Source organism: Brevundimonas sp. (assembly GCF_032055285.1).
In the GTDB taxonomy this organism is placed as follows: Bacteria; Pseudomonadota; Alphaproteobacteria; order Caulobacterales; family Caulobacteraceae; genus Brevundimonas.
On the sequence record NZ_DAMBRE010000005.1, the window covers coordinates 167517 to 223805 of the forward strand.

The window sequence follows — 56289 nt, forward strand, 5'->3', positions numbered from 1 at the left end:
CGTTCATATCGGCCATGACGCCCGGCAGTTCGGCCGCGTGCAGATTGACCTTGGAGAATTCCTCCCAGGTCAGGTCGGCCTTGACCGGCACCGGCGAAAAGCGCGGCGCGGCGTTGATCTCGCGGATCAGGGTGCGGCGACGCTCCAGCGTGTCCGGCAGAAGCTGGCCCAGCAGGTCCAGGGTCTGGTCCAGGTCCTTGGTTTCGTCGCGGACGACCAGGACACGGAAGCTGGGTCGGTTGCCCGCCACGACGACGCCGTTGCGATCCTTGATCAGGCCGCGCGGCGGCGGGACCAGGCGGAAGTTGAACTGGTTGTTGGTGGCGAGGGTGGCGTATTCCTCGGCCTTGACGATCTGAAGCTGGGCCAGACGCCCGACCAGGGCCACCGTCCCCAACGCCATCCCCCCGCCCAGCAGGAAGGTGCGCCGCAGGAAGGACCCCTGCCGCTCGTTCACGTCCGAGAAGAAGATATGAGGTTCGCTGCTCATCGGAACCGCACGTCGGCATCGTCAAACCGCTGGATCAGCCAGTCCGCCAGAGGGAAGAGCAGCAGCGTCGGCACGACCTGACCCAGAACGGCGAGGATGCTCGGGGCATTCCCCAGGCTCATGGTAGTTATCATGTAGGCCAGGAAGAAGGCGAAGCCCGTCGAGGCGACATAGAGGGCGAACAGGACGATGGTCGCCTGCCCCGCCAGAAAGTTCGAAGCCAGCAGGATCGCGCCATACACCGCCAGCAGGCTCAGCGGCCACAGGCCCAGCGCCCCGCCCCAGAACAGGTCCAGGAAAAGCCCAAGGCCGAACAGCACGACCGGCGCCAGCATGGACGGCCGGATCAACGGCCAGGCAAAGGCCAGGACAATAGGCAGGACCGGCTCCGGCAGGTTCAATCCGAACAGGCGGAAGGGAATGGCCAACAGCACCGTCACCGCGATAGCGGTCAGCGCGGGATAGACGATCCATTGCAGCGGGCCGACGACGCGGACCGTGATCGCCCGTCTCACTCTGCCGCTCCCGCAGGGGTCGGCGCGGCGTCAGGCGTGGCGGCGGGCTGAACCGGCGCGGGCGCCGTCGGCCGAGGCGCGGCCGGACGCGGCTGGGGCGTCGCCGGGCGGGTGGCTGCGGGACGGGTCGTCGTCGCGGGAACCGCCGTGGTCGGAACCGGAGCGGCAACGGGCGCCGGCAGCGGCACATTGGCGGCGCGGACGCGCTCGGCGGTCGCAGCCGCTGCGGCGGCTCGACGCGTGGCCACGTCCTGGATGGCGGCGGCCTGAGCCGGGGTCGGAGGCGGCGCCGCGGCCAGGCTGGCCAGCGGCGGCGCGTTCAAGGCGTTCTGGTCCGCCAACTGGCTGAAGTCCTGGAACAGCAGGACCCGCACATAGTCGATGGCGCTGCGGTCGCTGAACAGCTTGACGCGCCACGTTCCGTCCACGCCCTTGGCGGCTACGCCGATAGGCAGGCCGCGCGGGAAACCCCCGCCGTCGCCCGAGGTCATGATGCGGTCGCCTTCCTGCACCGACCCTGCGCCACGCACATAGTCCAGGCGCGGGCTGCCGCTGCCGTCGCCGGTCAGCATGGCGCGGGCGTCCGTGCGTTCGACCAGGACCGGCGTGCGCGAGGCCACGTCGGTCAGCAGCAACATGCGGCTATTGCCCCCCGAAACGCCCATGATCCGGCCGACCAGGCCGTGTTCGCTGAGCACCGGATTGCCCACGCGAATACCCTTGGCGGCGCCGATGTTCAGCAGCCGCGAGCGCGCAAACGGCCCACGCGCGTCCGTGATGGCCAGTCCCGTCACCATGGGAATGGGCGGCTCGGTCTTCACGCCCAGCATCTGCTCATAGCGCGTATTGACGTTCTTCAGCGCCAGGGCCTCGTCGCGCCAGGCGCTCAGTTCCACGACCTCCTGCCGCAGGCGCCGGTTCTCGGACACCGCGAAGAAGTAGCCCCTGACGTAGTCGAAGGCGTTGCCGGTCCAGCGCACGGGTGCGGACAAGACTCCGCCCACCGGCGCGGCGCCGGCCTCGAACCCCGCTCTTGCGGGGCCATAGCTGTCGGCGTTCTGAGTCTGGCGACCGTCGCCCAGCAACAGCATGACCGCGCCGATCAGGCCAACGACGACCACGACCGCGGCCGTCCAAGCCAGCGGCACCTTGATGTTCTCGAACGGTCCGTCGCGAAACGCCACGGCCAGCCTTCCTACCTAGAGATCCGGGACCGGCGGAGTTTCCCGCCGGCGGTGAGAGCCTATCGCAAAAACCGATTCCCGAAGAAGGCGGCCGTCACGACAGGCTGATCAGCCTCAGAGCGAGGACTCGAGGACGCCCTTCATCCAGGACGGGTGCTCCAGCACCTTGCCGCAGCCGATGGCGACGCAGGACAGAGGATCGTCGGCCACTTGCACCGGCAGGCCGGTGTGGTCGCGGATTTCCACGTCCAGACCGCGCAGCAGGGCGCCGCCGCCCGTCAGCATGATGCCCTTGTCGGCGATGTCGGCGGCCAGTTCCGGCGGGGTGGCTTCCAGCGCGACCTTGACGGCCTCGACGATCTGCGAGACCGGCTCGGCCAGGGCCTCGGCGGCCTGACGCTCGCTCATCTTCACTTCGCGCGGCACGCCCTGCATCAGGTCGCGGCCCTTGACCTCGATCGACAGGCCTTCGCCGTCGGCCGGGATGCGGGCGGTGCCGATGTCCTTCTTGATGCGCTCGGCGGTCGTTTCGCCGATCAGCAGGTTATGGTTGCGGCGCATGTAGCTGATGATGGCGTCGTCCATCATGTCGCCGCCGACGCGGACCGAACGCGAATAGACGATGCCCGACAGCGACAGGACGGCCACTTCGGTCGTGCCGCCGCCGATGTCGACGACCATCGAACCGGTCGGCTCGTGGATCGGCAGGCCGGCGCCGATCGCGGCGGCCATGGGCTCGTCGATCAGGCCGACGCGACGGGCCGAGGCGTTCAGGCAGGAATCATTGATGGCGCGGCGTTCGACGGCCGTGGCGCCCGAGGGGACGCAGACGATCATCTTGGGGTTCACGAAGCCCTTGCGGTTATGAACCTTGCGGATGAAGTGCTTGATCATCTCCTCGGCGACTTCGAAGTCGGCGATGACCCCGTCGCGCATCGGACGGATGGCTTCCATGTGGCCGGGCGTGCGGCCCAGCATCTGCTTGGCTTCCAGGCCGACGGCGTGGACGATCTTGCGGCCGCCGACGTTGCGCAGGGCGACAACCGACGGCTCATTCAGGACGATGCCCTTGCCACGCATGTAGATCAGGGTGTTGGCCGTCCCCAGATCCATTGCGATGTCGTTGGAGATCATGCCGAAGAGGGGTGAAAGCATGGGCGTAGGTTACCGCTTGTTCGGGCCTGCTAGGGCGTGAGTCTTGTTCGTCCGCTCTGGCGACGCCCCTGCCCCGCGCACCCATGTGCTCCGGGCCATCCTGATCGTCCTCGCCTGGCCGACTACAGGCCCGTTTGCCCTCATGCCGCGTCGATTGCAAGCGCCTATGACTCGTCGATCACAGCCTTGTCACGGCAAGGCTTGAAAGCCTGTCCGCTCAAGCTTTTGCGGCCCCGCTTGCCGGTCGCGCCCTCGGGTTCCGGACACGACCCGCTCGTAGAACGCCGAACGGCCGATTCAACGGCTGAGAAGCGGCTGGCCGAGCGTCGATTTCAGTCCGTACGCGCCGCCTCCCGACGCTTCACGATCTCGCGCACCGCCAGCATAAGCCCCAGCCAGACGACGGCGACTGCCGCCAGGATCAGGGAGGTCCACACCCCGTCGCCGGAAACCGCCGCCATGAAGGATCCGCCGAAGAAGGCGACGAGAGCGGTCTTGGGCAGAACGCCCAGGGCGCACCCCGCCAGATAGCCGGGAAACGAGGCCCGCACCGCGCCGAACGCCATGTTGACGACGATGAAGGGCGCCGAGGGCACGTTCCTGATGATGAAGCTGGCGGAAAATGCGTTGCGTCCGACGAAACGCTGCAGCCGCTCGGCCGCGCCGCCGCCGAACCGTTCCAGCGCCCGCGCCGTGGGGCCGCGCCCCAGCCAGTAGGTGACGGCCGCCGAGGCTACGGTCGCGATCCAGCTGTAGAGAAAGCCAAACCAGGGCCCGAAGGCCACCACACAGGCGGCGATCAGGATGAACTGCGGCACCCCCAGAAAGGCCGACAGGGTGAAGACGACAATGGCCGCGACCAGTCCCCAGGGCCCGACCCGATAGCCCTCGAGCCAGGCCTCAAGCTTCTCTTCGGCGCCCAGGGTGAAATGGCTTTTGCCAAAGGCGAACAGGGCGATGATTCCCCCGAGCAGCAGCAGGCTGACCAGCAGGGTTCGCCACCGCTGGGCCTCCATATTCAGCAGAAATTCGACGATCCGCCGCATTAATTTCGCCCAAATCGCCTTTTGATCGTCCGCAAGGCGCACAAACGTTGTGCGCCCGCGCCGGGTTGCGTATCAAGCCTCGCCTCCCCGGCTCTCACCACATCCACCAGACGGGATAGACATGTCCAGCCTTCAGTCCGCCTCCCTCGCTCGCGTCAAGCCTTCGGCCACCCTGGCCGTGACTGCTCAGGCGCGCGAGCTGAAACGCCAGGGACGCGACGTCATCGGCCTGGGCGCCGGCGAGCCGGACTTCGACACCCCGGACAACATCAAGGCGGCGGCCATCGAGGCCATCCACCGCGGCGAGACCAAGTACACGGACGCCGACGGCATGCCGGAACTGAAGGCGGCCATCGTCGCCAAGTTCGCGCGCGAGAACGGCCTGACCTACGCCGCCAACCAGATTCATGTCGCCTCGGGCGGCAAGCCGGTGATCTACAACGCCTTCGTGGCCACCCTGAACCCCGGCGACGAGGTCATCGTGCCGGCCCCCTACTGGGTTTCGTACCCGGACATGGTGCTGCTGGCCGGCGGCGAGCCCGTCACCGTGATCGGCGAGGAAGCCGACGGCTTCAAGCTGCGCCCCGAGGTTCTGGACGCCGCCATCACGCCGCGCACCAAGTGGCTGATCCTCAACTCGCCGTCGAACCCGACCGGCGCCGCCTATACTCGCGCCGAGCTGGAAGCCCTGGCCGTGGTCCTGCGCAAGCACCCGCAGGTCTGGATCCTGACCGACGACATGTACGAGCACCTCGTCTATGGCGGTTTCGAATACGTCACCATCGCCCAGGTGGCGCCCGACCTCTACGACCGCACCCTGACCTGCAACGGCGTGTCCAAGGCCTATGCCATGACCGGCTGGCGCATCGGCTATGCGGGCGGCCCCAAGCCGCTGATCGACCTGATGCGCAAGGTCGCCAGCCAGACGACGTCCAACCCGTCGTCGATCAGCCAGTGGGCCGCCGTCGAGGCCCTGAACGGACCGCAGGACTTCCTGGCCGAACGGGCTGGAGCCTTCGAGCGCCGTCGCGATCTGGTGGTGTCCATGCTGAACCAGGCGACGGGCATCCGCTGCCCCACACCCGAGGGCGCCTTCTACGTCTATCCCTCGATCGAGGGCCTGATCGGCAAGACGACGGAATCGGGCGTGGTCATCACCGACGACGAGGTCTTCACCGCCGAACTGCTGAACCAGGAAGGCGTGGCCGTGGTCCAGGGCGCCGCCTTCGGCCTCAGCCCCTATTTCCGCATCAGCTACGCCACCTCGGAAGCCGTGCTGGAAGAAGGCTGCCGCCGCATCCAGACGTTCTGCGCCAGCCTGAAATAGGCATTCCTCATGTAGCGGCGGTCGCGTCTCTGGCGCGATCGCCCGCAGAGGCGTAGTTTTCGAAGATCGTCGATACTCGATCCTTCGGAGGCTAGTCTCATGAAGCGTTTGACGACAGCCAGCGCCCTGGCGCTGACCGCCGCCCTATCTGTGTCCGGCCCCGCGGCCGCTCAGTCCCAGCCCACCACCGGCCCCGTCGCCACCTATTGGATGACAGCCCAAACCAGCAGCGGCCTGCCCGGCATGGGCGGCGCTGGCAGTCGCGGGTTCAACCCCATGGCGATGATGTCCGGCGGCGGCGTCCACAAGTCGCTGACATTGCAGCTGCAATCCAGCCGCACCACGGCCTCGCCCCACGCCGAGCACCTGCCGCCCGCCGCGCTGGGCGTCGGCCCCAGCCTGCCGCTGATCACGCCCGACACGCCCCAGGGTCAGCGCGATTACGACCCCGGCGCGCCTCATGACTACGGCGGTTCGGTGCGGATGCTGATCTATCACGGCTGCGGCGAGGCGACCGGCGCGGGCCAACCCGTCGTGATCGAACTGTCTCGCAACAGCGCCAGCCAGTTCGGCGCCCTGGCGAACACTATTCGCCTGTCCTCGCCCACCCCGCCCTCGCCCGGCCCCGGCCGCACCTACGGCGACTGGCCCAACAGCCGCGACAGCCAGACCGTGCCGCCCGACGCCTCCCTGGTCGGCGATCACAAGGTTCAGGGCGACTACACCCCCGACATCGCCTTCAGCCTGAACGGGGATCAGGACTTCCTCGCCCCGCTGCAACTGACCGGCGTAGGGCCGAACGACGCCTCGGGCCTGGGTTGGCAAAGCGTGCCGAACGCGCGCGGCTATTTCGCCCTGACCATGGGCGCCAACGAGGCCGGCGATGTCGTCATCTGGAGCTCCAGCGACGTCGCCATATCGCCCGGCATGATTCCCGACTTCCTGTCGCCCGGCGATCTGGACCGGCTGATCGCGCAGAAAGTCATCCTGCCCGCCACGACCACACGCTGTCCGATCCCCAGCGCCGTCCTGGCCGCGTCGCCGCAGGCCATGGTGAAGGTCACCGCCTTTGGCGGCGAGACCGACTTCACCCATCCGCCGCGCCCCGCCAACCGGCGCGAGCCTTGGAACATCGAACACGTGGTCAAGGTGCGCTTCGGCTCGACCGCCACGACCATGCTGGGCATGGACATGTCGGAGTTCGGCGCTGATGACGAGAACGGCGGCGCACGCGCTCAGGAACGCGGTGTACCCGCCCCGCCGACCGTTCAGGACGCCGCGCGCTCTATTCTGAGGGGTCTAGGCGGCCTACGTCGTCGAAACTAGGCCGCGCGGCTGACCGCGAAATCCGCCAAGTCTTCCAGCGCCGAGCGCCAATCGCTGGCCGGCAGGATCGATAGCGCCGCCTTGGCCCGGTCGGCGTAGTCGCCGGCGGCGTCCAGCGTCGCCTCGACGGCGCCCGTGCCCAGGATCAGTTCGCGCGCCCGGTTGAAGTCCTCGGGCGTGCGCTCGCCCTTGGTGATGACGCGGTCCCAGAACAGGTCTTCCTTGCCCTTGGTGCGCTGGACGGCCAGCAGCAGCGGCAGGGTGGCCTTGCCCTCGTTGAAGTCATCGCCGGCGTTCTTGCCGAGCGTCGCCGTGTCGCTCCCATAGTCCAGGGCGTCGTCGGCCAGCTGGAAGGCGATGCCCAGGGCCATGCCGTAGTCGCGCAGCGCCTTGACCTGTTCCTCGGTCGCGCCCGCGCCCACCGCACCCGACTCGGCGGCGGCGGCGAACAGCTCGGCGGTCTTGGCGCGGATGATCTGCAGATAGGTGTCCTGATCCAGGTTCAGGTCGTGGGCGCGCGTCAGTTGCAGCACCTCGCCCTCGGCGATGACGCTGGAGGCCGTGGCCAGGATGCCCAGGGCGCGCAGCGAATCCGTCTCGACCATCAGTTCAAAGGCGCGTGCGAACAGGAAGTCGCCGACCAGCACCGACGAGGCCGCGCCCCAGATCAGGTGCGCCGCCACCTTGCCGCGCCGCATCTCCGAGCCGTCGACGATGTCGTCGTGCAGCAGGGTGGCGGTGTGGATGAACTCAACCGAGGCGGCCAGCTTCGTGGCGGCGGCGATGTCGCCCTCAGCCCCGATGGCGCGGGCGGCGGCGACGGTCAGCAGCGGGCGCAGGCGTTTGCCGCCCGCCGAAATCAGATGCTCGGCCAGCATGGGGATCACGGGCACGTCGGACTGCATCCGGGCGATGATCAGGGCGTCGACCGCCGCCATGTCGTCCTTGGCCAGACGAACAAGAGCGTCCACATCGCCCTTGGGGCGGGGAGCGGCGACGAGAGCTGCGTCCACGAATTTCTCTTTCAGCACAGGGGCGAAGGAGGAGATTCGCCCGGAAATCACACGCATCCGCTTGCCCGAACGCGATGCGGCGCACAATGGTGGCGGCGTCATGATGGGTCAAGCCGGGTCAACCCCTACTGTCGCCGCCGATGTGGCGGAAGCCGCCCTGCTGGGCGGACGCGTCCGGCTGCGCCAGCCGGTGAAGGGCTATCGCGCCGGCATGGACGCCGCCCTGCTGGCCGCCGCCGTGGACGCCAAGCCGGGCGAGCGGCTGATCGAGGCGGGCTGTGGCGCGGGCGCGGTGCTCATGCAGGTGGGCGCGCGACACCCCGGCGTGGCCCTGACCGGGCTGGAACGCGACCTACCCGCCGCCGGACTGGCGCGCGAAAACGCCGCGCTGAACAGCGTCGACGACCGGACGACCATTGTCAGCGGCGATGTGGCGCGGGGATTTCGCGCCCTGGACCTGCCGACCTTCGACTGGGCCGTCAGCAATCCGCCCTTCTTCGACGATCCCGGCGCGCTGCGAGCGCCCGCTCCCGGCAAGATGGCGGCCTGGATGGCCGACGACGGGCTTAAGGCCTGGACCGGCTTCCTGCTGAAGGCCGTCCGCGAGGGCGGCAGGATCGTGGTCATCCACCGCGCCGACCGTCTGGGCGACCTCTTGGCCCTGCTGGGAGAAAAGGCCGGGTCCTTCGCCATCCGCCCCATCCATCCCTATGCCGACCAGCCGGCGAAACGCGTGATGGTTCAGGCCATCAAGACCGGCAAGGCCCCCTTACGCCTGCTGCCTCCGCTGGTCCTGCACGATCGCACCGGCGCCAAGCACAGCCCCGAGGCCGAGGCCATCCTACGCGGCGAGGCGGCGTTGAACTGGTAAGACGCCTCTCCCTCCCCTCCATGGGGAGGGTGGCTGACGCGCAGCGTCAGGCGGATGGGGAGGGCCTGGCGAGCCAGGTCGCCGCTCTGATTTGCCCATGCGCCCCACCCGGCTCCGCCTTTCAGGCTCAGCCACCCTCCCCAAAATGGGGAGGGAGGGGTATGACCTCGCCATGTCCCTGCGCCCCCTCTTCCCGACCCAGGTCTATGAAGCCTCGCTGGCCGACCTGCCTGCCTGGCCCGATCTGCATGAGGAAATCCTCGACCTCTGCCTGGTCATGGCCGAGGAGGACGAGGCCGGGATCGAATGGTGCAAGGCCAACCATTATCCGGGCTACACCTCCTACGGCTCGATCAACGACCTGCCGCACCGCTTCCCCGAGTTCGCAGAACTAAAGAAGCTGCTGGACAAGCACGCCGCCGCCTACGCCAAGGCCCTGCATTTTGATCTGGCGAGGAAGCCCAAGCTGGACAATCTGTGGGTCAATGTCCTGATGCCCGGCGGCGGCCACACCGGCCACATCCATCCCCACGCCATCATTTCCGGCACCATCTACATCCACGTGCCCGACGGCGCCTCGTCGCTGAAGATCGAGGACCCGCGCCTGGTCATGATGATGGCCCGCCCCGGCCTGACCGCCGAGGCGAGCGAGGCCGAGAAGCCCTTCGTCTATCTGAAGCCGGCGTCAGGCACGATCCTGATGTGGGAAAGCTGGCTGCGCCACGAGGTGCCGGCCAACCGCGCCGAGGAACAGCGTATCTCGATCAGCTTCAACTACGCCTGACCGCTCTTTCAGCGCCGCATTTGCCCTGAACCCTGCCCTTTTGGTGAAGCTTGAGGGGGCGTCCATGCGGGTGGCGGCAAGCCTCGCTGCGGGCTGCGGCGAACGGGCCGACGCACAGACAACGAGCGCATCCGCCGCCGAAGGCGCGCCCTATGTGCTGAAGGGCACCCAGGTCTGGAGCGTGCCGGACCCGGTCTCCGGCCGCGACTACGAGGTCTTCGTAAGCCTGCCCGCCAGCTATGAGGCCGAGCCGAACCGACGCTATCCGGTCCTCTATGTCACCGACGCCGACTACGCCTTCCCCATCATCCGCCAGATCGCCCGCCGGGTGAATCTGGACGGGCCGGTGATCGAGGAGTTCATCCTGGTCGGCCTGTCCTATGCTGTAGGCGAAGGCGGCATGCGCAGCCGCACCCGCGACTACACCCCCGTCCGCATCAATGACCGCACGGGCGGCGGCGCGGCCTATCAAACCTATCTGAAGACTCAGGCCCTGCCCTTCATCGAAGACCGCTTCCGGGCGGACCCAGCACGTCGCATCCTGTTGGGCCATTCCTACGGCGGCCTTCTGGGCGCGCAGATCCTGTTCAGCGAACCGGAGCTGTTCGATGGCTATATCCTGGGCAGTCCGTCCTTCTGGTTCGGCGACCACGCAATGATGCAGACCGAAGCGGAATATGCCCGCGGCCACACCGACCTTCCTGCGCGTGTCCATATGTATATCGGCGAGTATGAGCATCCGGGGTCCGGTCGCCTCAACACCCGCTACGACATGGTCGGCGACAACGCCCGTTTCGAGGAGCGCCTGAGGTCGCGCAACTATCGGAGCCTGACCCTGACCAGCGAGTATTGGACGACGAAGATCACCTGACGGTCGCGCCAAGCGGCTTCACCAGGGGGCTTATGGCCGTTCTCCCCGCCAAGCCCTAGCGCCGCTCGAAGACCGCATCCTGATAGGTCAAAGCATTCGGGCGACCGGCCGCGTCCAGCCTGAACACCACGCCCTCGCCCCGGAACGGGGTCAGCTCGACGCGCAGGCCCTCCGGTTCGGTCAGGTAGTCGGCCAGGGCCTGCTGCACGCCGATGGCGACCGACAGCCGCTCGCCCGCCTCGCGGATTGTCAGGGTTCCATAGGCTGCGTTGGCGTAATTCCCGACATAGGCGGCGTTCGGCAGCGACAGTGTGCGCGGCCGCTTCGCCCGCGCCGCCTCCGCGCCCGCGATGCCGGTCCGACGGCGGTCGCGCTCGGTGATCAGGGCGTCGAGTTTGGCGTCATAGACGGCGTCAATGTCGGGCAGGCCCGCGAACCAGTCATAGGCGTAGTTGGCGACCACATCGGCCAGGTCGCCGGCGAAGGCGTCTTCGTTGACCATGACCGCCACACCCAGACGCCGTTCCGGCATGAAAGAGACATGGGCGCGGGAGCCCGAGAAGTTGCCGAAGTGATGGATCAGCACGTCGTCGCCATAGCGCCCGACCTGCCAGCCCAGACCATAGCCGGTGCGAACATAGGGACCGAAGGTCGCGTCCTGCGCCACGCGCGGCGCATGGGTCGAGGCGACCAGTCCTGCGGGAAACACCTGCCGTCCGCCGACCCGGCCGTCGTTGATCTGGGCCTCAAGCCATAGGGCCATGTCGCGGGTGGTGGAGATCAGCCCGCCCGCCGACTGCATCGTCGCGTCGGTCTTCTGCAGCGTTGACCGCTCAGGCTGGCGGGGGATGCGTCCGAAATGTCCGGCGGCGACCACCGCGCCGGACGTCCGCGCCGCGTCGATGCGTGCGGTCGTGGCCGTCATGCCCAGCGGCGTCAGCACCTCATCCTCGACCATCTCGCGCCAGTCGCGGCCCCAGCGGCGCTCGCTCAGGACGGTGGCCAGGTTGTAGCCGGAGTTGGCATAGACGAACTGCCCATAGGGCGTGTCGCGCGGCTGCGTCTCCGCCGTCAGCCGCCACAGGACATCGGGCGTCCAGGCGCCGGAATAGGCGACACGGAAGGCGATCGGCCCATTGTCGACGCCCGAGCGGTGGCTGAGCAGGTCGGTCAGGGTGATCCGATCGGCGATGTCGGCCGGCACGCCGGACGGCGGTGCCCACGTCGCCAGAGGCGCGTCCAGATCCACCTCGCCCCGCTGCGCCATCACGGCGAAGGACAGGGCGGTGAAGGCCTTGGTGGCTGAGGCGATGTAGAAGCGCGTGTCCGCCGTGACGGCTGCGCCCGTCGCAACGTCCGCCACGCCGAAACCCGCCGCGTGAACCAGCCCGCGCTCGTCGACGACAGCGATCGCCAGACCGGGCGCCGCCTCGACCCTCTGCTTCGCCCTTTGCGTGAAGGCGTCCATCGCTGCGCCGAACGTCTCGCGATCCTGCGCGCGCGCCCCGTCCGCCGTGCAGGCCAGAACCCCGGCGGCGATCATCGCGCCGAACGAACGTGACGTCATGGAAGTCGCTCCCTGCCCCCAGCGGGCAACGGGTAGAGGCCGCGAGCCGCCCGAACGGATGCAGCGCCTTCAAACCGCCCCGCGTTACGGCTAGAGATTTGCCCAAAGGGTCCGCGACAGCTACATCCCGCACCAACCTCCCCATCAGATCAGACGACAGGGCGTAAACGCACCTCATGGCGCAGCAATATATTTTCCAGATGCAGGGTCTGACCAAGACCTTCCCCGGCGGCAAGAAGATCTTCGAGAACATCTGGCTGAGCTTCTACAACGACGCCAAGATCGGCGTCGTCGGGGTCAACGGCTCGGGTAAGTCCACCCTGCTGAAGATCATGGCCGGCCTGGACAGCGAGTTCCAGGGCGAGGCCCGCGCCGCCGACGGCGTCAAGCGCGGCTACCTGGAGCAGGAGCCCCACCTCGATCCGGCCCTGAACGTTCGCCAGAACGTCGAGGCCTGGTGCGAAGAGAAGCAGTGGGTCAACCGCTTCAACGAAGTCGCCAACGAACTGGGCGAAAACTACACCGACGAGCTGATGGAGGAGATGACCGCCCTCCAGGAGAAGATCGACGCCGGCGACGTCTGGGACATCGACAGCCGCATCGACCAGGCCATGGGCGCCCTGCGCTGCCCGCCGGACGACTGGGAAGTCACCAACCTGTCGGGCGGTGAAAAGCGTCGCGTGGCCCTGGCCCGCCTGCTGCTCAGCAAGCCCGACATGCTGCTGATGGACGAACCGACCAACCACCTGGACGCCGAATCCGTCGCCTGGCTGCAGCATCACCTGGAGAACTTCCCGGGCTGCGTCATCCTGGTCACCCACGACCGCTACTTCCTGGATCAGGTCACCAAGTGGACGCTGGAGCTGGACCGCGGCAAGGGCCACCCGCACGAGGGCAACTACTCCTCGTGGCTGGAAGCCAAGCAGAAGCGCGTCGTTCAGGAGCAGTCGGAATCCGAAGCTCGCCAGCGCGCCCTCACCCGCGAACTGGAATGGGTCCGCTCCGGCGCCAAGGCCCGTCAGGCCAAGTCCAAGGCCCGTCTGGCCGCCTACGAGAAGATGGTCTCGGAGCAGGAAAACAGCCGCGCCGCCCAGTCCTTCGCCGTCATCCAGATTCCGCCCGGCCCGCGCCTCGGCAACGTCGTGCTGGAAGTCGAAGGCCTGAAGAAGTCCTACGGCGACAAGGTCCTGTTCGACAACCTGACCTTCAAGCTGCCGCCCAACGGCATCGTCGGCGTCATCGGCCCGAACGGCGCCGGCAAGTCGACCATGTTCAAGCTGATCACCGGCCAGGAAGCGCCGGACGGCGGTTCGATCAAGGTCGGCGAGACGGTCAAGCTGGCCTACGTCGATCAGTCGCGCGACGACCTGAAGCCGGACGAAACCATCTGGCAGGCCATCTCGGGCGGCACCGACGTGATGATGGTGGGCAAGCGCGAGATCAACACCCGCGCCTATGTCGGCTCGTTCAACTTCAAGGGCGGCGACCAGCAGAAGAAGGTCGGTCAACTGTCGGGCGGTGAGCGCAACCGCGTCCACCTGGCCAAGACCCTGGCCACCGGCGGCAACCTGATCCTGCTCGATGAACCGACCAACGACCTGGACATCGAAACCCTGCAGAACCTCGAAGAGGCTCTGGAAGAGTTCGCCGGCTGCGCCGTGGTCATCTCCCACGACCGCTGGTTCCTAGACCGTCTGGCCACCCACATCCTCGCCTTCGAAGGCGACGGCCACGTGGAGTGGTTCGAGGGCAACTTCGAAGCCTACGAACAGGACAAGATGCGCCGCCTGGGTGCGGACAGCATCATTCCCAAGCGCATCCAGCACCAGAAGTTCGGTCGCTGATCCGGCGCTAAGCTGAATGAAACGGCCCCCCGATCCGCTCGGGGGGCCGTTTTCTTTGGCTGCTGGCGAAGTGGCGGAACCGGGTTAGTCTGCGGTCCATGACCCAGCGCCCCGCCATCCTGATCATGCAGCGGCACCTCGCGCCGCTCAGCGCCTTTCTCGAAGGCGCCTATGACGTCTATCGCTTCTGGGAGGGGCCGCCGATCGAGGCCGCCGCCGACGTGCGCGTCCTGGTCGTGGCCGGCGAGTTCGAGCTGGACAAGGACCTCATCGCGCGTCTGCCCAACCTGTCGCTGATCGCCTGCTTCACCTCCGGCTATGACGGCATCGACGTCGACTGGTGCCGCGCGCGGGGCCTGCCCGTCACCCACGCCCCCGCCGTCAACCACGAAGACGTCGCCGATCACGCCCTCGGCCTGATCCTGGCCGCGCGTCGTCAGATCGCCGAGGGCGACCGGCAGGTGCGCGCCGGCGGCTGGACCCCGGCGTCCAAGACCATCACCCCGTCACTGGGCGGGCAGACCATCGGCATCGTCGGCCTGGGCGCCATCGGCGAGGCCGTGGCGCACCGCGCCGAGGTCATGCGCATGACCGTCCAGTGGTGGGCGCCGCGCGCAAAAGACGCCCCCTGGCCCCGCGCCGACAGCCTGCTCGACCTGGCTCAAGCCTCGGATGTCCTGGTCGTGGCCTGCCGCGCGGATGAAACCAATCGCGGCCTGATCTCGGCCGAGGTGATCGAGGCGCTCGGGCCGTCGGGCCTTCTGGTCAACGTCGCGCGCGGCCAGTTGGTGGACGAGACCGCCGTCATCGCCGCCCTGCGCGACGGACGCCTTGGCGGCGCCGCTCTCGACGTGTTCGAAACCGAGCCGACCGATGCCGCGCGCTGGGCCGCTGTGCCCAACACCGTCCTGACGCCCCATACCGCCGGGGCCACGACCGAGGCGGTTCAAGGGATGCTGATGCTGCTGCTCCAGAACCTGTCGGCCCATTTCGCGGGCGAGCCGCTGAAGACGCCCGTCGAGAGCTGAGCGGCCACGATTTCATCGGTCTTCGAATGATCCGTGCGGCCCTACCGCCGCACAACGCCTGCGCGCGGTCAGTTTTTGCTTGCATAATCGTATAAGGATATCTTTATACGACCTCATGACACTGACTGCTGACCAGACCGTCGAGGCCCTGCGCGCCGCGGGCGAGCCGACCCGTTTGCGGGTGCTGTCCCTGCTCGCCGCCGAGGAGCTTTCGGTCATGGAGCTGTCGCGGGTTCTGGACCAGAGCCAGCCGCGCGTGTCGCGTCACCTGAAGCTGATGGCTGACGCGGGGCTGATCGAACGATTCCCCGATGGCGCGCGAGTCTTCTACCGCCTGTCGCATGACGCCCTGTCGCGGCGGCTGATCGACACCGTTCTGGACCTGCTTGACGACGCCGAGGGCGAGGCCGACCATCGCCGCCTGGACGAGGTGCGCAAGGAGCGCGCCATCGACGCCGCCCGCTATTTCGAACAGGTCGCGCCCCAGTGGGACCAGATGCGCAGCCTCTATGTCTGCGAAAGCGCGGTGGAAACCGCCGTCGAACAGGCGGCCGGCCCCGGTCCGTTCGAGCGCGTCGTCGATCTGGGCACCGGCTCGGGCCGGATGCTGACCCTGTTCGGCAAGAAGGCGAAGATGTCGGTCGGCCTCGACCTGAGCCAGAACATGCTGAACATCGCCCGCGCCAATGTCGCCAAGGCCGGACTGGACAAGGTCGAGCTGCGCCACGGCGACATCTTCTCGACCCGCCTGCCGCAGGCCAGCGCCGATCTGGTGATCGTGCATCAGGTCCTGCACTACCTGGCTGATCCCGCCGCCGCCGTGGCTGAGGCCGCGCGTCTGGTCATGCCGGGCGGCAAGCTGCTGATCGTCGACTTCGCCCCGCACAAGCTGGAGCAGTTGCGCGAGGCCCATCAACACCGCCGACTGGGCTTCGCCGATGCGGAAATCCAGGGCTGGCTGGCCGACGCAGGCCTGACCGCCGACGCCCCGGTCGCCCTGCCGCCCGACACCGAGGGCCTGACCGTCCACATCTGGACCGGCGAACGCGCCGCCGTCCCCGCTCGAAAGACCGCCTGATGGCCTCTCCCGCCTCTCTTGCCGAAGCCCGCGCCCTGCTGCTGTCGCCGCTGGGGCCCGTGGCCCGCGCCGGCTCAAACCGCAACGCCGTCAACGTCTCCTTCGAGTTCTTCCCGCCCAAGTCGGACGAGGCCGAGGCCAATCTGTGGTCCGCCATCCGCCGGCTGGAGCCGCTGAACCCCGCCTTCGTCTCGGTCACCTATGGCGCGGGCGGCTCGACGCGCGAACGCACCCACCGCACCGTCCAGCGGATCATCAGCGAGACCACCCTGCGTCCCGCCGCCCACCTGACCTGCGTCGAGGCCTGCCGTGATGAGGTCGATGAGGTCATCGAGGGCTACAAGGCCATCGGCGTCGATCACATCGTCGCCCTGCGCGGCGATCCGCCGGGCGGAGACGGCATTGGCGGCGCCTATGCGCCCCGCGCAGACGGCTACGCCAACGCCACTGAACTGTCCCGGGCCATCAGCCGCGTCGGCGGCTTCGACATCACCGTCGGCGCCTATCCTGAGAAGCACCCCGAAAGTCCGTCGATCGACCACGACATCGACGTGCTGAAAGCCAAGGTGGACGCCGGCGCCACGCGCGCCGTGACCCAGTTCTTCTTCGATATCGAGGCCTTCCTGCGCTTCCGCGACCGGGTGCGGGCGGCGGGCGTGACCATCCCCCTGATCCCGGGGATCATGCCGGTGTCCAACTTCAAGGGCCTGAGTCGGATGAGCGCGGCCTGCGGCGCCTCGATCCCCGACTGGCTGGCCGCCCACTTCGACGGGCTGGACGACGACCCCGAGACCCGCAAGCTGCTGGCCGCCTCCATCGCCGCCGAGACCTGCGCGCGGCTGCAGGAAGAGGGCTTCTCCGACTTCCACTTCTACACCCTGAACCGCGCCGAGCTGGTCTATGCCATCTGCCGGGTGTTGGGCGTGCGTGAAACCAAGGCTGTTGCGTAAATGACTTCTCCCCTCACTCGCCCCGAACGGATCGCCGCCCTGCACACGGCGGCCAGGGAGCGCATCCTGGTCCTCGACGGCTCCTGGGGCGTCATGATCCAGCGGCGCGGGCTGGAAGAAGCCGACTTCCGCGGCGACCGCTTCGTCGCCGCCAACGGCTATGACGAAAAGGAGCAGATGAAGGGGAACAACGACATCCTCTGCATCACCCGTCCCGACATCATCGCCGACCTGCACGACCAGTATTACGGCGCAGGCGCAGACATCAGCGAGACCAACACCTTCTCGGCCACCGTCATCGCGCAGGACGACTACAAGCTGGACGCCCAGGCGGTCTGGGACATCAATCTGGAAGGCGCAAAGCTGGCCCGCGCCGCCGCCGACCGCTGGACGGCCAGGGAGCCGCACAAGCCGCGCTTCGCCGCCGGCTCCATCGGCCCCCTGAACAAGATGCTGTCCATGTCGTCGGACGTGAACGACCCCGGCGCGCGCCTGGTCACCTTCGACGAGGTCTATGAGGCCTATCGCCATCAGGTGAAGGCCCTGAACGAGGGCGGCGTCGACCTCTATCTGATCGAAACCATCACCGACACGCTGAACTGCAAGGCCTGCATCAAGGCGATCAAGGACCTCGAGGACGAGGGGCTGCCCGCCCTGCCCATCTGGATTTCGGGCACCATCACCGACCGTTCGGGCCGGACGCTGAGCGGCCAGACCGCCGAGGCCTTCTGGAACTCCGTGCGCCACGCCAAGCCCTTCGCGGTGGGCTTCAACTGCGCCCTCGGCGCCGACCTGATGCGACCCTTCATCGCCGAGCTGAGCCGCGTGGCCGACACCCTGGTCGCCGCCTACCCCAACGCCGGCCTGCCCAACGCCATGGGCCAGTACGACGAGCAGCCGCACGAAACCGCCCACTTCATCGAGGAATGGGCCGCCTCGGGCCTGGTCAACATCGTCGGCGGCTGCTGCGGCACCACCCCCGACCACATCAGGCACGTCGCCGAAGAGGTCGCGCCGCTGAAGCCGCGTGAAATCCCTGAGCGCCCCGTGGCCATGCGCCTGTCGGGACTGGAACCGTTCGAGCTGGTGGCCTGATGCGTCCTGTCTTCATCAACGTCGGCGAGCGGACCAATGTCACCGGCTCGGCGAAATTCCGCAAGCTGGTGGTGGACGGCGACTACACCGCCGCCCTCGACGTCGCGCGTCAGCAGGTCGAGGCCGGCGCCGCCATCATCGACATCAACATGGACGAAGGCCTGCTGGACGGCGCCGTCGCCATGCGCACCTTCCTGAACCTGATCGCGGCCGAGCCCGACATCGCCCGCGTGCCGGTGATGATCGACAGCTCCAAATGGGAAGTCATCGAGGCGGGTCTGAAGTGCGTTCAGGGCAAGCCGATCGTCAACTCGATCAGCATGAAGGAGGGCGAGGCCGCCTTCCGCGAGCACGCGATCAAATGCCTGCGCTACGGCGCCGCCGTCGTGGTCATGGCCTTTGACGAGGTGGGTCAGGCCGACACCGCCGCGCGCAAGATCGAGATCTGCACCCGCGCCTACAACATCCTGGTCAACGAGGTCGGCTTCCCGCCCGAGGACATCATCTTCGACCCCAATATCTTCGCCGTGGCGACAGGGATCGAGGAGCACGACAACTACGCCGTCGACTTCATCGAGGCGACGAAGGTCATCAAGGCCACCCTGCCCTACGCCCGCGTCTCGGGCGGGGTATCGAACGTCTCGTTCAGCTTCCGCGGCAACGAGCCGGTGCGCCGGGCCATCCACAGCGTCTTCCTGTACCACGCCATCAACGCCGGCATGGACATGGGCATCGTCAACGCCGGCGACCTGCCCGTCTATGACGACATCGACGCGACGCTCCGCGAAGCCGTCGAGGACGTGATCCTGAACCGGCCGCAGCGGACCAATGTGTCCAACACCGAGCGGCTGGTGGACATGGCGCCCAACTACAAGGGCGAAAAGGGTGCGGCGCGCGTCGTCGACCTGAGCTGGCGCGAACAGCCCGTCGCGGCCCGCATCGCCCACGCCCTGGTCCACGGCATCACCGAATATATCGAAGCCGACACCGAAGAGGCCCGCCTGGCCTCCGAGCGTCCGCTGCACGTCATCGAAGGTCCGCTGATGGACGGGATGAACGTGGTCGGCGACCTGTTCGGCTCGGGCAAGATGTTCCTGCCCCAGGTGGTGAAATCGGCCCGCGTGATGAAGCAGGCCGTGGCCTGGCTGGAACCCTTCATGGAGGCCGAAAAGGCCGGCAAGCCGCGCGAGCAGGCCGGTCGCATCCTGATGGCCACGGTCAAGGGCGACGTCCACGACATCGGCAAGAACATCGTCGGCGTCGTGCTTCAGTGTAACAACTACGAGGTCATCGACCTGGGCGTCATGGTCCCGGCCGACCGCATCCTGGACGCCGCCGTCGAGCACAAGGTCGACATCATCGGCCTGTCGGGCCTGATCACCCCGTCTCTGGACGAGATGGTCTTCGTCGCCCGCGAGATGGAGCGGCGCGGCTTCGACATCCCCCTGCTGATCGGCGGGGCCACGACCAGCCGCACCCACACGGCGGTCAAGATCGAGCCGGGCTATCGCAAGGGTTCGACCACCTATGTCATCGACGCCAGCCGCGCCGTCGGCGTGGTGTCAGGTCTGCTGTCGCCGACTGACAAGATCAAGAATGAGCAGGCGACCCGCGACGAATACGTGCGCATCCGCGAACAGTACGCCCGCGGGCAAGAGGTGAAGGCTCGCGCCACCCTGCAGCAGGCGCGCGACAACCGCTTCCAGCCCGATCCGGCCGCGACCATGCCCGGCAAGCCGTCCTTCCTAGGCGTGCGTTCATTCGACGCCTGGGACCTGCAGGATCTGGCCGATCACATCGACTGGACGCCCTTCTTCGCCAGCTGGGAGCTGATCGGCCGTTATCCGCTGATCCTGGAAGACGAGATCGTCGGCGAGGCGGCTCAGGACCTGTTCCGCGACGCGCAAGCCATGCTGAAGCGGATCATCGACGAGAAGTGGTTCACGGCGCGCGGCGTCGTCGGCTTCTGGCCCGCCCAGGCCGTGGGCGACGACATCGCCGTCTATGCCGACGAGAGCCGGGCCGAAGAGATCGCCCGCTTCCACACCCTGCGCCAGCAGATCAAGAAGTCGAACGGCAAGCCCAACCTGGCCCTGTCGGACTTCATTGCCGAGGAAGGCCAGGACTACATCGGCGCCTTCGCCGTCACGGCGGGCCACGGCGAACTGGAAATCGCCAAGCGCTTCAAGGACGCCGGCGACGACTATTCCTCAATCATGGCCACGGCCCTGGCCGACCGCCTGGCCGAAGCCTTCGCCGAGGCCCTGCACAAGAAGGTGCGGATCGAACTGTGGGGCTACGCCCCCGACGAAGCGACTTCGGTACAGGACCTGATCGAGGAGAAGTATCAGGGCATCCGCCCCGCCCCCGGCTATCCGGCCCAGCCCGACCACACGGAAAAGGCGACGCTGTTCCGTCTGCTGGACGCCGGGACCAACGCCGGCATGGCCCTCACCGAAAGCTACGCCATGACGCCGCCGGCCTCGGTCAGCGGCCTCTACTTCGGCCACCCCGGCAGCCACTATTTCGGCGTCGGCAAGATCGACCGCGATCAGATCGAGGACTACGCCGTGCGCAAGGGCTGGGACGTGGAGACCGCCGAACGCTGGCTGGCCCCCATCCTCAACTACGACCCCGGCGCCGTGGCGCGCGACACCGCCGCCTGATCCTTCACGCGGCGGCGCTACGGCGACCGCGACAAACAACCTCAGCCTGGTGAGCGACGTGGGAGCCTTCTCGCGGACGCCTCGCTGCGCTGGGTCTCCTCCGCTTGGCGGCATGCAGCCGACACCTGGGTTTCTAGCATCCCCAAAATGAAAGGGCGGCGGACCCGAAGATCCGCCGCCCCCAAATTCCAGACCTCTAGAGAGGTTTAGAAGTTAGCCGTGACGCCGAAGAAGACGTAGCGGCCCATGGCGTTGTACAGCTGCGGGTAGGTGTTGTTGTTACCCGTCGTGCCGACCGAGTAGGACAGCGGCGGATCGGTGTCGAAGACGTTGTTCACGCCCATGCGCACCGAGACGTTGTCGCGGGCCTGCCAGGTGGCCGCCAGGTCGAAGTAGTTGATGGCGTCGAACTCGCGGTCGATACGGGCCGCCGGCGAGTTGCCCAGGCTGCCGTCGTCGCCCAGAACGGCGATTTCAGAACCGCCGTAGTAGCGCCACGTGCCGGCCAGGTTCAGGCCCTCAATCGGAGTGCCCCAGTCCACGCGCAGACGGTGACGCCATTCCGGGTTCGGAACGCCGCACTGGTTGGCGTAGTAACCGGCGCAGTCGTACTTCGAGTTGTCGAAGCCCAGACCCGTGTCGGTCTCCAGCGACTGCAGCCAGGTGCCCACCATGGTGAAGGCCAGCGTACCAGCGCCGTCCACACCGAAGTCAGCCATATCCAGGCGGTAGTTGGCCGCCACGTCCAGACCCGACGTCGACAGACCACCGATGTTGGTGTTCAGGTCGACGACGTTGCCGGTGCCGATCCACAGCTGACCGTTCGAGTTGCGCTGGATGTTGGCGCAAGCCGCAGCCAGACCGGCCGTGTAGCAAGCGTCCAGCGAGTTCTGGGCGCCGATCGACGAGATCAGATTGTCGATCTGGATGTCGAAGTAGTCCAGCGTCAGGTTGAAGCCCGGCAGGAACTCCGGCGTGAAGACGACGCCAAGGGTCAGGGTGTCGGACTCTTCCGGCGTCAGAGCGGTGTTGCCGCCTTGCAGGAAGTTATACTGACCGGCCGGGCTGGAAATGCCCGTGCTGGTGGCTTGAGCCAGCGTCACTTGCCACGGGTTGGAGCCGATGCAAGCCGCATCGCCAGCATAGCTGGCGGCCACGTTCTTGTCGCAAGGATCGGCGTCCAGGTCGAACAGGTTGAAGCCCTGCGCGGTGAACAGTTCGATCACGTTCGGAGCGCGAACAGCGCGCTGGGCGCTGGCGCGGAAGCGAACCGACGGGACCGGAGCCCAGTCGCCGCCGATCTTCCACGAGTCCGTGCCGCCGCCCAGCTCATATTCCGAGTGACGATAGGCCAGGTCGATCGACAGCTGATCGGCGAAGGCCATGCCTTCGGCGATCGGGATTTGGGCTTCGGCGAAGACGTCATAGACTTGGTTGGCGCCGTTCAGACCCAGGGTCGGGCCGCCTTGACCAGCGCCGTCGCCGCTGGTGAACGACACATCCGGGGTCAGATCAAGCGAGTCACGACGATACTCGGCGCCGAACGCGGTCTGAACGCCACGGGTAGCCCAGGGCGACTTGACGCCGTAGACGCCGAGGTCGGCGGTCAGCGAGCCCGAGACGACCTGCTGGGTGGTCCAACCGGTGGCCAGCAGCGGCACCTGCAGGTAGTCCAGCGCTTCCTGCGTCACGCCGCCCGAGCGGAAGATGTTGTAGGGTACGCAGTCGGCGTCGATGCCGGCGACGACCGACGAGCAGACGGGCTGGCCCGACACCGGATCCGTCACGACGTCCAGAGCACGCGCCAGGCGGGTGTTCGAGAACTCGTTGCGGTAGATGTTGGTGTACTGCGCGCGCGAGTACTGAGCCGTCAGGTCATAGCTCCAGGCGTCGTTCAGATCGCCACGAGCGCCGACCACGCCGCGGTACGACTGGAAGCGGATGTCCGACTGACGACCGCCGCCTTCGACGTTCCGGCGACCAATGTACATGTCCTTGGCCGCGCCAGCCGTGATGTCAGCGGCGGTACAGCCGATGGCGCCACGCTGTTGCGCCGACAGCAGCGGGTTGTTGCATCGGATGGTCGAGCTGCCGTCCGTGGTGCGGAAGCCGTCGGCGAACTCTCCGAAGAAGTTACCCGACGGCGCGATCTGCGCGATGGTCGAGTAGTCGCTGAACATCAACTGAGTGTAGAGTTCGACCTTGTCGTTGACGTCATAGTGGCCGAAGGCGCCCAGAGTGTAACGCTCATCGGGGCGTTGATAGTAGTTCAGCGGACCGAAGTTGTAGGCGTCGCGCGCACCGACATACGGAATGAAATTGCCGTTGGCGTCGACGGTGTAGGCGTAGTTGCTGAAGTCCGTGAACTGGCCAGGGAACGAGGTGCCCGAACCGGCGCACTGGAAATCGTTCGGCGTAGCGGCGGCAGGCGCGCCCAGCGAGCAGGCCGAGTAGTCGTAGTCGCGGCCCAGGACCTTGTTGTTCTTACGGTAGCCGGCGTAGGCGGTGATGTTGCCCTTGCCGTCCGGCGTGCTGACGCCCATCAAGAGGTTGACTTCGCGGCTGAAGCCGGTCGTCACGTTGTCGTCGGGCAGTTGGAACTGTGACGGGTTGGTCGCAGCGCGGCCGGCGATGACGTTGCGGAGGTTGCCGACGCCGTCATAGTCGTTGTTGTGCTGGTTGAAGCCGTACTGGGCGTCGATTTCGATACCTTCGAAATCGCGACGCATGATGAAGTTCACGACGCCGGCGATAGCGTCCGAACCGTAGACGGCCGAGGCGCCGCCCGTCAGCACTTCAACCCGCTCGACCAGCTGGCCGGGGATCTGGTTCAGGTCGGCGGCGTCGTCTTGCGGCGAGCCGTAGCCCATGCGCTTGCCGTCGATCAGCACCAGGGTGCGCGACGAGCCGAGGTTGCGCAGCGACACGGTCGCGGTGCCCGAAGCGCCGTTCGACACGGTCGAGTTCTGCGCGGCGAAGGCCTGCGGCAGTTGGGTGACCAGGTCCTCGACGCGGGTCACGCCCTGAACGTCGATGTCCTCGCCCGTGACCTGGGTCACCGGGCTGGTGGTGGTGAGGTTCGGCTGGCGAATGCGCGAACCGGTGACGACGACGTCGCCCAGTTGGCTGGTTTGCTCCTGCTCAGCGGGCGCCGGGGTGGTTTGGGCCATGGCGGGGGCCGCCAGGCCGGCGAGCGCAAAGCCCGCGATCATCGTCGACGCCAGCAGTCGCTCGCGTTTGATCTGGAATTTCAAGGTCCGTCCTCCTGAGTTGTGGACGACAACAGCAGAGCTTTCCCCTCACCTGCCGCCCACGGCTTCACTCGATTGACACTTTACGAAGCGGTCAAACGGTAGCTGGACGGGAGGTTAGACACGTCAAATCTGTATCGGACAGGAAAATTACACCCAAGTAACAAAGTGGCCGCTCTCCTGTCGCAAAATCGCCACGCCCTGACTCGTATAGCCATCGGACAGCCACCGTGGCATTAAGGTAGACCTTGAACGGTATAAGTTCTCCTGGAAGGCAACATGCGCATCATCACCACACTCGGGGCGGCTGTTGCGGCCATCCTGTTGCTGCCTACCGGCGCTCATGCGCAAAATTCCGCCACAAACCGATCCCCCCTTCTGGAGCAGGTCGCCGCCTGCCGTCAGGTCGCATCGGACGCCGAGCGTCTCGCCTGTTTTGATCGCGCGGCAGGTGCATTGGAGGCTGCAGAGCGCCAGGGCGAGGTCGTCGTGGTCGAACGCGGGCAGATTCGCGAGGCGCGTCGCCAACTGTTCGGCTTCGAAGTGCCGGCCCTGCCGCCCATGTTCGGACGCGAGGATGCCGCCGAAAGAATCGACTCGGTCGAAACGACCCTGCTGAGCGCCGCTCAGGGCGCGGACGGCAAATGGTTCTTCCGCCTGGCCGACGGCTCAGAATGGCGTCAGATCGATTCTGACCCCGTGCGCTTCCAGAATCGGGCCGGCACGGAAATTCGCGTGCGTCGCGCCTCTCTGGGCAGCTATCAACTGACCGCCGGGCGCAGCCGCGCCGTCCGCGTGAAGAGACAATAGCAATGACCGACCCCGTCGCCTTGAACGACCGAATCTGGCTGTCCGGCCAGATTCTCCCTGACGCACTCGCCGAGATCGCCTCGCGCCTGGGCTTGCGCAAAGTGGTCAACAATCGACCGGATCACGAAGAACCGGGTCAACCTGCCAGCGACGAAATCCGCGCCGCCGCCGAAGCCGCGGGCCTTGCCTATCTGGAAGCGCCGGTGCGCGGCCTGCCCGACGCCCCGACCATCAGCGCCGTCGGCGCCTTCCTCAGCGACGGAGCCCCCGCGCTGCTCTTTTGCCGCTCGGGGATGCGGTCGGCCGCGACCTGGGCCATGGCCCAGGCGGATCAGGGCGCAGATGCTGATGAACTACGCGCTCAGGCCCTGGCCGCCGGCTACGACCTTAGCCGGCTGCCGCTCTAGCGGACCAGGTCGGCGCGAGCGGCATAGGGCACGGCCGGTTCGGGCGTGCAGGACGCAACGGCCCACTGGCTCGCCAAGAGACAGGCCAGGGCGCAGAACACGCCTACGGCTCGGTTTGACACAGGAAAAACGGCGGTTCGGGTCACGGCGCAGGCTCCTGATTGGGCTACAGGCGTTAGACGCAAGGTCGGCGCCGCGCGCCGCTCACCTGCTCCGCCTCGTCAAGGACGCCCGCTCGTGATTCCCTATGTCCGCCAGTTCGACTTCACCTACGGCCATCGTGATCAGGTCTCGTCGCTGATCCAGCGTGTCATCGCCGACAATCCGGGACCGTTCACCTTTACCGGCACCGGGACCTATATCGTCGGACGCGACATGCCGGGCGCGAGCGTGGCCGTCATTGACCCTGGCCCGGACGACGAGGCCCACTTGCACGCCCTGCTGAGGACGCTGAAGGGGCGGACGGTCAGCCATATCCTGGTCACCCACACCCACCGCGACCATGCGCCTCTCTCGCGCGCTTTGGCCGAGGCGGTCGGCGGCGCGCCCATTCTGGCGGCCAAGCCCCCCGCCCAGGCCGTCCATGCCTCCACCGCTCTGGACGAGGAGGACGACGACGACTTCGCACCAGATATCCTGCTCGCGGGCGGCGAAATGATCGAGGGCGACGGCTGGACGATCGAGACCCTGGCCACGCCGGGTCACGCCTCGAACCACATGGCCTTCGTGCTGAGAGACGAGAACGCCCTCTTCAGCGGCGATCACGTCATGGGCTGGTCCACCACGGTCGTCGCCCCGCCCGACGGCGACATGATCGCCTATATGGACAGTCTGGATCGGGTGCTCGCGCGCGGCTTCTCGACCATCTGGCCGACACATGGCCCCGCCATCACCCAGGTCGCGCCCTTCCTCAAGGCCTATCGCGACCACCGGCTGGAGCGCGAGGCGCAGATCTGCGCGCGTCTGGCGGCGGGCGATGCGACCATCGCGGACATGGTCCCGGCCCTCTACGCCGCCGTGGACCAGCGTTTGTGGCCGGCGGCCAGCCTGTCGGTCCTGTCGCACCTGATCAAACTGGTGAAGGAAGAGCGTGTCTCCGCCGCCCCAGAACCGACGATGACCGCGCGCTATCGCCTGATCGGCTAGGGCTGCAGACCGGCTGTGATAGCGCGAGCCAGGCGGCAGGCCTCGTCGCCGACCTTGACGCCCTCACGCTGGGCCACGCGCACGTCGGTGCGACCGGGGCGGATGCGGATGGCGGCGTCATAGGTCAGACCGAACCAGAAGCCTTCCTTCGCCCCATCAGCGCGGAAAGGCGCGACGCCACGAACGGTGACGCCCGCCGCCTCCAGCGCCGCCGCCGCCGTCTCCGGCGCGACCTGACGCGGAACCGACACCAGATCAGGACAGGCGACCGATTCCTCTGTCCGCCCCCCGCGCATGGCCAGAACCGCGCGCGAGAAAGCCGGCGTCTCGGCGGCGTCGGTCGTGACGTCGTTGGCGGCAGGAACGGTGAACCGCTGTCCCTGAACCGCAAACAGGGCCACGGCTGCGCCCGCCACCACCAGCGACACAGCCGCATAGAGCCCGCGACGCCGCATGTCCTTGAACGCGATCAGCACCGCAACCAGGGCCGCCGCCAGGCCCGCAAAGGCCAGGATGCGGGCGACCTTCAGCGTCAGGATCTCCAGGCCGAAACTCGCGTTCCATAGGCCGAACCGGGTCCCGAAGACAGCGATCAACACCAGCAGAGGCGCCAGACACGCCGCCAGAGTCAGCCAGCGCAGACGGATATCCGCCGCGCGCGCCTGGGTCCGGGTCGGTTCAGCCATGCGGCCCTCCTGAAAGATCAGCCTGCGGTCGGCAGGCGGTAATCCTTCATCTGCTCGCGCAGCAGCTTCTTGTCGATCTTGCCCGTGGCGCCCAGCGGAATATCGGCCAGGAAGACCACGTCGTCAGGCATCCACCACTTGGCGATCTTGCCCTGCAGGAAGTCCAGGTGCTCCTGCTTGTCCTCGGCCTCGCCGTCCTTGAGCTTGATCAGCAGGACCGGGCGCTCGTCCCATTTCGGATGGGCCGCGCCGATGACGGCGGCCAGAGCGACCTTGGGATGGCCGACCGCCAGGTTCTCGATCTCGATGGAGCTGATCCACTCGCCGCCGGACTTGATGACGTCCTTGGCGCGGTCGGTGATCTGCATGAAGCCGTGGTCGTCGATGGTCGAGACGTCGCCGGTGTCGAAGAAGCCTTCGTTGTCCAGGATCTCGCCGCCCTCGTCGCGGAAATAGGACCGGGCGATGGTCGGCCCCTTGATCATCAGGCGGCCATAGGTCGAGCCGTCATGCGGCATCTCCTGGCCGGCGTAGTTCTTCAGCTTCAACTCGACGCCCAGCGGCGGCGTGCCCTGCTTGACCCGCCACTTCAGCTGTTCCTCGAACGGCAGGGCCGCCAGTTCGGGGGTCATGTTCGACAGAGTGCCGATGGGCGAGGTCTCGGTCATGCCCCAGCCCTGCAGCACCTCGACGCCGAACTCGTCGTGGAAGGCGCGGATCATGCTCTCCGGCACGGCGGCGCCGCCGATCAGCACGCGCTTGACCGTCGAGAGCTTCAGATTGTTCTCGCGCAGATGGTTCAGCAGGCCCTGCCAGACGGTCGGCACGGCGGCCGAGAAGGTGACGCCCTCGGTCTCCAGCAGTTCATAGATGGCCGGGCCGTCCATGCGCGCGCCGGGCATGACCAGCTTGGACCCCGCCGCCGGCCCGCCGAAGGCGATGCCCCAGGCATTGGCGTGGAACATGGGCACCACCGGCAGGATGACTTCCTTGGGCGTCGCGCCCAGGACGGTCGACTGCAAGCCCAACAGGGTATGGATGAAGTTCGAGCGGTGCGAATAGAGGACGCCCTTGGGGTTCCCCGTCGTGCCCGAGGTGTAGCACAGGCCGCAGGCGGTCTGTTCGTCGAAACCGCCCCACTCCACGTCCTCGGACGACTGCTCCAGCACGGTCTCGTAGCATTCGACCACCGGCAGCTTGGTCTGCGGCATGTGGTCGGGATCGGTCATGATGACGACGCGCTCGACCGAAGGACAGTGAGGCAGGATGGCGTCCAGAAGCGGCACGAAGGTCAGGTCGACGAAGATGATCCGGTCGCCCGCGTGGTTGATGATATAGACCAGTTGTTCCGGGAACAGGCGCGGGTTCAGGGTGTGGCACACCGCGCCGATGCCCATGATGCCGTACCAGGTTTCGATGTGGTCGCCGGTGTTCCAGGCCAGGGTGGCGATCCGGTCGCCAGGCTGCACGCCCCAGGCCTTCAGCGCGTTCGACACCCGCTTGGCCCGACCATGGATCGCGCCATAGGTGGTGCGCTCGATCGGCCCCTCGACGGAACGGGTCACGACCTCGCGGTTCGGGTGCCAATTCTTGGCGTGGTCGAGAATCTTGTCGACCGTCAGCGGCCAGTCCTGCATCAAACCCAGCATCGCATTTCCTCGTGTTGCGCCCTCTAAAACGTGGCGCTTTTCGAGACGCTATCTAGGTGAACAGCGATAAGCAACGGCGCCGTTAGGGAAACAAATCCGCTCCATTCTGTCGCATCCACAGCCCCCGCGCCGCGCAACATGGTCAAGGTCTGCTGACCGGCCTAGAAAGCCGCCCGAACGTACGGAGACCGCCCATGACCATCCTGATCGCCATCACCGGAGGCTCCGGCTCCGGCAAGAGCACCCTGGCCGAGGCCCTGGTCTCCTCCCTGCCGCCCGGCGTGGCCGTGCTGATGCGCGAGGATTCATACTATCTGGACGCCGCCAGCGTGCCCGGCTTCGACGCCGACACCCACGACTTCGACGACGTGGCCGCCCGCGACCATGACCTGCTGGCCGAACACCTGTCCGAGCTGAAGGCCGGACGACCGGTCGTCGCGCCTCTCTATTCCTTCCTCCATCACGGTCGCGACCCGGGCGGCGAGCCCATTCCCGCCGCCGAGGTGGTGATTCTGGAAGGCACCCATGTCCTGTGTACGCCGGCCCTGACCGCCCTGTTCGACATCAAGGTCTTTGTCGATACGCCCGCCGACATCCGCTTCATCCGGCGCCTGCTACGCGACCAGGCGGAGCGCGGACGCACCGCTGAATCCGTCATCCATCAATATCTGCTGACCGTGCGCCCCGGCCACGAGCGCCACACCGAGCCTTCGCGCACCCAGGCCGACTTCATCGTCGCCGACGCCACCGCCGCTGTGCGGCTGGAAGATCCGCAGGCGGTCATTCGCCTGGCCGCGCCCGTCCTGGCCCACCCGCTGCTAGCGGCTTGGCATCATTAGTTGATTACGACTCGCAGAACGCGGCTACTTGTTGCAATCAAGGCATTTTAAAGGCACGTTAGCCATACGTTTTCCGGGTATGTGCCGATGACCGCCTTGGTCCAAGATTTCGACGATCCTCGCCGCGCCGCGATCGTGCGACAGGCGCGATTGCACTTCATAACCGAGGGCTACGCCGGAACGCGCATGGAGCCGATCGCCCGCGAGGCTGGGGTTTCGACCGCCACCCTCTATGCCTTCTTCGACAGCAAGGCGGTTCTGTTTGAGGCGGTGATCGACAATGCCTCCGAGGACTTCGCCCGCCATATGGCGGCGGTGCACACCACCTCCGGCACCCCGCGTGAACGCCTGAACGAGTTCATCGGCGGCTATGCCGAATTCATGAGCAACAGCTTCGTCCGATCGGTGTTTCGATTGGTCCTGGCCGAGCGGCCGCGCTTCGAGGCCATCGCCATGCGTTTCTTCGAACGCGGACGCAGCGATTTCGGGGCCATCCTGATCGGGATGCTGACCGACATGACCGCCGCAGGCCAGATGAAGGTGGACAAGCCCTCCTGGGCCGCCGGACAATTGATGGGCATGATCGAGCACCCGGTCTTCTTCGTGCCGCTAGTGACCGGCGACGACGTCATCGCCGAGCGCCCCCCGCGCGCCATCGCTGAAGACGCGGTCGAGACCTTCCTGGCCCGCTACGCCGCCTGACGTCGAACTAGGGCCACAGGCGCGTAGACTTCCAGCCATCGCCTTCGCGTTCAAAACGCAGCCGATCATGCAGTCGGAAAGCCCGATCGCGCCAGAACTCGATTTGTTGCGGCACGACCCGCCATCCGGTCCAGCGATCCGGGCGCGGCACCTCCTGCCCGTCAAAGCCGGCCGTCTTCTCGGCCACGCGCGCTTCCAGCGTCCCCCGGCTATCCAGCGGGCGCGACTGATCCGAGGCCCAGGCGCCGATGCGGCTCTCGCGCGCCCGACTGGCGAAATAGGCGTCGGCCTCGGCCGCGCTGACCTGCTCGACAACTCCACGCACCCGCACCTGGCGACGCAGGCTCTTCCAGTGGAAGACCAGGGCCGCCGACGGATGGGCCCACAGTTGCTCGCCCTTGGCGCTTTCCTGATTGGAGAAGAAGGTGAAGCCGCGCGCATCCACATCCTTCAGCAGGACGATCCGCGCGTCCGGCACGCCCTCGGCGTCCAGGGTCGCCAGGGTCATGGCGTTGGCGTCGTTCGGCTCCCCCGCCTTGGCCGCCTCCAGCCACTCTGCGAACAGGCCATAGGGTTCGACTTGCTCGAACATGGTCTCGTCCGCATTGGCCGCCAGTTGCGCGGCGTAGTCCTGAACAGACGGGCTGGGCGGGATCAGTGGCTGGGTCATGGGCGATTCTCTACACCCGCATTTCCCCTACGTCATCAGCTGTAGACTAGGGTGCGACACCAAGCTTCACTGTAAACTGAAATTCTCGTTTCAATCGACAAGGTTAACCCGGTCTTGACCATATTGACCCGAGGCTGGCGTCCATGTGCGCGGATGCTCTCACCCTTGATACCGCCCGATCCCTTCTGGGCCTGACCGGTCCGGTCGGCGCCGACGGCCTGGCCACCGCCTTCCGCGCGGCGGTCAAGGCGGCTCGCCCCGACGCCCCCGGCGGCGACGCCGAGACCTTCCGCCGCGTCATCGCCGCCTATCGCCTGCTGCAAGCCCAGACCCTGGCCCTGCCCGCCCCCGCATACGCCAGGCCTTTCGTCCAGCCGCCCGCCCCCGCCCCGCTTCTGAGCCTGACGCCCATGCAGGCCATCAGCGGCGGCTGCATCCGCGTGACGCTGGGCGCCCGCACCCTGCTGGTCCACGCCCCGCCCGGCGTGCGCACCGGCGACAGGATCCGGCTGAAGCGCGGCGGTGCTGGCGCGAGCGACCTGCTGCTGCCCGTCCTGATCCGCCCCGCCGACGGCCTGTCCGTTCTGGGCGGCGACCTGTTCATGACCTGGGCCGTGCCGCAGCGGATGATGGACGACGGCGGACGCATCGAGATCCAGACCCATGCCGGTCCGCGCTCGTCCTGGCTGGTCCCCGACATGGTCGAGCCGGTGCGCCTGCGCCTTAGAGGCCTGGGCCTGCCCGCGCGCGGTCAGCGCCCCGCCGGCGACCTGTTCGTCAAGCTGGAGGCCTCGGCCGACCTGCCTTCCGCGGCCGAAGACCTGCTGCTTCGCTTCACGCGGGTCTGGACGCCGGAGCGCATCGCGGCTTAAGCGGTAGGCCATGTCGCACAACACCTTCGGTCACCTGTTCCGCGTCACCACCTGGGGCGAAAGCCACGGCCCGGCCATCGGCTGCGTCGTCGACGGCTGCCCGCCGCTGATCCCCCTGACCGAGGCCGACATCCAGCCCCTGCTGGACCTGCGCAAGCCGGGCGGCAGCCGCTTCGTCACCCAGCGGCAGGAGGCCGATCAGGTCCGCATCCTGTCCGGCGTCTTTGACGACGGCAACGGCCCGGTCACGACCGGAACCCCGATCAGCCTGATGATCGAGAACACCGACCAGCGCTCCAAGGACTATGGCGAGATCGCCCGCGCCTTCCGCCCCGGCCACGCCGACTATGCCTATCAGGCCAAGTACGGCGTGCGCGACCATCGTGGCGGCGGGCGGTCGTCCGCCCGCGAAACCGCCAGTCGCGTGGCGGCGGGCGCCGTGGCGCGCAAGGTGCTGGGTGAGACCATCCGCATCCGGGCGGGCGTGGTCCAGTTGGGCCCGCATCGCATTGCTGACGAGGCCATCGACTTCGACGCCGTCTACGACAACGCCCTGTTCGCCGCCTCGGCCGAGGTCGTCCCGGCGTGGGAGGCCTATCTGGACAGCGTGCGCAAGGCCGGCTCCTCCATCGGCGCCGTCGTGGCGCTGGAGGTCACGGGCGTACCCGCCGGCTGGGGCGCGCCCCTCTACGCCAAGCTGGACGCCGAACTGGCCTCGGGCCTGATATCGATCAACGCGGTCAAGGGCGTCGAGATCGGCGCGGGCTTCGGTGCCGCCGAGCTGTCGGGCGAGGACAACGCCGACGAAATGCGTCTGGGCGACGACGGCCTGCCGGTCTTCCTGTCCAACAAGGCGGGCGGGGTTCTGGGCGGCATCTCCACCGGCCAACCGCTGACGGCCCGCGTGGCGTTCAAGCCCACCTCCTCCATCCTGACCCTGCGCCAGACCATCAACCGCGACGGCGCCGAGGTCGACCTGCGCACCAAGGGCCGCCACGACCCCTGCGTCGCCCTGCGCGGCGTCCCGGTGGTCGAGGCCATGGCCGCCATCGTCCTGGCCGACGCCATGCTGCGCCATCGAGCGCAGGTGGGCTGAGACCAATTTGAAACAAAGACAGTTGCAAATAGGATTTGGCGATCCTATCTAGGTCTCAAGCATTCCTCGGATGGGAGACCGAACCATGATCGACGTCAGACCTTTCAGCACCCTCGGCGGCGCCAACCACGGCTGGCTGAACGCCAAGCACCACTTCTCGTTCGCCAACTATTATGATCCCAAGCGCATGGGCTGGGGCCGTCTGCGCGTCTGGAACGACGACGAGATCGGCGCTCGCTCGGGCTTCCCGCCCCACCCCCACGCCGACATGGAGATCATCACCTATGTCCGCACCGGCGCCATCACCCACGAGGACTCGATAGGCAACAAGGGCCGCACGGGCGCAGGCGACGTTCAGGTGATGAGCGCCGGCACGGGCGTGCGCCACTCCGAGTTCAACCTCGAGAACGAGACGACCACCCTGTTCCAGATCTGGATCGAGACGGACAAGCCGGGCGCCCAGCCATCCTGGGGCCAGCGGGAGTTTCCCAAGAGCGACCGCTCGGGCCGCTTCACCGTCGTCGCCTCGGGCGATCCGGCGGACGAGGCCCTGTCGATCAACGCCGACGCCAAGATCCTGGCCGCGACGCTGAAGGCGGGCGAAAGCCTGACCTATGACCTGGCCGCCGGCCGCCGCGCCTATCTGGTGCCCGCCGTGGGCCGGGTGGACGTCAACGGCGTGACGCTGAACGCCCGTGACGGCGCCGGCATCGTCGACGAACCGACCATCACCATCACGGCCAGCGAGGACGCCGAACTGGTCATGGTCGACAGCTTGTAATCCCTGCCCTCCCGGAAGGCGGCGCCCGCCGCCCTCCGGGACCCGGCGGCGGCCACGATCCCGCCGTCAGCCTCTGTTCACTTCCGTCACGCAAAGTAGGCGCTTCGGGAGATTCTCATGACCAAGTCCTTCAAGCGGGCGACCGCCCTTCTGGCCGCCGTCGGCGGTTCGCTGATGCTGCAAGGCTGTCTGGTGGGCGCCGTGGTCGGAACCGGCGCGGCGGTCGTCGGCGGTACGGTCAAGGCGACCGGGGCCGTCGTCGGCGCGGGCTTTGACGCCGTCACCACCTCGGACGAAGAGACCAAGGCCAAGCGCGAGCGCGAGCAGCGCGAGTTCGAACGCGAACAGCGCCGCTGCGAACAACGCCAGCGCCAGGGCAAGGACTGCTAGGGCCCTGTTCAAGCCGTTCTCGCAGTCTTGACGACTTCACACGCCACGCCCCAAATCCTCAGCCGGAAGTGGGGATCGGCGATGCATGGATTAGGGCACGGACTTGCGGCGCTGGCGATCGCCGGCCTCGGTCTTGGGGGAGCAACAACGGCGACGGCTCAAGCCGATGACGACTGGGAATTCGCCGAGGACGCCGCTCGCAGCCTGACCGTCGCCGCTGTCCGCTACGACTCGGGCCACGCCGTCATCGCCCAGTGCGCCAGTGGCCAACTCCGGGTTCTGTTGGCCGGCCTGCCAGCGACCACCGAAACGTCGCGCCTTCTCACCGCCACCCGTTCAGGCGGCGCCACCGACACCCAGTCATGGACCATCGATGAAGGCGGCTCCCTGACCAGCACCCTTCCTGCCCGCGATGCGCGCTTCCTGCGCGCGGGCGGCGGATTGCGGCTTCGATCCGCTCCCGGAGACAGCGCACCGATCAACGCCGCGTTCGATCTTCCAGCCCAGTCGGCCAATCTCGATCGCGTGCTGACAGCCTGCGGATACCCGCTTGAGGACGACCGGGACGCCATACCCAGGGCAGCGCCGGACCTGCGGCTGCAACGGCCTCCGCGCGAAGGCGACGTCGGGGGTCGCCCCGGACGTTCTCTGGAACTGAGCTGCATCATTCAGAACGGCGCCTACAGCCAATGCCACGCCGACCACTTTCCAAAGGCCATGAACGTCAGAAGCGCACGAAGCGAAGCCCTCAACAGAAACGGCTCGCGCCTGCACCCCGACGACGCCGCCGCCAACGAAGGCAAGGTCGCCTATATCTTCGTCCCTCTGCTGATCGCCGTTTCGAGAGAAGGCCTCTGACAGCCTCCTCGCCTGTGGTCAGGCCGCTCATGCGCCAAGCGGCCCTGTCGGACCGCGCCATACCGAGTCTAGGGTGAGGCTCCCTCCCCTGACGAGCCCGCCATGCAGATCGCCATCCTGACCCTCGACGGCTTCAACGAGCTGGACAGCTTCATCGCGGCGGGCATCCTTAACCGCATGAAGGCCCAGGGCTGGGCGGCGCACATCACCTGCCCGACGCCGGAAGTCACCTCCATGGCCGGGGTGACGATCCGGCGCCAAAAGCCGCTGGAGTTTCTGGCCGAGGCCGACGCCGTCCTGATCGGCAGCGGGATCAGGACCCGCGACTACGCCGCCGACCCCGCCTTCCTGTCACAGCTGAAACTGGACCCGTCGCGCCAGCTGATCGGCGCCCAGTGCTCGGGCACCCTGCTGCTGGCCAAGCTGGGCCTGATCGGCGACCTGCCCGCCTGCACCGACCTGACCACCAAGCCCTGGGTCATCGAGGCCGGCGTCAATGTCGTGGACGCCCCCTTTGTGGCGCACGGCAATGTCGCCACGGCGGGCGGCTGCCTCGCCTCCCAATACCTCGCCGCCTGGATGATCGCGCGAATGGCCACCGTTCAGGACGCCGAAGAGGCCATCCACTACGTCGCCCCCGTTGGCGAGAAGGCCGAATACGTCGCGCGGGCGATCGCCGCGGTGGGGCCGTATCTGACGGACGGGACGATACTGGCGGCTTAGGTCTGCTTTCCACCCATTGCGGACATCAGGGAACGAGCCATGATGCCTAATCTGATGGAGATCGCTGCGTGCAGAAGGACGATTACTTCACCCTTACAACCGGACTTGCCGGGGGTGAGGCCGTTCAGTTCGCCGACGGGCGTTGGCCGGGGGAAATCGGTGCGGGCATCGCGATCAAGGAGGAAGCCTTCGACCTCATTGAGCCTCATCTTCGCGCCGTAGCGCCAGATTGGACCATTGGGCATCGATACGGCGTGTTTGAACTGAGCGTCGGTGCCCGAGATCGCTTGGCTAAGAGCCTACGATCCGTTGTCAGTGACAGCGCCGAGACGACAGCAAAAGACGCGTTGTTCAGGGCGTTGGCCCGGTGGCTGGATGAACGCCCAGGTGAAGACTCGCCGGTCAGCATCCTCGGCCTCTAACTTCCGCTAACCGCCCGTTGCCGACGTTCGTGACGTCCGCTGCCCGCCCTACCGCACCCCGATATACTTGTGCGTCTGGACGCTTAGACGCCACTGCGGGTGGGTCAGGCAGTATTCGATGGCGGCGGCGGTGTTGGCGGCCTGGTCGGGGCCGTCCATGGGTTGCAACCAGAAGCGTTCGAAATCCAGTCCCTCGAACCGCTCGGGCATGGCCAGGGCCTGGGGGAAGACCAGCTTCAGTTCCTGGCCCGAGGTCTGGACCACGGGGGCGTCGGCCTTGGGGCTGATGCAGATCCAGTCGATCCCTTCGGGCGCCGCCAGGGTGCCGTTGGACTCGATGGCGACCTCGAACCCGCGCGCGTGCAGGGCCTCGATCAGCGGCGCGTCCAGCTGCATCAGCGGCTCGCCGCCGGTGCAGACCACCAGCTTGGGATCGCCCGCGCGGCCCCGCCACATGCCGGCGACATGGTCGGCCATCGCGTCGGCGGTCCTGAACTTGCCGCCCCCGTCGCCGTTCACGCCGACGAAGTCCGTGTCGCAGAAGGTGCAAACGGCGGTGGCGCGATCCCGCTCCAGCCCGCTCCACAGGTTGCAGCCGGCGAAGCGCAGGAAGACGGCGGGCCGCCCGGCCTGACCGCCCTCGCCCTGCACCGTCAGAAAGACTTCCTTGGCCGAATAGGTCACGCGCGCGCCGCCCATTCGCCGTAGCCCGCCGCCCGCAGCTCGCAGGCCGGGCAGGTTCCGCAGCCATAGCCCCAGTCATGGCGATGCGTCCGGTCGCCCAGGTAGCAGGTGTGGCTGGCCTCAACGATCACCTGAACCAGAGCCGCCCCGCCGATCCGCTCGGCCAGGGCCCAGGTCTCGGCCTTGGTCAGGAACATCAGCGGTGTCTCGATCGGCGACGGCTTGGCCAGACCCAGGGTCAGGGCGTGGCTCATGGCCTGGATCGTGTCGTTGCGGCAGTCGGGATAGCCCGAGAAGTCAGTCTCGCACATGCCGCCGACCAGGACCTCCAGCCCCCGCCGGTCAGCCAGCGCCGCCGCCGCCACCAGAAAGATCAGGTTGCGCCCCGGCACGAAGGTGTTGGGCAGGCCGCGCGCATCGGCCTCGATGGCCCGATCCGTGGTCATGGCCGTCTCGCCGATGGCCCCGAAACCGGTCAGGTCCACCACGTGATCCGGCCCCAGCCGGTCGGCCCATTGCGGCAGGACGTTCACCATCTGCGCGCGCACGCTCTGACGCGCCTGCATCTCGACCGCGTGACGTTGGCCATAGTCGAAGCCGATGGTCTCGACCCGCTCATACCGCTCCAGCGCCCAGGCCAGGCAGGTGGCGCTGTCCTGCCCGCCCGAAAACAGGACAAGGGCAGTAGTTTCAGAAACTTGCGACGTGACGCTCATGACAAACCTGCGGTCGGCCGACGGCCGCGCGCATCCAGGAAGAAACGGGGAAAAGATGGATCTTTCGCCCTTATACGCCAGACAGGCGGCGGCGGCAAAGGACCCGCGCCCCCGCAGCGGCGGCCTACGTATTTTCCCGGGGGGCCTTTAACGCTTTCGCAAAGCGTTAGCAGCAAATGTAAAACTCCATATTGGAGTGCCGGCCGTATGCCGACGATCGAAGTGTTGACCGAGCGCGTAGAGCCGGTGTCCGCCGCCGCCATGGCGGGCGAGGTCTTCGCGCGTTTCGAGCGCGAGCCGGACACCCTGGTCATCCCCGTGGTCGACGGCGAGCGGCCGCTCGGCCTGATCGAACGCAGCGACTTTTTGATGAAACTGGCCGGCCCTCTGGGCCTGAGCCTGTACGGCGCCCGCGAAGTCACCCACGTCATGGACAGCGAGCCCGCCGTGGTCGAGGCCGGCGTCCGCATCGACGCCTTTTCCGACATCATCCTGAAAAGCGGCCCCGGCGCCCTGATGCGCGGCTTCATCGTCACCCGCAACGGCGCCTATCGCGGCGTCGGCACGGCCGTCTCCCTGCTGCGCGCCGTCAATGACATTCAACGCCAGCAGAACCAGGATCAGGCGGATCAAATCCGCGCCCTGAGCGACGCCAAGATTCAGGCCGTGGCGACGGCGCGCGCCAAGAGCCAGTTCGTGGAGTTGATGAACCGCGAGCTGCGCACGCCGATGAACGGCGTCCTGGCCGTGGCGGAACTGTTGCTGCGTCAGCCGCTGAACGACGCCGCCCTGGCCCATGTTCAGACCATAATCGATTCTTCCGACACCCTGATCGGCACCCTGCAGGACGCGCTGGACCTGGCCCGCGCCGAGGCCGGACAACTGACTCTGACGGCCTCCCCGACCCCGCTTCGCGCCGTGATGGACGAGGTGCAGGCCCTATGGGCGCCTCGCGCGGCCCAGGACGGCGTCAGCCTCATGGTCGGCTACGAGGGCGATACCGAATTGGCCGGCGTTCTCGACGGTCCGCGCCTGAGCCAGGTGTTCAACACCCTGATCGGCCACACCCTGAAGTTCGCGCGCAATGGCATGGTCGAAGCCAGCCTCAAGGCGATCGTCGTCGGCGATCAGGTCCGTCTCGAAGCTCGCGTTCGCGACGACGGCGCCGGGCTCGATCCGGCCCGCATCCACCAGATCTTCGATCACGCCGGCAATCCCGACGACGGCGGTCTGGGCCTATCCATCTGCCGCCATATCGTGGAGCAGATGGACGGCCGCATCTGGGCCGAGAACAACGTCGGTCGCGGCGCCACCCTCGCCTTTGACCTGTCGGCGCCCCGCGCGATCATCCAGCAGGAAGAACCGTCGAACGTCTCCAGCCTCGACGAGTTGGATCTGCAGGTGCGCCCGCATATCCTGATCGCTGACGACAACGCCACCAACCGCGTCGTAGCCCAGGCCCTGTGCGAGATGTTCGGCTGCACCTCGGAAACCGTCGAGGACGGCCAGGAAGCCCTGGACGCTGTCCAGGCCCGCCCGTTCGACCTGATCCTGATGGACATCAAGATGCCCCGTCTGGACGGGGTGCAGGCGACCCAGGCCATTCGGGCCCTGCCCGGCGACAGCCGCAACATCCCCATCGTCGCCCTGACCGCCAACGCCGATCCCGACGACGCCAAGCATTATCTGGCTGTCGGCATGGCCGCCGTGGTCGAAAAGCCGATCAAGCCGGAACGGCTGCGCATGGCGATGAACGCGGCCCTGGCCGCCCCGGCCGCCGCCGCATCAACGGCCCCCGTCGCCAGCAAACGCCCCGCCGCCTGACCCGAGGTCAGCTTCAGCGCTTCAACCCGCCCGGTTCGCCGAGGCGGCTTAGGTCTATGGACAGCCCTCCCGACGCGCGCCACCAAAGGCGGGCGCTGCGGTGATCTGAGCGACCGCAGGCGGCCCTTAGCCAAAGGACGTCTCGATGACGGATCAGTTCCTGACCACCTTGTTGCCGCAACTCGCTTCAGGCGCGGCCCACACCCACGCCCTGGGGTTCCGCTATGAAGGCCTGGAGGGCGACCGGGTGCGCCTGAGGGTTCCCTATCGCGACGACCTGGTCGGCGATCCCGAGACCGGCGTCCTGGCGGGTGGACTGGTCACCACCCTGCTGGACCATGTCGGCGGCCTGGCCGTCTGGGTCGGACTGAAGACCTACCAGCCCATCGCCACCCTGGACCTGCGCGTCGATTACATGCGCGCCGCGATCCCGGGTCGAGACCTGATCGCCGAGGCGCGTTGCTATCGGCTGACGCGCAGCATCGGCTTCGTTCGCGCCTGGGCCTTCGAGGATGACCCCGCCGATCCCGTCGCCGCCGCCCAGTCCGCCTATGTCATCAGCGCCGAGGGCGATCACCGCGCCGGCGCCAACCTGCGCGCCAAGTCCGGCGCCGGAGACGCCGCATGACCGCCCCGCTGCTGGACAACCTGCCCTACGCCCGATTCCTCGGCCTCAAGACGCAGTTGAACGGCGACGATCTGACCGTCGTCATGCCCTTCGCAGACCACCTGATCGGCAACCCCATGTTGCCGGCCCTTCATGGGGGTTCGACCGCCGCCCTGCTGGAGATGACCGCCGTCGCCCAGGTCTCGCTCAGCTATCCGCGCATGCGCCTGCCCCGCCCGATCAACGTCACCGTCGCCTATCTGCGCTCCGGGCGACCCAGCGACGTTTTCGCCCAGGCTCGGATCACCAAGGCCGGACGCCGGGTCGCCTATGTTTCAGCCGAGGCCTGGCAGCAGGGGCGGGACCAACCCATCGCCGCCCTGACCGCACATTTCCTGCTTGACCTTGACGATGACACAACCTGAGGACTCGCAATCTCGACCATAGGTTGAAACGTAACCTTTGGTAAATAAACCCCTATCAAACACCCTTAATACGCGTTAAGAAATGACGGTATTTCTTTATTGAGGGGTAAAGTCATGGACCGCACTGAAGTGATCGCTGGCGTCGCCGGCGAATTGTACGCCACCGAAAAAGCGGTGGATGACGCCATCACCCACGCCACCACCCTGGTTCAAGCCATGATCGGCGCGCGCGCCGCCCTGTCGATCTCGCCGGTGTCCGGCGCCGGTTCGCAGGCCAAGGCCGTCGAAGCCATCATGGCGCTCAGCACCGCCCGTGACGCCGTCGTCGCCTGCCACGCCGAGCTGCAGAAGGACCACCGTCGTCTCGGCTACGGCGTCTACGCCGCCGGCCCGGTCAACAAGCCAGACGAGTGGGATGACCGCCCGATGATCCGCAAGGCCGACCACCTGCGCGTCGCGTGAAATAAACGTAACCTAGAGGATCGGGCCTCCGGTTCTCGGTGATTTTGCGATATGTTCGCCCCCATTGTCGCATGACGATGGGGGCGATTCATGTTTGAGACGATTGCGGCCTATGTGGGCGCCGCCTTCATGGTCATCGTCGGCATGTTCGCCCTGCTCAAGGGCGGTGAGCCGGAGCGTATCGGTGCGGGCGCCTACCTCTTCGCCTGGTTCGCCTCCTTGCTGGTTCAGAGCAACGCTGGCCTAGGCGTGCAATGGGCGATGTTCGCCATCGACGTGGCGGTTCTTCTGGTCTTCATAGCCATGGTCTGGAAAGCGCCGCGGTCATGGCCGGTCTGGGCCTGCGCCATGCAACTGCTCACCGTAACCAGCCACATCATGCTGATGCTGAAACTGCCCACGCCGATCTCGGCCTTTTACACCGTCGTCAACATGACCGGCTATGGCATCATGGCGGCCATCGCCATCGGCACCTTCTGGGCCTGGCAGGAGCGCCGCGCCATCGGCGCTGACGCCGACTAGGTGGATATTCCTACTCCTTCCGTGTAGGCTTTCGGGACCATGCCCCTGTCTCACGCCAAGCTCTGGAAGGCTCTCGACGCCCTGGCCCGTCGTGAAGGCACGTCGCCGTCCGGGCTGGCCCGCCGCGCGGGTCTGGACGCCACCAGCTTCAACCCCTCCAAACGCTTCGGGCCAGGCGAGCCGCCCCGTCCCCGCTGGCCCTCGACCGAAAGCCTGACCCGAGTGCTGGAGGCGACGGGGATTTCTCTCGGCGCCTTCGCGGCCCTCGCAGACGACGCCCCGCCGGAGGACCGTTCCATCCCCCTGCTGGGTCTGGCCAAGGCGGGGGCTGACGGCTTCTTCGACGACGCCGGCCTGCCCCTGGCTGAGGGCTGGGACCAGACCGACTTGCCGACGCGCAAGGACAGCCTGATCAGCCTGACCATCGACGGGGATTCCATGACGCCCCTCTATCGCCCCGGCGATCGGGTGATCGTGGATCTGGAGGCGTCGGACGTGCGGCGCGGCGACCGGGTGGCGGTGCGGACCGCCGACGGCGAAACCCTGGCCAAGGAGATCGCGGCCATGAACGCGCGCGAAGTGACCCTGACCTCGATCAACTCCGCCTATCCGCCGCGCGCCCTGCCCCGCCGCGACATCCTGTGGATGGCCCGCATCCTCTGGGTCAGCCAGTAGCCGCGCTCATGTACGCCGGACGGCCGGTAGCGCACCAAGAATGTGCTCAAGTAGGCCGAAGGCCGGTAGCGCGCCAAGAATGTGCTCAAGTAGGCCGAAGGCCGGTAGCACCCAAAAAGAAAGAGCCGCCCCACCGGGGACGGCCCTTCCTCACTCAAGCTGTCAGTCGCCTAGTTGCGCGCGACATAGTGGGCGTTCACCCAGCCGCCGCCGGCGATCTGAACCCACTCGCCTTGCGAACCCACGGCGGTGAAGGGCTGGCCGGCCGACAGGCTGCCGGTCTGGCGATAGTTGGCGCCCGGACCCGTGCGGATGCGCAGGTTCGAGGTGGCGCGGTACGAGTTGGCGGCGGCCTGGTTGGCCGAACGCGCGCGCTGCTGGTTGCAGCCGATGTAGGAACCGGCGGCGGCGCCGGCGCCCGCGCCGACCACGGCGCCGAGGGCGCGCTCATTCTTGGACACCTGGCTGCCGGCCAGGCCGCCCAGGACGGCGCCGATCGCGGCGCCGGCGCGCTGACGGCCGCCGGGTGCATCACAGTTGGTGACGCCGTTGGCTTGCGGCATGGCGCTGGCGGTCATCGGCACGGCGGCCGAACCCAGGGCGGCGAACATAGCGGTGGCGGCCAGACCCGCCTTGAAGAACTTCGACATGTCTCTCTCCTGTCATCGAGTGTCGTGAGGAGACAATGCCCCGGCGAAGCTGAAGGCTCCCCCCGTCGCGCCGTTATATTCGGTTCATCTTTAGCGAGGCTGCGGACGAGCCGCGCGACGACGTTCAACCAGGCTGCGAGCCGCCGCGACATCGCGCACCACCAGATGCTTGCGCCGGACAAACTGGAAATCCATCACCTTGGCCCACAGGTGGAAGAAGGCGTCGGGCGTGACGAAGGCCGTCACCGCTTCGACAGCGGGCGGCGGTCCCCAGGCGGCGGACAGCTTGGCCAGATGCTCGTGGCTGGCGTCGTCGGGCAGAGGATCGCCCAGAGCGATCCAGTCCCAGGCGCAAAGCTCCGGCCTCTGCGCGATCAGACTCATTACCGTCGCCAGAACCTCGTCCGCAGAGCGGACGGACGCCATGTCGAACTGGAGGATCTTCGCCTCCTCGTCGATCTCGTAATGCACCGCAGTCCTTCCTCTAGAGGATGCCCGGCTCGCAAATGGCGCCCGCTTCCGCCTTCATTCGTCAGCCGCCGGCCAGTTCGCCGTTCGCCCCGGCTTCGATCAGGGCGATGGTCTGGGGCAGACCATAGATGGCCGCGAACGACCCGAAGCGCGGCCCCTGCGACGCGCCCAGAAGCACCTCGTAGAGCGCCTGGAACCAGGCCCGCAGCGGCTCGAACTCGTGCGCCTTGCCCACCGCATAGACCTCGCCCTGGATGATCTCGCCGTCGGTCGTGTCCGCCGGCAGGGCCTTCAGACGCATCGCCAGGTCCAGCAGCGCCGCCTTTTCCTTGTCGTCGGGCAGACGATAGGTCTTCGAGGGCTTCACGAAGTCCTCGTAGTAGTTCAGCGCATAGCCCATCAGACGGTCCAGCACCGGCTGGTTCTCGGGCGTGGCGTCCGGCAGGTATTTGGCGAAATAGGCCCACAGTTGGTCCTTGCTGGAGGCGTTGGCCACGCCGACCAGGTTCAGCAGCAGGGCGAAGGACACCGGCGAGGCGCTCTGCGGCGGCTGGCCCGAGTGGATGTGCCAGACGGCGTTGTCGATCTGCTTGGCCGGTTCCTGCGTCTTGAACTGCTCGATGAAGGACAGATAGTCGTCCGTCGCGCGCGGAATGACGTTGAAGTGCAGGCTCTTGGCCGACTTCGGCGACTGGAACATGTACCAGCTCAGGCTCTCGGGCGTGCCGTAGCGCAGCCACTCCTCCATCGTCAGGCCGTTGCCCTTGGACTTGGAGATCTTCTTGCCCTCGACGTCGAGGAAGAGCTCGTAGTTGAAGCCTTCCGGCGGCGTACCGCCCAGGGCGCGACAGATCTTGCCGCTCTCGCGCACGCTCTCGATCAGGTCCTTGCCCGACATCTCGTAGTCGACGTCCAGCGCGGTCCAGCGCATGGCCCAGTCGGGCTTCCACTGCAGCTTCACATGGCCGCCGGTGACGGGGACCTCGGTGCGGCCGCCCGCCGGGTCATCAAAGACGATGGTCCCGCGCTCGACGTTGCGCTCCAGCGTCGGCACCTGCAGCACATGGCCGGTGATCGGGCTAACCGGCAGGAAGGGCGAATAGGTGGCGCGGCGCTCCTCGCCCAGGGTCGGCAGCATGATGCCCATGACCTTGTCGAAGCGCTCCAGCAGGGTCAGCAGGGTCGCGTCGAACCGGCCCGACCGATAGGTCTCGGTCGAGGACATGAACTCGTAGTCGAAGCCGAAGCTGTCGAGGAAGGCGCGCAAACGGGCGTTGTTGTGCGCGCCGAAGCTGTCATGCGTGCCGAACGGGTCGCGCACCCTGGTCAGCGGCAGGTGCAGGTCCTCGCGCAGCATCTCCGGATTCGGCACGCCCTCCGGCACCTTGCGCAGGCCGTCCATGTCGTCCGAGAAGGCGATCAGGCGCGTGCGCCAGTGATCGCCGGTCAGGGCGCGGAAGGCGTTGCGCACCATGGTCGTGCGCGCCACCTCGCCGAAGGTGCCCATGTGCGGCAGGCCCGACGGGCCGTAACCCGTCTCCAGGATCACCGGCCGGTTCAGCGCCTCAAAGGTGGCCAGAGCTTCGTCCGCCTTGCCCGCGTCGATCAGCAGTTTCGCGGCATCGCGCTCCGCGTCCGACAGCCGTTTCTTGAGCACGTGGGCCAGCAGATTGCGCGCTTGCTCAAACGGCCACGAACGGGCCTCACGGGACAGGGTTTCAAGGTTCTGAAGCATGAACGGGCTTTGCAGCCTTGAACGCCCGCGGTCAACCGCAGGGGGCGGATCAGAGCCTTGCTTCGGCGTTCCTCGGCAACTGCATCTGGTTCTCGAAGCTCATGGCCAGGTCGCCGTCCTGATTGGTGACCCATGTCTTGGTACGCACCACGCCCCGGTCGGGCTGGCTCTTCGACGGGCGGATGTCCATGATCTCGCGCCGGACCGTCAGGGTGTCGCCGGGCCGCACCGGCCGCACCCACCACAGGGCGTCGACGTTCATGCCCAGCAGCGGCGTCTGGCCGAAATAGGCCTCATCCACGAACTGACGCATCACGCGCGAGCAGACGTGCCAGCCGCTGGCGATCAGGCCGCCGAACCGCCCCGCCTCGGCCGCCGCCTTGTCCACATGCATGGGCTGGGGGTCGAACTGGGTCGCGAAGGCGATGATCTCGGCCTCCGTCATGGTGAAGGGCTCGCCCGTCCAGCTTTCGCCGACGCTCAGGTCGTCCAGATAGCGATCGGTCATGGGGTGCTCCTTGCACGACAGGGCGTCAGGCGACCGGAACCGCCTGACCTGACAGGGCCTCGTACAGGAAGCTCGCGACCGACCGCCAGAGCGGCGCGTCGTAAAACACTGCCTCCAGCGTCTGCTCGACGAAGATCGGCAGGCCCACCCACAGCCAGACCGTATGCACCCGCCCCTCGACCAGACGATCGCGCATCATGGCCGCGACCATCAGGGAATCGGCCGCCACCACGCCCAGCCAGAACTGCGGGTCCGGCACGCCGGGCAGCCAGTGCCGCAGCCGGAACCAGGCCGGCCACAACACGACGATGGTGGCCAGCAGCATCAGCCGCTTGTGAACCGCACCGCGCCCTCGAAACGCCGCCCAGGCTCCCGCCATCACCAGACCGAGGAAGATCGCCATCGAGGTCAGTACACCCGGCAGGTTGGAGACCGCCCCCGGCCCGCCCCCCGACACCAGGTCGCGCTCGACCGCCAGAAGCGCGACCGGAACCGCCGTGATGGCCGTCGCAGCGGCCAGAGCCAGCCCTAGAAAGCCGGTTCGCACATGGATGTCATAACGTTCGGCCCGGATCAGGCTGGGCTGCAGCACGAACAGCAGCACCCAGCCAAAGGCCAGGGCGCCGTGCAGGTGAACCACCGCCGCTGCCTGGAAGTCGCCTTGCGCCATCGGGGCCACATAGGTCCGCGAAAAACCCAGCAGCACCACCGCCAGCCCGGTCAGGGCCATGCCGACATAGAAACCGCCGCTCTGGGCGGCGCCGGTCCTCACGCGCGCCATGCGCTCTCCCCTGCCTTCACGCCGAACGACGATAGCAGAAAACCCGCCGTCGGCAGCCCGCCCTTGACCCACCGGCGCGGGCATGGCCTTTGCCCCACCTCATGCTGACCTCAGATTTCGACTTCGACCTGCCCGATGACTGCATCGCGCTGCGCCCCGCCGAGCCGCGCGATTCCGCGCGCCTGCTGGTGGTCAGGGACGGCGCCCTAGACGACCGGATCATCCGCGACCTGCCGGACTTCCTGCAGCCCGGCGACGCCCTGGTGTTCAACGACACGCGGGTGATCCCGGCGCGCCTGTCGGGCGTGCGTCAGAGAGTCGGGCCGGAGGGCGAAACCCTGACCGTCGAGGTCGAGGCCACCCTGCATCACCGCGACGCCCCCGACGTCTGGTCCGCCTTCATGAAGCCGGGCAAGCGGCTGAAGGTCGGCGACCGGGTGCGCTTCGGGCGACAGTCTGACGGCGCCTGCGAACTGGGCCGCCTCGACGCCGTCATCGAGGCCAAGAACGAAGACGGCCTCATCACCCTGCGCTTTGACCTGGCCGGGCCGGCGCTGGACGACGCCATTCGCGACGTCGGGGTCATGCCCCTGCCCCCCTATATCGCGGCCAAACGGCCCGAGGACGACCGCGACCTCAAGGACTATCAAACCGTCTTCGCCACCTATGACGGCTCGGTCGCCGCGCCCACGGCCGGCCTGCACTTCACCCCGGCCCTGCTGGAGGCGATCCGGGCGCGCGGCGTCAGCACCCACGCCGTGACCCTGCACGTCGGCGCCGGCACCTTCCTGCCGGTCAAGGCCGATGACACCGCCGACCACAAGATGCACTCCGAGTGGGGCGAGGTCTCGCCCGAGACCGCCGCCGCCCTGAACGCCGTCCGCGCCGCCGGCGGCCGCATCGTCTGCGTCGGCACCACCTCGCTTCGTCTGCTGGAAAGCGCCACGACCGAGGACGGCGTGATCCAGCCCTTCCACGGCGACACCGCCATCTTCATCACGCCCGGCTACCGCTTCCGCGCCTGCGACGTGCTGATGACCAACTTCCACCTGCCGAAATCGACCCTGTTCATGCTGGTCAGCGCCTTCGCCGGGTTGGAGACCATGCGCGCCGCCTACGCCCACGCCATCGACAGCGGCTATCGCTTCTATTCTTATGGCGACGGGAGCCTGCTGTTCAGGAAGGACGCATGACCGAGGACCTGCCCGACGATTTCGCCGCATCCCTGGACATCCTCGCCTCGGCGGCGAGCGAGCTTCAGGACCCGTGGTGGATCTTCGGCGGCGCGGCCATGGTCCTGTGGGGCCTGCGCGACTGGCGTGCCCCTGACATCGACATCCTGTGCACCCCCCGCGACGCCCGCCGCCTGATCGAGGCCCTGCACGGCGAAGTCACGCCCGATCCCGGCGAGGGCCTGTTCCGATCGCAGGTCTTCGGCCAGATACTGACCACGCCGGTGCCGCTGGACGTCATGGCCAATATGGATGTGCGGGCTGGCGGCGACTGGACGCCCGTCACCTTCTCGACCCGCGTGCCGATCGTGCTGGAGGACTTCACCGTCTTCACCCCCTCGATCAACGAGCAGATCGAGACCTGCCGCCTGTTCGGCCGCCCCAAGGACCTGCAGCGCGCCGAAATGCTGGAAAGCCTGCTCTAGCCTGCCTCTCCCCGGAGTTTTTAGTGCCCTTCCCGTTTGAAATTTCCGCCACCGAAGGTCGCGCCCGCACCGGCGTGCTGAAGACCCCGCGCGGCGACATCCGCACCCCCGCCTTCATGCCGGTCGGCACCGCCGCCACGGTCAAGGCGATGACGGTGGATCAGGTCAAGCAGACCGGCGCGGACATCATCCTGGGCAACACCTATCACCTGATGCTGCGCCCCGGGCCGGAGCGGATGGAGCGCCTGGGCGGCCTTCACAACTTCATGCGCTGGGACAAGCCGATCCTGACGGACTCCGGCGGTTTTCAGGTCATGAGCCTGTCGGGCATTTCCAAGCTGACCGAGGAGGCCGTGACCTTCTCCAGCCACATCGACGGCTCCAAACACGTCCTGACGCCGGAGCGCTCGATCCAGATCCAGGCCGACCGCCTGGGCTCCGACATCGTCATGCAGCTGGACGAATGCGTTGCCTGGCCCGCCGAGGAAAAACGCGCCCGTCAGGGCATGGAGCTGTCGGCCCGCTGGGCGCTGCGGTCCAAGAACGCCTTCGGCACGCGCGATGCGCAGGCCCTGTTCGGCATCCAGCAAGGCTCGACCTATGAGAACCTGCGCCGCGAATCCTCGGAGCGTCTGCAAGAGATCGGCTTCGACGGCTACGCCATTGGCGGCCTGGCCGTCGGCGAGGGCCATGAGGCCATGTGCGAGGTTCTGGACTTCGCCCCCGAGTTCCTGCCGAAAGACCGCCCTCGCTATCTGATGGGCGTGGGCAAGCCGATCGACCTGGTCGAGGGGGTCTGGCGCGGCGTCGACATGTTCGACTGCGTCCTGCCGACCCGCGCCGGTCGTCACGGTCAGGCCTGGACCTGGGACGGGCCGATCAACATCAAGAACGCCCGCTTGGCCGAGGATCAGGACCCGCTGGACATGGGCGTGCCCTGCCCCGCCTCCAACGACTATTCAAAGGCTTACCTGCACCACCTGATCCGCGCCGACGAGATTCTCGGCAAGATCCTGCTGAGCTGGCACAACATCGCCTTCTTCCAGGCCCTGACCGCCGCCATGCGCGACGCCATCAGCGAAGGCCGATTCGAGCAGTTCCGGCGCGACTTCCGCGCCCGGCACCTGAAGGCCTAGCCGCCCGTTCGACTGCGGGTCGGGCGCGGGACGAACCCCGCCGGGGCCGCCGGCGGGGCGCAGTTGCGCTGCATCCCCACGCCCTTGAGGAAAGATCGACGGCGCAGCCCCGCCTGGATGGCCGATTGCACATGCTTGCTGTGGGCGTCCGCGCCGCTCAGGCGACGGACCCAGCTGCGTGCCGGGATGAAATCGGTCACGGCCCCGCGCACCGCATCTAGCGTCGCGCCCGCCGCCGCGTCCGCCGCCCGCTCGCTCATGTAGGACCCGTCCTGCGACGGCGGCGCGTCGGTGTCCGGCCCCAGGGCCTCGTCCAGACGCGCGATCTCGGCGGCGATGGTGCGGCAGTGGTTCAGGTTGCGCAGGTCATAAGGATTGCTCTCCGCCTGCAGCAGGACGGTCGGGATCAGTTGCCGACGCAGGTTCAGATCATCCAGAGGCGCCGTGACGGCGTCGCCCAAACCGGCGCTGACCTGTTCTGCGCCGCCGCGCGCGGACGCGCCGGCGTTGCAGCCGGCAAGCGCCAGGGACAGAGACAGAGCGGGCAGAAGGACATGGGTATTGCGCATGGCGGCCTTAGATCACGGCAAAGCCGGATAAGCCAAGCCGTCGCCCCACGAACCGCTGTCGTCTCTGAATTAAAAGGGGAAGATGGTACGCCCCCTCGGGCTCGAACCGAGGACCCTCTGATTAAAAGTCAGACGAAATATTGATTTCATTGGGTTTCAGGCCATTTCACGATAATCCAGTACTCACTGTTTTTATTATCTTTTCTAATTCAGATGTCGTCAGGGGTGTTCAGGCTGCTTCTGCTTTCTGTGTCCCATATGTGTCCCAAACCGCTTTGGGACACAGACAAATCTGGCATACTCGTCGGATGCCCAAAGTCAGATTGACAGACAAGTTCGTCGCTTCGGTCGTCGCGCCGGCCAGGGCACGCATTGAGATCTATGATGAAAACCCACTTGGCGCGGGTCTCATGCTGAGAGTCAGCGAGACGGGGAGAAAAACCTGGGCGATCCGCTACCGGACGGAAGACGGCGACGAGCGCCGCTTCAGTCTGGGCCTCTACCCCGACCTTTCGCTCGCCGATGCCCGAAAACGCTGCGCTCAAGCTCGCCTTCAGGCCTTGGATGGGGTGGATCCCGCAGGAGAGAAGCGCCGCAAGAAGGTCGAGCGCCGCTCCCAGACCATCAAGACATTTCGGGACCTCAGCCTCGCCTATTTCGAGGCCACCGAGCGCGGCGAGTGGAAGCCGCGCGGAAAGCGCAAGCGGGCGTCCACGATCGCTGGCGAGAAATGGCTTTGGACCAAGCACATCGAGCCGGCCCTGGGGTCGCTTCGCCTTGAGGACGTCACTCCAGCCGCGATCAAGACGCTCCTGCGCGCGCTGATCACAAAGGGCCAGGACACGAGCTCCAATCGAGTCCGCGCCCAGATCCGTCAGATGTTCAACTACGCGATCCTCGAGGCCGAAGCCGTAACCGCGAACCCTGTCGCAAGAGTGCCGGCCCTGGGTGACGAGTCCCCTCGTGAACGCGTATTGCGCGATGCGGAGATCGGCGCGATCTGGCGAGCCTTGGATGACCCCACTGCGCTGACGTGCGCGAAAAGCGCACGTCGCAAGAACCTGCGCGTCTACGTCAGCCGTCCGGTCGGCATTGCGATCAAGCTGCTGCTGCTCACCCTGCAACGCCGCCACGAGGTCGCATGCATGACCCGAGCGGAGGTGGACCTCGAACAGGCGGTCTGGACCATACCGGGATCGAGAACCAAGAACGGCCGACCTACGCTGGTGCCGCTGTCGCCGGGGGCCGTGGCGCTCATTCGGGAGGCCATGACCCTCGTCAACGAACCCACGCAGTTTATCTTCCCTGCCCGCTGGGACCGTGAGAAATCCCTGACGCCCGCCGCATTGAGCCGCGCCCTGCGCGATGTGAGAAGCGCTCTTTCGTTGCCCGCCCTGACCCCGCATGACCTGAGACGCACGGCGGCGACCAGCATGGCGAGCGAACGGCTGCGGATCTCACCTTTCGTCATCGGTCGAATCCTCAATCACACGAGCGAAAAGGGCGGAGCCGCCGCCGTCACCCTGTCGACCTACGCCCTCTATGATTTCATGGTGGAGAAGCGATCAGCGCTGGCAGCATGGAGCGTGTTAGTCGGTGAGATAGTGGCCAAGCAGCCTCTGAATGCACCAAGCTCTCCTGGCTGAGACTTCGAGATGTGACGCGCTCGCGCAAGTCCCTCCCCCAACGAGCAGCCTGACCCGACGCCTTCAGGAATGATCGACCCGCAACCTATCATGCCGGAGCGGCGGGCGGCGTCTCTCCAATCAGACCTGCAAGAAAGTCGGCGAAGGGCCCAATGTTCTGATCGACGCTCGCCTGTTCCAGCGCGGCCATATAGGCCTGACGCCGTTGAACCGGGATGACGGTCCATGGATAGCCGCCCGAGGCGAACATCAGATTCATCAGAAACCGCCCCATCCGGCCGTTCCCGTCCAGATAGGGGTGAATATAGACGAAGATGAAATGACCCAGCACCACGCGCACGCTGGGCTCGGCCTCTTCATCGAGCAGTTCGAATAGCGTCCCCATGGCGTCTCTCACCGCATCAGGGTTCAGCGGCGTGTGGCGCGACCCGCGAATATAGACCGGCCCGTTGCGATAACCGGCGAGCGCGCCGGCAGGAATAAGCCCGGCCGTGACGCTCGGACCGAAGAGTTGGCGATACCAGCCTCTATGGTCCTCATCGGCGATGCGCCCGGCGTTCTGGCCCTCCAGCACCCGCGCGACGCTGGCTTTCACCGCCTGGAAGGCGTCATGGTAGCCCCTTGCCGCCAGAGCGTCGCGTTGCCGACGGTCTTCATCATTTGACTCGGGATTCCAGTCTCCGCGCCGCACCCGATCGATCAGGGCCGCATCGACCCGGTAGCCCTCGATCGAGAGCGAATGATAGGCGTCGGTGACGTAGAGGTCCTCCACCGCCTGGAGATAGTCCCTGGGGGCGACGGCTTGGTGGGCAGGCGCCGGAAAACGCGCGGGTATGTCGTCCCGCAAGGTTTGCCACATCAACCTGATCCGTCGGGAAGCCGGCGGCTCGTCACGGCGATAGACAAAGCCGGGCAATCGTCCGGCAAAGGGATCGGTCTCCCTGACATCATAGCCGGCGGCGCGCATGGTTTCGAGAATTTCGACGGCTTCGCCATCACGGCCGATATTTCGGCACGCGCCCGCGAGGCGACCGGCGATGACGGAATGCCCCCCGTTCAACAGCCTCTCAAGCACGGCGGAGAAATCGCGCTGGCCAGCCAGAACGGTCCTCATCTCCGTCGGATGGGTTGCGTAGACGCCGGGCCCAGCGGCGATGAGCGCCGCCTCCACCTTGTAGACCCGCAGGTTTCTCAGAACCGTCTGGTCCCGGTCCTGAGCCCCCGGCAAGCGGAGATCGTACACGCTTGAGCCGTGAATGAACTGCGTGACCTGACCGCGGCCACGTGGAGACCGGACCAGAAGCTGCTCAGGCACCCTCCACTGCTCTGCATGCAGCAGCAGGGATTGTTCCGGGGAAAGCGACCAGGCGTCTCCAAAGCGGTCTTCCAGATAGGCGCTGACGAAATCCCAGTAGGAGGCATACCAGGCGGTGGTTTCTCCAACAGTCTCGTCTGGACGAGCCGGAATGTACCAGCCGTTGATGACCGGGCGGATGAAACCCTGCCTGGTGAGACGTTCGCGCTGAACCCGCGTGAGATCCTGCGTGCGAATGACGGTTCGCCCCTGCTCCTGAAGCGCGTGCAGCGCCTCCAGGGCGTCAGCTAGCTTTTCCTGCGGCGTGGCCAAGGGGTCTGCGTCCTTCGTCCAAAACGTGCGCTTCGATCGCTGAATCAAGCTACGCGCTATTTTTCGCTTTTCATGCTGTATCAAATTTCGCTTTTAATGTCGTTTTATATTTCGCTTTTTTGGCTGCGTTAAATTTCGCTTTTCTTGTTGCGCCAAATTTCGCTTTTTACGTCATTAAAAATTCCAGGACGGTTTCGGTCCGATGCCCAAGACCAAAATCAACCCGTTGGGACGGCGTTCAAGAACGTAGATTGGCAAACCGTGGGGCCGCCCTGCTAGACCCGCGCTGTCGCGGGCTCTTCGAGATCGAAACGGTCGGCCCGGGCCAGGCGCCAGCTCTCGGAATAGAAGCTGCGGCCCTCTTCGCCAGTCAGGAGTTCGCCCGGGCGAAGGAAGACGTGAAGCTGTGAAAACAGCTTGATCTCGGTCTGGCTGATGCGACGCGCCAGATGGTGGGGGCGCAGGTCGCTGGGGTGGCGGATGCCCGCCGCCGCCAGCATTTCCGACAAGGCCTTCAGGGTGGTGCGGTGGAACTGGTGCACCCGCTCGGCCTTGTCCGGCACGACGAGGGCGCGCTGGCGCAGGGGGTCCTGGGTCGCAACCCCGGTGGGGCAGCGGTTGGTGCCGCAACTCAGAGACTGGACGCAGCCAAGGGCGAACATGAAGCCGCGCGCGGCATTGGCCCAGTCAGCGCCTATGGCCAGAACGCTGGCGATGTCGAAGGCGCTGGTGATCTTGCCGGCCGCGCCGATGCGGATCTGGTCGCGCAGGCCGGCGCCGACGAGCGTATTGTGGACGAACAGCAGACCCTCGCGCATCGGCGTGCCCAGATGGTCGGTGAACTCCACGGGCGCCGCGCCGGTGCCGCCCTCGCCGCCGTCGACGACGATGAAGTCGGGACGGATGCCCGTCGCCAGCATGGCCTTGACGATGCCCATGAACTCCCACGGCTGGCCGATGCACAGCTTGAAGCCCACCGGCTTGCCGCCCGACAGTTCACGCAACTTGGCGATGAATTCCATCATCTGCAGCGGGGTCGAGAAGGCGCTGTGGCTTGCGGGAGAGACACAGTCCCGTCCCATGGGCACGCCCCGCGTGGCCGCGATCTCGGCGCTGACCTTTTGAGCGGGTAGGATCCCGCCGTGGCCCGGCTTGGCGCCCTGGCTCAGCTTGATTTCGATCATCTTGATCTGGGGGTTCGCCGCCTGGGCCGCGAACCTTTCGGGGTCGAAGGCCCCGGTCTCCGTGCGGCAGCCGAAATAGCCGCTGCCCAGCTCCCAGATGATGTCGCCGCCGTTTTCGCGGTGATAGGGGCTATAGCCGCCCTCTCCCGTGTCATGGGCGAACCCGCCCATGGCCGCGCCCTTGTTCAGGGCGCGGATGGCGTTGGCGCTGAGCGAACCGAAGCTCATGGCCGAGATGTTGAAAACCGAGCCCAAGTAGGGCTGGGCGCACTGGTCGCCGCCGATCAGGATGCGGAAGGTGGCGGGGTCCGCAACGGGCGCGGGCCGGATCGAATGGCCCATGAAGTCATAGCCGACGCTATAGACATCCATCTGGGTGCCGAACGATCGTTCCGAACCTTCCTTCTTGGCCCGGGCATAGACCAGCGAGCGCTGGTTGCGGGAAAAGGGCGCAGCCTCCTGATCGGCCTCAATCAGATACTGCCGGATTTCCGGTCGGACCATCTCGGCCAACCAGCGGACGTGGCCCAGGACCGGATAGTTGCGGCGGATCGAGTGTTGCGGCTGGATCAGGTCGACGACGCCCAGCAGGACCAGCGCGCCGGCGATCACGGGCACAAACCACAGCCACGGATAATACAGGGCCAACGCCACGCCGACGATGAGAACGAGGATGCAGAGGCCAAAGGCCGAATACTGATTTAACCGCATGTTGCTGAGGTCCCTGTCGCCAGCGACCCGAATGCTCGGCCGGGTCTCATAGTCCCGCAACTATGGCGGCTGGATTGCGCCGAGACCAGCGTCAGCTTCTCCGACGACGCCCGCACGGCGCGCCGTCGTCTGGCGTAGATCGGCATCTCAATGCCAGATCAACGAGACCCCTCCTCCGATGGTCGCACCGCCTGGGCGGCGCAGGCGATCTGGGGCGCCCTCCCTCTCACCGGGCCTTCTGCATATCTACTTCGAAGCAATAGGGCTCGGGTCCAGTTTCGAGACCTATGTCATGATCTGTAATCTTCCCCTCCGAACCGCCTCAACCGGCGCCGCGATCAGGCTGAGGCGGTTCGCCGGGCGCTTCGCCCAGCGCGCGGACATCCAGAGGTTCTGGCTTGCGGCTGGCCTGGAGCGGCAGGTCGGGGACCAGCAGCGTCGACGCCAATCCCAGAAGGCAGACGAGGAATCCCGTGAACACCACGCCCAGAATGGCCGAGGTCACCGCAGCGCGAACCTCCGGCTGGACGACAGCGACCGCGCCCTCCCCCGCCGCGCCCTGATGCGCGCCCACCGCCATCTTCTCGATCTCCGCCAGCGACAGGCTGCGAACCTGCGCCGTCGGATCAGCAGCGGGCGCGCTCTTCATGGGAGCGGCCAGATTGTGGGTCAGGACCGCGCCGAAAACCGCCACGCCGACGGTTGAGCCGACCTGGCGGAAGAACTGACCCGCGCTGGTGGCCACGCCCAACTGGTCCCGCGGCACGGCGTTCTGGGACGCCAGGTTGAAAACGCTCTGCGCCGGGCCGAGCCCCAGCCCCAGAAGCGTCACCCGCCACATCAGGTCCGGCAGTTCAGCGTCCGCGGTCATGCGGGTCCCGCCTTCGTGGACGTCGCCATGTTCGACGTCGCCGTCGCCATGCAGTCGCACGTCGTCCAGAACTACCTCGTCGCCGGCCGCCAGCCGCAACGCCGCGGCAACGCCGGCAACGGCGGCCACCCCGCCCAGACCTTCGACTGCGCGGACGGCGTGATCTATATTTCTGCGGGGACGGATCAGCACTACGCCAAACTGTGCGAGGCGCTCGGCCGCCCGGAGATGATCCACGACGCGCGTTTCGCCAATGTCCTCGCCCGGGATCGAAACCGCGCCGAAATCGACGCCGTTCTCGGTCCGATCCTGAGGACCTTTGCGCGCAAGGCCCTGATGGATCTTCTGGTGAAGGCGGGCGTACCCTGCTCCGTCATCAACACCTACGCCGATCTGGCGACCGACCCCCAGGTCAGGGCCCGCGCCCTCGTCAACCAGGACGAAAACGAGCTCCCCTGCGTCGCCAGCCCGCTCCGTCTGCCGCGCTCGCCCCTGACCTATCCCGCGCCGCCACAGCCCGGCGGAGCCGACGGTCAGGATCACTCCTGGCTCCGACCGCGTCGCCTCCCGCCCCGGCCCGCCCCCAGCGTCCGTACAGCCCAGCCGCTTGAGGGGATCAAGGTCCTGGATCTCGGTCGGGTGTTGGCCGCGCCCTGGGCGTCGCAGGTGCTCGGCGACCTTGGCGCGGACGTCCTGAAGGTGGAACGGCCCGGTCG

Annotated in this window: 56 protein-coding genes (2 of these 56 running past the window's edge); 34 read left to right on the top strand and 22 right to left on the bottom strand. The window is 66.9% G+C overall.

Annotation, left to right across the window (positions count from 1 at the left end; translation table 11 throughout):
* The 5 genes from mrdA to RTY13_RS13270 form a co-directional block, all read right to left on the bottom strand.
* Positions 1-490, bottom strand: the 5' end (the start) of a protein-coding gene (mrdA, locus tag RTY13_RS13250; protein WP_312784062.1) for a penicillin-binding protein 2. Its footprint begins 1517 nt before the window's first position; only the first 490 of its 2007 coding nucleotides appear in the window; the start codon lies at positions 488-490; its stop codon lies beyond the left edge, outside the window.
* Complete coding sequence (locus RTY13_RS13255; RefSeq protein ID WP_312784063.1) at positions 487-1005, bottom strand: hypothetical protein; 519 nt, start codon at positions 1003-1005, stop codon at positions 487-489. The genes mrdA and RTY13_RS13255 overlap by 4 nt, the downstream gene beginning before the upstream one ends.
* Positions 1002-2189, bottom strand: coding sequence for a rod shape-determining protein MreC (mreC, locus tag RTY13_RS13260; protein WP_312784064.1), 1188 nt, complete (start codon positions 2187-2189; stop codon positions 1002-1004). The genes RTY13_RS13255 and mreC overlap by 4 nt, the downstream gene beginning before the upstream one ends.
* A 114-nt stretch (positions 2190-2303) precedes the next feature.
* A complete protein-coding gene (locus RTY13_RS13265) occupies positions 2304-3344 on the bottom strand; it encodes a rod shape-determining protein (RefSeq protein ID WP_292082454.1) in 1041 nt (346 codons plus the stop codon).
* A 332-nt stretch (positions 3345-3676) separates the two neighbouring features.
* The gene (locus tag RTY13_RS13270) at positions 3677-4390 is read right to left on the bottom strand and encodes a VTT domain-containing protein (RefSeq protein WP_312784065.1); all 714 of its coding nucleotides are present in this window, start codon (positions 4388-4390) and stop codon (positions 3677-3679) included.
* Between the two features lie 121 nt (positions 4391-4511).
* Here RTY13_RS13270 and RTY13_RS13275 point away from each other — a divergent pair, with 121 nt between their 5' ends.
* Complete coding sequence (locus RTY13_RS13275; RefSeq protein WP_312784067.1) at positions 4512-5717, top strand: pyridoxal phosphate-dependent aminotransferase; 1206 nt, start codon at positions 4512-4514, stop codon at positions 5715-5717.
* Positions 5718-5816: 99 nt separating this feature from the next.
* Positions 5817-7043, top strand: coding sequence for a hypothetical protein (locus RTY13_RS13280; RefSeq protein ID WP_312784069.1), 1227 nt, complete (start codon positions 5817-5819; stop codon positions 7041-7043).
* On the opposite strand, the gene RTY13_RS13285 is transcribed toward RTY13_RS13280, so the two are convergent.
* On the bottom strand, positions 7040-8014 hold the full coding sequence (locus RTY13_RS13285) for a polyprenyl synthetase family protein (RefSeq protein ID WP_312784162.1): 975 nt from the start codon (positions 8012-8014) through the stop codon (positions 7040-7042). The genes RTY13_RS13280 and RTY13_RS13285 overlap by 4 nt on opposite strands.
* Positions 8015-8156: 142 nt before the next feature.
* On the opposite strand from RTY13_RS13285, the gene RTY13_RS13290 reads away from it, so the two are divergent.
* The 3 genes from RTY13_RS13290 to RTY13_RS13300 all read left to right on the top strand — a co-directional run bounded on the left by RTY13_RS13290 (position 8157) and on the right by RTY13_RS13300 (position 10582).
* Positions 8157-8927: a methyltransferase gene (locus RTY13_RS13290; RefSeq protein ID WP_312784070.1), complete on the top strand. Its 771-nt coding sequence runs from the start codon at positions 8157-8159 to the stop codon at positions 8925-8927.
* Positions 8928-9099: 172 nt separating this feature from the next.
* On the top strand, positions 9100-9711 hold the full coding sequence (locus tag RTY13_RS13295; RefSeq protein WP_312784071.1) for a TIGR02466 family protein: 612 nt from the start codon (positions 9100-9102) through the stop codon (positions 9709-9711).
* Between the two features lie 64 nt (positions 9712-9775).
* The gene (locus tag RTY13_RS13300; protein ID WP_312784073.1) at positions 9776-10582 is read left to right on the top strand and encodes an alpha/beta hydrolase-fold protein; all 807 of its coding nucleotides are present in this window, start codon (positions 9776-9778) and stop codon (positions 10580-10582) included.
* Positions 10583-10637: 55 nt separating this feature from the next.
* Here RTY13_RS13300 and RTY13_RS13305 read toward each other — a convergent pair whose 3' ends face one another.
* The gene (locus tag RTY13_RS13305; RefSeq protein ID WP_312784074.1) at positions 10638-12149 is read right to left on the bottom strand and encodes a serine hydrolase; all 1512 of its coding nucleotides are present in this window, start codon (positions 12147-12149) and stop codon (positions 10638-10640) included.
* 176 nt (positions 12150-12325) lie between these two features.
* On the opposite strand from RTY13_RS13305, the gene ettA reads away from it, so the two are divergent.
* The 6 genes from ettA (at position 12326) to metH (ending at position 20810) form a co-directional block, all read left to right on the top strand.
* Positions 12326-13993 (top strand): energy-dependent translational throttle protein EttA, encoded by a 1668-nt coding sequence (gene ettA, locus RTY13_RS13310; RefSeq protein WP_312784075.1) that lies wholly within the window; start codon positions 12326-12328, stop codon positions 13991-13993.
* Between the two features lie 98 nt (positions 13994-14091).
* On the top strand, positions 14092-15021 hold the full coding sequence (locus RTY13_RS13315; protein WP_312784077.1) for a 2-hydroxyacid dehydrogenase: 930 nt from the start codon (positions 14092-14094) through the stop codon (positions 15019-15021).
* A gap of 115 nt (positions 15022-15136) precedes the next feature.
* Positions 15137-16099 (top strand): metalloregulator ArsR/SmtB family transcription factor, encoded by a 963-nt coding sequence (locus tag RTY13_RS13320; protein WP_312784079.1) that lies wholly within the window; start codon positions 15137-15139, stop codon positions 16097-16099.
* Positions 16099-17049, top strand: a complete 951-nt coding sequence (gene metF / locus RTY13_RS13325) for a methylenetetrahydrofolate reductase [NAD(P)H] (RefSeq protein ID WP_312784081.1) — start codon at positions 16099-16101, stop codon at positions 17047-17049. The genes RTY13_RS13320 and metF overlap by 1 nt, the downstream gene beginning before the upstream one ends.
* Entirely contained in the window at positions 17050-18144 is a 1095-nt protein-coding gene (locus RTY13_RS13330; protein WP_312784083.1) for a homocysteine S-methyltransferase family protein, read from the top strand.
* Complete coding sequence (gene metH / locus RTY13_RS13335; RefSeq protein WP_312784085.1) at positions 18144-20810, top strand: methionine synthase; 2667 nt, start codon at positions 18144-18146, stop codon at positions 20808-20810. Before RTY13_RS13330 ends, metH begins: the two co-directional genes overlap by 1 nt.
* Before the next feature lie 206 nt (positions 20811-21016).
* Here the strand turns inward: metH and RTY13_RS13340 are convergent, their stop codons facing one another.
* Complete coding sequence (locus tag RTY13_RS13340) at positions 21017-24064, bottom strand: TonB-dependent receptor domain-containing protein (RefSeq protein ID WP_312784087.1); 3048 nt, start codon at positions 24062-24064, stop codon at positions 21017-21019.
* A gap of 276 nt (positions 24065-24340) precedes the next feature.
* Between RTY13_RS13340 and RTY13_RS13345 the strand changes: the two genes are divergently transcribed.
* From RTY13_RS13345 to RTY13_RS13355, 3 genes are all read left to right on the top strand, one after another.
* Positions 24341-24871: a hypothetical protein gene (locus RTY13_RS13345; protein WP_312784089.1), complete on the top strand. Its 531-nt coding sequence runs from the start codon at positions 24341-24343 to the stop codon at positions 24869-24871.
* A 2-nt stretch (positions 24872-24873) separates the two neighbouring features.
* Complete coding sequence (locus tag RTY13_RS13350; protein WP_312784091.1) at positions 24874-25278, top strand: TIGR01244 family sulfur transferase; 405 nt, start codon at positions 24874-24876, stop codon at positions 25276-25278.
* A 237-nt stretch (positions 25279-25515) separates the two neighbouring features.
* Positions 25516-26424, top strand: coding sequence for an MBL fold metallo-hydrolase (locus tag RTY13_RS13355; protein WP_312784093.1), 909 nt, complete (start codon positions 25516-25518; stop codon positions 26422-26424).
* On the opposite strand, the gene RTY13_RS13360 is transcribed toward RTY13_RS13355, so the two are convergent.
* Together RTY13_RS13360 and RTY13_RS13365 are read right to left on the bottom strand one after the other, a co-directional pair.
* Positions 26421-27110: a DUF1499 domain-containing protein gene (locus tag RTY13_RS13360; protein WP_312784094.1), complete on the bottom strand. Its 690-nt coding sequence runs from the start codon at positions 27108-27110 to the stop codon at positions 26421-26423. The genes RTY13_RS13355 and RTY13_RS13360 overlap by 4 nt on opposite strands.
* 17 nt (positions 27111-27127) lie before the next feature.
* Entirely contained in the window at positions 27128-28759 is a 1632-nt protein-coding gene (locus RTY13_RS13365; RefSeq protein ID WP_312784095.1) for a long-chain-fatty-acid--CoA ligase, read from the bottom strand.
* A gap of 194 nt (positions 28760-28953) precedes the next feature.
* Here RTY13_RS13365 and udk point away from each other — a divergent pair, with 194 nt between their 5' ends.
* Together udk and RTY13_RS13375 are read left to right on the top strand one after the other, a co-directional pair.
* Positions 28954-29598: a uridine kinase gene (gene udk, locus RTY13_RS13370; protein ID WP_312784096.1), complete on the top strand. Its 645-nt coding sequence runs from the start codon at positions 28954-28956 to the stop codon at positions 29596-29598.
* Between the two features lie 87 nt (positions 29599-29685).
* Positions 29686-30300, top strand: a complete 615-nt coding sequence (locus RTY13_RS13375; protein WP_312784098.1) for a TetR/AcrR family transcriptional regulator — start codon at positions 29686-29688, stop codon at positions 30298-30300.
* 7 nt (positions 30301-30307) lie between these two features.
* On the opposite strand, the gene pdxH is transcribed toward RTY13_RS13375, so the two are convergent.
* Positions 30308-30970: a pyridoxamine 5'-phosphate oxidase gene (gene pdxH, locus RTY13_RS13380; RefSeq protein ID WP_312784100.1), complete on the bottom strand. Its 663-nt coding sequence runs from the start codon at positions 30968-30970 to the stop codon at positions 30308-30310.
* Positions 30971-31113: 143 nt separating this feature from the next.
* Between pdxH and RTY13_RS13385 the strand changes: the two genes are divergently transcribed.
* The 7 genes from RTY13_RS13385 (at position 31114) to RTY13_RS13415 (ending at position 36112) form a co-directional block, all read left to right on the top strand.
* The gene (locus tag RTY13_RS13385; protein ID WP_312784102.1) at positions 31114-31842 is read left to right on the top strand and encodes a DnaJ C-terminal domain-containing protein; all 729 of its coding nucleotides are present in this window, start codon (positions 31114-31116) and stop codon (positions 31840-31842) included.
* Between the two features lie 10 nt (positions 31843-31852).
* The gene (gene aroC / locus RTY13_RS13390; RefSeq protein ID WP_312784104.1) at positions 31853-32938 is read left to right on the top strand and encodes a chorismate synthase; all 1086 of its coding nucleotides are present in this window, start codon (positions 31853-31855) and stop codon (positions 32936-32938) included.
* Positions 32939-33023: 85 nt separating this feature from the next.
* Positions 33024-33719 carry a pirin family protein gene (locus RTY13_RS13395; protein ID WP_312784106.1) on the top strand — a complete coding sequence of 232 codons (696 nt, stop codon included), beginning with the start codon at positions 33024-33026 and terminating at the stop codon, positions 33717-33719.
* Positions 33720-33836: 117 nt separating this feature from the next.
* On the top strand, positions 33837-34109 hold the full coding sequence (locus tag RTY13_RS13400) for a hypothetical protein (RefSeq protein ID WP_312784108.1): 273 nt from the start codon (positions 33837-33839) through the stop codon (positions 34107-34109).
* 81 nt (positions 34110-34190) lie between these two features.
* Positions 34191-34967 (top strand): hypothetical protein, encoded by a 777-nt coding sequence (locus RTY13_RS13405; protein WP_312784110.1) that lies wholly within the window; start codon positions 34191-34193, stop codon positions 34965-34967.
* A gap of 102 nt (positions 34968-35069) precedes the next feature.
* A complete protein-coding gene (locus tag RTY13_RS13410) occupies positions 35070-35690 on the top strand; it encodes a DJ-1/PfpI family protein (protein WP_312784112.1) in 621 nt (206 codons plus the stop codon).
* Between the two features lie 68 nt (positions 35691-35758).
* Positions 35759-36112 carry a hypothetical protein gene (locus RTY13_RS13415; RefSeq protein ID WP_312784114.1) on the top strand — a complete coding sequence of 118 codons (354 nt, stop codon included), beginning with the start codon at positions 35759-35761 and terminating at the stop codon, positions 36110-36112.
* A 48-nt stretch (positions 36113-36160) separates the two neighbouring features.
* Here RTY13_RS13415 and queE read toward each other — a convergent pair whose 3' ends face one another.
* Together queE and queC are read right to left on the bottom strand one after the other, a co-directional pair.
* On the bottom strand, positions 36161-36796 hold the full coding sequence (gene queE / locus RTY13_RS13420; RefSeq protein WP_312784164.1) for a 7-carboxy-7-deazaguanine synthase: 636 nt from the start codon (positions 36794-36796) through the stop codon (positions 36161-36163).
* On the bottom strand, positions 36793-37512 hold the full coding sequence (gene queC, locus RTY13_RS13425) for a 7-cyano-7-deazaguanine synthase QueC (protein ID WP_312784116.1): 720 nt from the start codon (positions 37510-37512) through the stop codon (positions 36793-36795). The genes queE and queC overlap by 4 nt, the downstream gene beginning before the upstream one ends.
* Before the next feature lie 207 nt (positions 37513-37719).
* On the opposite strand from queC, the gene RTY13_RS13430 reads away from it, so the two are divergent.
* The 6 genes from RTY13_RS13430 to RTY13_RS13455 all read left to right on the top strand — a co-directional run bounded on the left by RTY13_RS13430 (position 37720) and on the right by RTY13_RS13455 (position 42027).
* Entirely contained in the window at positions 37720-39336 is a 1617-nt protein-coding gene (locus tag RTY13_RS13430) for a response regulator (protein ID WP_312784118.1), read from the top strand.
* A 145-nt stretch (positions 39337-39481) separates the two neighbouring features.
* A complete protein-coding gene (locus tag RTY13_RS13435; protein WP_312784120.1) occupies positions 39482-39964 on the top strand; it encodes a PaaI family thioesterase in 483 nt (160 codons plus the stop codon).
* Positions 39961-40368: a PaaI family thioesterase gene (locus RTY13_RS13440; RefSeq protein ID WP_312784122.1), complete on the top strand. Its 408-nt coding sequence runs from the start codon at positions 39961-39963 to the stop codon at positions 40366-40368. Before RTY13_RS13435 ends, RTY13_RS13440 begins: the two co-directional genes overlap by 4 nt.
* Before the next feature lie 114 nt (positions 40369-40482).
* Positions 40483-40830 carry a hypothetical protein gene (locus tag RTY13_RS13445; protein ID WP_312784123.1) on the top strand — a complete coding sequence of 116 codons (348 nt, stop codon included), beginning with the start codon at positions 40483-40485 and terminating at the stop codon, positions 40828-40830.
* A gap of 90 nt (positions 40831-40920) precedes the next feature.
* Positions 40921-41352, top strand: coding sequence for a hypothetical protein (locus RTY13_RS13450; RefSeq protein ID WP_312784124.1), 432 nt, complete (start codon positions 40921-40923; stop codon positions 41350-41352).
* 39 nt (positions 41353-41391) lie between these two features.
* Positions 41392-42027, top strand: coding sequence for a helix-turn-helix transcriptional regulator (locus RTY13_RS13455; protein ID WP_312784125.1), 636 nt, complete (start codon positions 41392-41394; stop codon positions 42025-42027).
* Between the two features lie 170 nt (positions 42028-42197).
* Here the strand turns inward: RTY13_RS13455 and RTY13_RS13460 are convergent, their stop codons facing one another.
* From RTY13_RS13460 to RTY13_RS13480, 5 genes are all read right to left on the bottom strand, one after another.
* A complete protein-coding gene (locus RTY13_RS13460; protein ID WP_312784126.1) occupies positions 42198-42677 on the bottom strand; it encodes an SH3 domain-containing protein in 480 nt (159 codons plus the stop codon).
* Between the two features lie 90 nt (positions 42678-42767).
* Positions 42768-43148, bottom strand: coding sequence for a hypothetical protein (locus tag RTY13_RS13465; protein WP_312784127.1), 381 nt, complete (start codon positions 43146-43148; stop codon positions 42768-42770).
* A gap of 61 nt (positions 43149-43209) precedes the next feature.
* Entirely contained in the window at positions 43210-44883 is a 1674-nt protein-coding gene (locus RTY13_RS13470) for a lysine--tRNA ligase (protein WP_312784129.1), read from the bottom strand.
* 49 nt (positions 44884-44932) lie between these two features.
* Positions 44933-45391, bottom strand: a complete 459-nt coding sequence (locus RTY13_RS13475) for a MaoC family dehydratase (RefSeq protein WP_312784131.1) — start codon at positions 45389-45391, stop codon at positions 44933-44935.
* A gap of 25 nt (positions 45392-45416) precedes the next feature.
* Positions 45417-46172, bottom strand: coding sequence for a hypothetical protein (locus RTY13_RS13480; protein WP_312784133.1), 756 nt, complete (start codon positions 46170-46172; stop codon positions 45417-45419).
* Positions 46173-46273: 101 nt separating this feature from the next.
* On the opposite strand from RTY13_RS13480, the gene queA reads away from it, so the two are divergent.
* From queA to tgt, 3 genes are read left to right on the top strand one after another with little or no spacing between them, the layout of a single operon-like run.
* On the top strand, positions 46274-47365 hold the full coding sequence (queA, locus tag RTY13_RS13485) for a tRNA preQ1(34) S-adenosylmethionine ribosyltransferase-isomerase QueA (protein WP_312784135.1): 1092 nt from the start codon (positions 46274-46276) through the stop codon (positions 47363-47365).
* Entirely contained in the window at positions 47362-47829 is a 468-nt protein-coding gene (locus tag RTY13_RS13490; protein ID WP_312784136.1) for a hypothetical protein, read from the top strand. The genes queA and RTY13_RS13490 overlap by 4 nt, the downstream gene beginning before the upstream one ends.
* A gap of 23 nt (positions 47830-47852) precedes the next feature.
* Entirely contained in the window at positions 47853-48965 is a 1113-nt protein-coding gene (tgt, locus tag RTY13_RS13495) for a tRNA guanosine(34) transglycosylase Tgt (RefSeq protein ID WP_312784138.1), read from the top strand.
* Here the strand turns inward: tgt and RTY13_RS13500 are convergent.
* Entirely contained in the window at positions 48962-49534 is a 573-nt protein-coding gene (locus RTY13_RS13500) for a hypothetical protein (protein ID WP_312784140.1), read from the bottom strand. The genes tgt and RTY13_RS13500 overlap by 4 nt on opposite strands.
* A gap of 323 nt (positions 49535-49857) precedes the next feature.
* Here RTY13_RS13500 and RTY13_RS13505 point away from each other — a divergent pair, with 323 nt between their 5' ends.
* Positions 49858-51180 (top strand): integrase arm-type DNA-binding domain-containing protein, encoded by a 1323-nt coding sequence (locus tag RTY13_RS13505; protein ID WP_312784142.1) that lies wholly within the window; start codon positions 49858-49860, stop codon positions 51178-51180.
* A gap of 88 nt (positions 51181-51268) precedes the next feature.
* On the opposite strand, the gene RTY13_RS13510 is transcribed toward RTY13_RS13505, so the two are convergent.
* From RTY13_RS13510 to RTY13_RS13520, 3 genes are all read right to left on the bottom strand, one after another.
* Positions 51269-52807, bottom strand: a complete 1539-nt coding sequence (locus RTY13_RS13510; protein ID WP_114818132.1) for a Fic family protein — start codon at positions 52805-52807, stop codon at positions 51269-51271.
* Between the two features lie 275 nt (positions 52808-53082).
* Positions 53083-54702: an FMN-binding glutamate synthase family protein gene (locus RTY13_RS13515; protein WP_292082407.1), complete on the bottom strand. Its 1620-nt coding sequence runs from the start codon at positions 54700-54702 to the stop codon at positions 53083-53085.
* A 322-nt stretch (positions 54703-55024) separates the two neighbouring features.
* Positions 55025-55573, bottom strand: a complete 549-nt coding sequence (locus tag RTY13_RS13520) for a hypothetical protein (RefSeq protein WP_312784146.1) — start codon at positions 55571-55573, stop codon at positions 55025-55027.
* A gap of 15 nt (positions 55574-55588) precedes the next feature.
* Between RTY13_RS13520 and RTY13_RS13525 the strand changes: the two genes are divergently transcribed.
* Positions 55589-56289, top strand: the 5' end (the start) of a protein-coding gene (locus RTY13_RS13525) for a CoA transferase (RefSeq protein WP_312784148.1). The gene runs 1060 nt beyond the window's last position; 701 of the gene's 1761 nt are visible here — the first part of the coding sequence; it begins with the start codon at positions 55589-55591; its stop codon lies beyond the right edge, outside the window.

Bases quoted from the DNA above. Each gene is read 5' to 3' on its own strand.
- metF (WP_312784081.1), top strand. From the start codon at position 16,099: ATGGCCTCTCCCGCCTCTCTTGCCGAAGCCCGCGCCCTGCTGCTGTCG.
- metH (WP_312784085.1), top strand. From the start codon at position 18,144: ATGCGTCCTGTCTTCATCAACGTCGGCGAGCGGACCAATGTCACCGGC.
- queC (WP_312784116.1), bottom strand. From the start codon at position 37,512: ATGAGCGTCACGTCGCAAGTTTCTGAAACTACTGCCCTTGTCCTGTTT.
- udk (WP_312784096.1), top strand. From the start codon at position 28,954: ATGACCATCCTGATCGCCATCACCGGAGGCTCCGGCTCCGGCAAGAGC.
- RTY13_RS13430 (WP_312784118.1), top strand. From the start codon at position 37,720: ATGCCGACGATCGAAGTGTTGACCGAGCGCGTAGAGCCGGTGTCCGCC.
- RTY13_RS13365 (WP_312784095.1), bottom strand. From the start codon at position 28,759: ATGCTGGGTTTGATGCAGGACTGGCCGCTGACGGTCGACAAGATTCTC.
- RTY13_RS13480 (WP_312784133.1), bottom strand. From the start codon at position 46,172: ATGGCGCGCGTGAGGACCGGCGCCGCCCAGAGCGGCGGTTTCTATGTC.
- queA (WP_312784135.1), top strand. From the start codon at position 46,274: ATGCTGACCTCAGATTTCGACTTCGACCTGCCCGATGACTGCATCGCG.
- RTY13_RS13475 (WP_312784131.1), bottom strand. From the start codon at position 45,391: ATGACCGATCGCTATCTGGACGACCTGAGCGTCGGCGAAAGCTGGACG.
- RTY13_RS13520 (WP_312784146.1), bottom strand. From the start codon at position 55,573: ATGACCGCGGACGCTGAACTGCCGGACCTGATGTGGCGGGTGACGCTT.
- RTY13_RS13300 (WP_312784073.1), top strand. From the start codon at position 9,776: ATGCGGGTGGCGGCAAGCCTCGCTGCGGGCTGCGGCGAACGGGCCGAC.
- ettA (WP_312784075.1), top strand. From the start codon at position 12,326: ATGGCGCAGCAATATATTTTCCAGATGCAGGGTCTGACCAAGACCTTC.
- RTY13_RS13400 (WP_312784108.1), top strand. From the start codon at position 33,837: ATGACCAAGTCCTTCAAGCGGGCGACCGCCCTTCTGGCCGCCGTCGGC.
- RTY13_RS13455 (WP_312784125.1), top strand. From the start codon at position 41,392: ATGCCCCTGTCTCACGCCAAGCTCTGGAAGGCTCTCGACGCCCTGGCC.
- RTY13_RS13490 (WP_312784136.1), top strand. From the start codon at position 47,362: ATGACCGAGGACCTGCCCGACGATTTCGCCGCATCCCTGGACATCCTC.
- aroC (WP_312784104.1), top strand. From the start codon at position 31,853: ATGTCGCACAACACCTTCGGTCACCTGTTCCGCGTCACCACCTGGGGC.
- RTY13_RS13345 (WP_312784089.1), top strand. From the start codon at position 24,341: ATGCGCATCATCACCACACTCGGGGCGGCTGTTGCGGCCATCCTGTTG.
- RTY13_RS13280 (WP_312784069.1), top strand. From the start codon at position 5,817: ATGAAGCGTTTGACGACAGCCAGCGCCCTGGCGCTGACCGCCGCCCTA.
- RTY13_RS13375 (WP_312784098.1), top strand. From the start codon at position 29,686: ATGACCGCCTTGGTCCAAGATTTCGACGATCCTCGCCGCGCCGCGATC.
- RTY13_RS13315 (WP_312784077.1), top strand. From the start codon at position 14,092: ATGACCCAGCGCCCCGCCATCCTGATCATGCAGCGGCACCTCGCGCCG.
- RTY13_RS13305 (WP_312784074.1), bottom strand. From the start codon at position 12,149: ATGACGTCACGTTCGTTCGGCGCGATGATCGCCGCCGGGGTTCTGGCC.
- RTY13_RS13385 (WP_312784102.1), top strand. From the start codon at position 31,114: ATGTGCGCGGATGCTCTCACCCTTGATACCGCCCGATCCCTTCTGGGC.
- RTY13_RS13265 (WP_292082454.1), bottom strand. From the start codon at position 3,344: ATGCTTTCACCCCTCTTCGGCATGATCTCCAACGACATCGCAATGGAT.
- RTY13_RS13445 (WP_312784123.1), top strand. From the start codon at position 40,483: ATGGACCGCACTGAAGTGATCGCTGGCGTCGCCGGCGAATTGTACGCC.
- RTY13_RS13350 (WP_312784091.1), top strand. From the start codon at position 24,874: ATGACCGACCCCGTCGCCTTGAACGACCGAATCTGGCTGTCCGGCCAG.
- RTY13_RS13360 (WP_312784094.1), bottom strand. From the start codon at position 27,110: ATGGCTGAACCGACCCGGACCCAGGCGCGCGCGGCGGATATCCGTCTG.
- RTY13_RS13330 (WP_312784083.1), top strand. From the start codon at position 17,050: ATGACTTCTCCCCTCACTCGCCCCGAACGGATCGCCGCCCTGCACACG.
- RTY13_RS13395 (WP_312784106.1), top strand. From the start codon at position 33,024: ATGATCGACGTCAGACCTTTCAGCACCCTCGGCGGCGCCAACCACGGC.
- RTY13_RS13515 (WP_292082407.1), bottom strand. From the start codon at position 54,702: ATGCGGTTAAATCAGTATTCGGCCTTTGGCCTCTGCATCCTCGTTCTC.
- RTY13_RS13320 (WP_312784079.1), top strand. From the start codon at position 15,137: ATGACACTGACTGCTGACCAGACCGTCGAGGCCCTGCGCGCCGCGGGC.
- RTY13_RS13270 (WP_312784065.1), bottom strand. From the start codon at position 4,390: ATGCGGCGGATCGTCGAATTTCTGCTGAATATGGAGGCCCAGCGGTGG.
- RTY13_RS13460 (WP_312784126.1), bottom strand. From the start codon at position 42,677: ATGTCGAAGTTCTTCAAGGCGGGTCTGGCCGCCACCGCTATGTTCGCC.
- RTY13_RS13275 (WP_312784067.1), top strand. From the start codon at position 4,512: ATGTCCAGCCTTCAGTCCGCCTCCCTCGCTCGCGTCAAGCCTTCGGCC.
- RTY13_RS13450 (WP_312784124.1), top strand. From the start codon at position 40,921: ATGTTTGAGACGATTGCGGCCTATGTGGGCGCCGCCTTCATGGTCATC.
- RTY13_RS13410 (WP_312784112.1), top strand. From the start codon at position 35,070: ATGCAGATCGCCATCCTGACCCTCGACGGCTTCAACGAGCTGGACAGC.
- RTY13_RS13435 (WP_312784120.1), top strand. From the start codon at position 39,482: ATGACGGATCAGTTCCTGACCACCTTGTTGCCGCAACTCGCTTCAGGC.
- RTY13_RS13440 (WP_312784122.1), top strand. From the start codon at position 39,961: ATGACCGCCCCGCTGCTGGACAACCTGCCCTACGCCCGATTCCTCGGC.
- RTY13_RS13405 (WP_312784110.1), top strand. From the start codon at position 34,191: ATGCATGGATTAGGGCACGGACTTGCGGCGCTGGCGATCGCCGGCCTC.
- RTY13_RS13295 (WP_312784071.1), top strand. From the start codon at position 9,100: ATGTCCCTGCGCCCCCTCTTCCCGACCCAGGTCTATGAAGCCTCGCTG.
- pdxH (WP_312784100.1), bottom strand. From the start codon at position 30,970: ATGACCCAGCCACTGATCCCGCCCAGCCCGTCTGTTCAGGACTACGCC.
- RTY13_RS13470 (WP_312784129.1), bottom strand. From the start codon at position 44,883: ATGCTTCAGAACCTTGAAACCCTGTCCCGTGAGGCCCGTTCGTGGCCG.
- RTY13_RS13500 (WP_312784140.1), bottom strand. From the start codon at position 49,534: ATGCGCAATACCCATGTCCTTCTGCCCGCTCTGTCTCTGTCCCTGGCG.
- RTY13_RS13290 (WP_312784070.1), top strand. From the start codon at position 8,157: ATGATGGGTCAAGCCGGGTCAACCCCTACTGTCGCCGCCGATGTGGCG.